The organism is Microbacterium sp. Root53 (assembly GCF_001426925.1).
Lineage (GTDB): Bacteria > Actinomycetota > Actinomycetes > Actinomycetales > Microbacteriaceae > Microbacterium.
In genome coordinates, this window is the sequence record NZ_LMFR01000003.1 from 1 (window position 1) to 56,300 (window position 56,300).

Here is a 56,300-nt window from a genome sequence, read left to right on the forward strand (position 1 = left end):
CGTCTGGGCCGTTTGACGCCGATCGAGTTCGAGACCATCATGAACCAGAACCTGGCCCTCGCGGCCTAACCGAAACTGTCACCACTTCGTTCAGCAGACCCGACCGTTGAGAACGCGACCGGCGTCGGCGCCCCACCGCACACCTGGCCCCGACGCGAGCTGGTGGTCGACGTGCTTCACAAGGTTGTCTTCGCCGTCATCACGGGAATCGTCGCAGACCGGATGATCCGACCGCACTTGGTCTCCACCAGGGGGCGAACCAGCCACTGACCAGGGCGACGCGCGAGGCGCGTTAGCACGCCTTCCTTCCGCTAGGGCTATGCGAGGGAGAGGAAGAGTTTCTCGAGTTCTTCGGGGCGTGTGGCATCTTCTGCGTCTGGGTCGGCGAGGCACTCGCGGAGGGCGCTTGAGATGACGAGGAAGCCGGCCCTGTCGAGCGCCTTCGAGACGGCGGCGAGCTGCTGCACGACGTCGCGGCAGTGGGCGTCCTGTTCGACGGCGGTGATGACCGCTGCCAGCTGCCCGTGTGCTCGGCGGAGCCGGTTGACGACCTTGCGCTTTGCCTCCTGGTCGTGCTCCGGTGCCGCGTCCGCGAGTGTGGGTGTGCTTGCCATGAGAGGTCCTTTCGCGAGCCCGAGTTGACAACCAGCATACCCCCGGGGGTATAGTCGGGCTACCGGCGGCGAATACTCCCCCGGGTATAGCGAAGGGATGCGCAGATGTGCCGAGCAGTGATGTGCCGCACGTGCGGCAAGACGACATGGGCCGGCTGCGGCCAGCATGTCGCGGCGGTGAAGAGCAGCGTCGCGAGCTCCGACTGGTGCGGTGGTCAGCACACCGCCGCGGAGCTGGAGGCGGCACAGGCGAACCGCGGCGGGTTCTGGTCACGCCTGTTCGGACGCTGAGGTCGGAGGACGCGCATGCCTACAAAGAACCTGACTGCTGAGACGTTCGAGAGCACCGTCACCGCCACCGGCATCGTGCTCGTGGACTTCTGGGCTGCCTGGTGCGGCCCGTGCCGCGCCTTCGCGCCCGTGTTCGAGTCCGCCTCGAACCGCCACCGCGACGTGGTGTTCGCAAAGGTCGACACCGAGGCTGAGCCTGAACTCTCGGCGGCTAACCGCATCACCTCGATCCCGACGCTCATGGTGTTCCGCGACGGAGTGCTCGTGTACTCCCAGCCCGGCGCGCTCCCGACACCGCAACTCGAGCTGCTGATCCAGAAGGCGCGTGAACTCGACATGGACGAGGTTCACCGGCAGCTCGCGCAGCGCACCGCCTAACCAACTCACACAGACTAAGAGCCCCGAAAGGAACGCCATGTGCGCACGAATCATCTGCCCTGCGTGCGGCAAGCCCACGTGGGACGGCTGCGGCCAGCACATCGAGCAGGCCCTCACAGGAGTCCCCGAGAACGAACGCTGCTCATGCAACTGATCACGGATCACGAGGAAAGGAGCGATCGCGATGCTGCTTGAGCGCATCTACGACGAAGACCTCGCACAGGCCAGCTACCTGATCGGCTGCCAGCGCAGCGGCGAGGCCGTCGTGGTGGACCCACGACGCGATATCGGCGCTTATCTGGATCTCGCCGGCAAGCACGGCATGCGCATCGTCGCAGTGACCGAGACGCACATCCATGCCGACTACCTGTCCGGCACGCGCGAGCTCGCTGCGCACACCGGCGCGACCGCGTACGTATCCGACGAGGGCGGCCCGGACTGGACGTATGGGGCAGGCTTCGACACCGCCGTGCGCATGAAGCACGGTCACCAGATCACGCTGGGGAACGTCACGCTGGAAGCCGTTCACACCCCCGGACACACTCCCGAGCACCTGTCCTTCCTCATCACCGACGGCGCTCAGACCAACGAACCCGGCTACATGCTCACGGGCGACTTCGTCTTCGTCGGAGACGTCGGCCGGCCCGACCTGCTCGACGAGGCAGCCGGAGGCGTAGACACCCGCTTCGCAGGCGCCCACGCACTGTTCGCGAGCCTGCGCGATCACTTCCTCACACTTCCCGACTACGTGCAGGTGCTTCCCGCGCACGGATCCGGATCCGCCTGCGGAAAGGCGCTGGGAGCGATCGCCGCCTCCACGGTCGGGTACGAGCGTCGCTTCTCCTGGTGGGGTTCGTACCTCGCCAACGACGACGAGCAGGGCTTCGTCGAGGCGCTGCTGAGCGACCAGCCCGATGCCCACGCCTACTTCGCGCGGATGAAGACACAGAATCGTGTGGGACCGGCCGTGATCGGAGAGTTGCCGACGCTGAGCGAGTACACGACAGCCGAGCTGCTCGTCGCCCTGGCAGAGGATCGGGTGATCTTCGTCGACACCCGTCATCACAGTCAGGTGCACGAAGGAACGGTCGCGCGTTCGCTGAACGTGCCGGGCGAAGCCAAAGCGGCCACCTACGGATCGTGGGTCTACGACCCCGAAACCGAGTTCCGGCCCCTCGTGTTGCTGGCCGACTCCCGGGCCGCCGCAGAGCGGATCCGCGACCACCTCATCCGGGTCGGCATCGACAACGTACAAGGCTTCATCACGACCATCGAGGGTCTTTCATTGGTGCGTCCCAAGACTGTCGCGCCGGATCGGCTCGGTCAGATCGATCGCGCGCTTCTGCTGGATGTGCGCAACCGGACGGAGTTCGCCGCCGGCCACATCCCCGGCGCCGACCAGATGTCCGGCGGTCGCGTCATGTGGCACACCGACGGACTGCCTGAGACCGGCACCATCGTGACTTACTGCCAGAGCGGTGTCCGCAACAGCGTCACCGCGAGTGCCCTGCGGCGGGCCGGCTACGACATCGCCGAACTAGAGGGCAGCTACGCCGCATGGTCGGCGCTACCCGACGCAACCCGACCGGCCGCCTGACTCCCGCGGTGGGACCTCGATGAACTCGGATGATGGTCAACGCCGCGCCCGAGGTGGTCTCGAATCAGACCGACACAACGGTCTCGTATCCGGTTGACATAGCCACTCGCGATCTCTAGGCCGTTGCGCACCTCCAACCCATCTGCAAGGAACTCGTAGCCATCTTGAATGATCGGATCTCCTTCGATCGGATGTCCGGCCTGGAAGCGCATCATCAACATGAGGGTCTGTCGGTCGCGGGCAGTTAAGTGGATCTGGAGCGCGGCGCGATGCTTGTCATCGAGATCCAGTTCGTGCAGCAGCGGCAGGGCAAACGCTTGCGGGTCGGACGCCATGAACGGCTGCACCGACCTGATCCTCTCCAACACGTCGTCGGTGATGCTTGCCAACGTGGTGCGGACCAGCTCGTTCCAGCGAGACTCAGTCTTGGCCATCGGGAAGTAGAGCTTGCGGGCGGAGTTGCGGCTCGGCTGCCCGCCGTCGAGATGAGCGACCTCCCACGCGAGCCCATCGAGCGCGGCGCGGAAGTTGTGGACGCGTCACCGTACCTCAGAGCCCAGTCGTCAATCGGCGGTGCGGACGGGAGTGCGGCGCGGAGGAGTGCGGTCTTTCGGTCTGCGCTGAACTCTGAACGGGTGTGAGGCGAGCCCGATTCGCTCCATGCGACGAAGTCCTGGTAGATCTCCGCCGCCAACTTGTTTGCTCGCACAAGCTTGAGCAGCGGGACACGTGAGATCTGCTCGCCGGGGATGATGAACCTGGTTCGGGGCACGGGGGCACCTTATCCCCAGGTCGCGGGGTCATCGCGGTGCAGATCCCTTGAGCCCTGTACCGGCACAAAACCGGCACAACCCGGGACCGGTCCAACCCAGGACCATCCGCAGCAACGAGAAAACCCCCGGCGAACCGGGGGTTTCAGGTGGTGGCTCCGACGGGCGTCGATCCCGTGACCTCACGATTTTCAGTCGTGCGCTCTACCAACTGAGCTACAGAGCCTCGCGAGAGGCGAACCTGTCGCGTCCTAGACGAAAGGCCTCCTCGTGAAAGAAGGCCCGTCGCTCGGAGCGACCCTGACGGGACTTGAACCCGCGACCTCCGCCGTGACAGGGCGGCACGCTAACCAACTGCGCTACAGGGCCAAACTATGGAATTGTATCAGCTCGTGTGACCCCAACGGGATTCGAACCCGTGCTACCGCCGTGAAAGGGCGGCGTCCTAGGCCGCTAAACGATGGGGCCGGGGTGAACCGCCGGGGCTCACGTGCCGACGATCAAGCATAAGCGGAGCGCTGCGGATTTTCCAATTCGGGGCGCGTCCTCCCGCATCCCGGGCGTTTCGCGGCGAGGATGAACGCGCCCTCCCGGCCCTCCCGAGCCGCGGTGCCGCGCGCCCCGGGGTGTTGCAAGTGAGACGGATGTTGTTAGTGTGACGGATGTGAAACAGGCGGTGACCAGCCCGATGGACGCCCTGGAGTCCACAGCGGAAGAGTGCGACTGCGCTCCGACCGCCGCTGAGCGACGCCGCCTGTGGGTGCCGTTCTCGCGCCGCACGGCGCTCGCGCTCGCGGGCGTCGGAGCGGTCACCCTGGGGGTGGGCCTCTCGGGCGCGGGCAGCGCCTTCGCCGTGACCTACAACCCCGACGACTACCCCTCGTGGGAGGACGTCGAGCGCGCCAAGCGCAACCAGTCCGACAAGGAAGGCGAGATCCGCCGCCTCGAGGACATGATCGCGCAGCTGCAGCGCCGCGTGGAGGAGACCCGCGCCGCCGCTCAGCAGGCCGCGAACGAGTACTACGAGGCGCAGCAGGCCTTCTTCGAGGCCTCGTACCGCGCCGAGGAGCTGCAGAAGCAGGCCGACGAGCAGGCCGCGCTCGCCGACACCGCCGCGACCAACGCAGCGCGCGTCGCGTCGCAGCTGTCGCGCGCGGGCGGGGACGGCACGTCGCTCGAGGTGCTGTTCGCCGGGTCGGCCGCGAGCGCCGACGAGCTGCTCACCAAGCTCGGCCAGATGGACAAGCTCATCGCCGGCAGCGAGACGATCTACGCCGAGGCGGCCGCGGCCCGCGACTCCGCCCAGTCCCTCTCGGACCAGGCCGAGGTCGCCCGCGCCGAGCGCGACCGCCTGCAGAAGATCGCCGAAGAGAAGATGATCGCGGCGCAGAACGCGCAGATCGCCGCCGAGGAGGCGCTCGCGCAGCAGCAGGAGCACATGGTGACCCTCGAGGCCCAGCTCGCCGCGCTCCGCGACACCACCAGCAAGACGGTCGCCGACTACGAGAAGGGCGTCGCGGCCAAGAAGGCCTACGAGGAAGAGCAGCGCCGCAAGGAAGAGGAGCGCCGCAGGAAGGCCGCCGAGGAGGCCGCCCGCCGGGCGCGCGAGGCGGCGGCTGCGGCCGCCGCGGCGGCGAAGCCCAGCGGCGGGGGCGGATCGCCCGCGCCCGCGAGCAGCGGCGGCGCGCCGCAGGGCTCCGGATGGGCCCGCCCGAGCGACGGATGGCGCACCTCCGGCTACGGCTCGCGCCCCAAGATGTGCGGCCCGAGCTACTGCGGATCGACCTTCCACGCGGGCGTCGACCTCGCCGCCGGCTGCGGCGCGCCGATCTACGCGGCCGCGAACGGCACCGTCACCTACGCGGGCCTTAACGGCGGCTACGGCAACTACATCCGTCTCGACCACGGCAACGGCGTGGGCACGGGCTACGCGCACATCGTGGGCGGCGGCATCCTGGTCGGCTGGGGCCAGTACGTGCGCGCCGGCCAGGTCATCGCGTACGAGGGCAACACGGGCAACTCGTTCGGCTGCCACCTGCACTTCGAGGTCTACCTCGGCGGGGCGCCGACCAACCCGATCCCGTGGATGGCCGACCGCGGCGTCTACGTCTGACCCGGCGCTTCCCCGACAGAGTGTGAAAGGGGCCCGGCCGCTCGATCGAGCGGGCCGGGCCCCTTCCGCGTGTGCGGATCTGCGTCAGGCGCGCGTGTCGGGGAACTCGCCCTCGCCCTGGGTGCGGGTCTCGCCCTCGTGCTGCTCGAAGCGCTCGTAGGCCTCGGTCACCAGGCGCTCGGCCTCGGCGGCGTCGCCCCACTGGTCGACCTTGACCCACTTGTTGGGCTCGAGGTCCTTGTAGTGCTCGAAGAAGTGCTCGATCTCCTTCTTCGTGTACTCCGCCAGGTCGCCGATGTCCTGGATGTGCTCCCAGCGCGGGTCCTTCGCGAGCACCGCGATGACCTTGTCGTCGCCGCCGGCCTCGTCCTTCATCTTCAGGACCGCGACGGGGCGCACCTTGACGCCCACGCCCGGGTACACGGCGTGGTCCATGACGACCAGCACGTCCAGCGGGTCGCCGTCCTCGCCGAGCGTGTTCTCGAAGAATCCGTAGTCGGTCGGGTAGCCGAACGTCGTGTACAGCACGCGGTCGAGGAAGACGCGGCCCGTGCCGTGGTCGACCTCGTACTTCACGCGGCTGCCGCGCGGGATCTCGATGACTGCGTCGTAGGCGCCCATGCGGGTTGCTCCTTGAAATCAGTGGGATGTAGCCGCGTCAAGCCTACTGTTCCGCTCCGGGTGCCGCTGAGTGGCGCGGTTCTCAGGCCGATACCGTTGACGCGTGCTCGATCCGTCCGTCGCCGCCGTGCGTCTCGCCGTCCGCACCGCGCTGTCCGCGCTCGACGACGGCGCGACGGTGCTGATCGCCCTCTCGGGCGGCGCGGACTCGCTCGCGCTCGCCGCGGCCGCCGCGCACGAGGCGCGCCCGCGCGGGATGCGCGTGACGAGCGTCACGGTCGACCACGGCCTGCAGGACGGCTCCGCCCGGGTCGCGGAGCGCGCGTCCGCGCAGGCCGCGGAACTGGGGATCGAGTCCCGCGTCGTGCGCGTCGAGGTGGGAACGGATGGCGGGCCCGAGGCCGCCGCGCGAGATGCCCGGTACGGCGCGCTGCGCGACGCCGCGGAAGGCGCCGCGGCCGTCCTCCTCGGCCACACGCTGGACGACCAGGCCGAGACCGTGCTGCTCGGCCTCGCGCGCGGCGCCGGCGGCACGAGCCTGGCGGGCATGGCACCCGCGCGGCGCGACGAGCGCGGCATCCTGTGGCTGCGTCCGCTGCTCGCGCTGCGGCGTTCGGTCACGCGCGAGGCGTGCGCGGCGCTCGGGCTCGCGGCATGGGAGGACCCGCACAACGCCGACGAGCGGTTCTCGCGCGTGCGCGTGCGCGAGCGGGTGCTGCCGGTGCTGGAGGCGGAGCTGGGGCCGGGCATCGCCGAGGCCCTCGCGCGCACCGCCGAGCAGTTGCGCGAGGACGCCGAGGCGTTCGCCGAGATGATCGACGAGACCATCGAGGACATCGTCGAGCCCGCCGAGGCCGGCATCGCCGTCTCGGTGCCCGCGCTCGCCGCGAACCCGGCCGCGCTGCGGAACCGGATCATCCGGCACGTCGTGCAGAGCGAGTTCGGCGTCGCGCTGACCCGCGTGCAGACGCTCGAGGTGGCCCGGCTGGTGACCGACTGGGCGGGCCAGGGGCCGATCGACCTGCCGGTCTGCACGGCCGCGCGCCGCGGCGGCCTGATCGTCTTCACCGCGCGTCGATAGTGCGCGGATAGACTGCCCGCCATGCGCGCGGCAGACATCCCGAACGACCTCACCTCCGTCCTCGTCACCGAGGAGCAGATCAACGAGAAGCTCGCGGAGCTCGCGCGTCGCGTCGAGGCCGACTACGCCGGGCGCAAGCTGCTGCTGGTCGGCGTGCTCAAGGGCGCGGTCATGGTCATGGCCGACTTCGCGCGCCACCTCACGCGGGACATCGCAATGGACTGGATGGCCGTCTCCAGCTACGGCAGCTCCACCAAGTCGAGCGGCGTCGTGCAGATCCGCAAGGACCTCGACACCGACCTGGGCGGCTGGGACGTGCTGATCGTCGAGGACATCATCGACTCGGGCCTGACGCTCAGCTGGCTGCTCGACAACTTCGCGTCGCGCGGCGCCGAGTCCATCGAGGTGCTCGCGCTGCTGCGCAAGCCCGAGGCCGCCAAGGTCGAGATCGACTGCAAGTACCTGGGCTTCGACATCCCCAACGAGTTCGTCGTCGGCTACGGCCTCGACTACGCCGAGCGCTACCGCAACCTCCGCGACGTCGCCGTGCTCGCCCCGCATGTGTATGCATAGTTTTTTCAGAAGCGCCTCGCACGCTCGCGCCGACGCTCCGCGCCGGACACTCGCGAGCGAGGACGGTCGCTGACGCTCCCGTCGGCAGCGCTTCGCGCTGCGTTCGGCCGCATCCGCGGCACGCTCGCTTCGCTCGCACGACGGCAGATCGGTTCCGCCGGGGGTCCGTACGCCATGGGCGAATCCCAGACGGCGCATAAGCGGCGCGGGGTAACGTGAAGCAACGTCGCCGGAGCGACAGCGCGCACGACAGGAGGGGCAGGGGGAGGACCCCCGAACCATGGACTTCAAGAAGCTCACCCGCAACCCGCTGATCTACGTCCTGCTGATCGGCGTGCTGCTCGTCGTCGGGTTCTCGCTCATCTCCAGCCTCACGGGCACGCGCCAGGTGACGACGCAGGAGGGCCTCGAACTGCTCGACGGCGGCACCGTGCAGGAGGTGCTGATCACCGACGGCGACCAGCGGGTCGACCTGCACCTGTCCGAGCCGCACGAGGGCACCAGTCACGTGCAGTTCTACTACGTCGAGGCTCGCGCGGCCGAGGTGGTCGAGGCGGTCGACGCGGCCGCGCCCGCCGACGGCTACAACGACGCCGTGCCGCGCGCCACCTGGTTCGACAGCCTGCTCTCGCTGCTGCTGCCCATCCTGCTGCTCGGCGTGCTGTTCTGGTTCCTGATCTCGAGCACCCAGGGCGGCGGCGGCAAGGTCATGCAGTTCGGCAAGTCGCGCGCCAAGCTCGCGAACAAGGAGCATCCGGACGTCACGTTCGCGGATGTCGCGGGCGCCGACGAGGCGCTCGAGGAGCTGCAGGAGATCAAGGACTTCCTGAAGGACCCGGCCAAGTACCAGGCCCTCGGCGCGCGCATCCCGAAGGGCGTGCTGCTGTACGGCCCTCCCGGCACGGGCAAGACGCTGCTGGCGCGCGCGGTCGCGGGCGAGGCCGGCGTGCCGTTCTACTCGATCTCGGGCTCGGACTTCGTCGAGATGTTCGTCGGCGTCGGCGCGAGCCGCGTGCGCGACCTGTTCAAACAGGCCAAGGAGAACGCGCCGGCCATCATCTTCATCGACGAGATCGACGCCGTCGGCCGCCACCGCGGCGCCGGCATGGGCGGCGGTCACGACGAGCGCGAGCAGACGCTGAACCAGATGCTCGTCGAGATGGACGGCTTCGACCCCAAGGCCAACGTCATCGTGATCGCGGCGACCAACCGCCCCGACATCCTCGACCCGGCGCTGCTGCGTCCCGGCCGCTTCGACCGCCAGATCGGCGTGGACGCACCGGACCTCGCCGGCCGTCGCCGCATCCTCGAGGTGCACGGCCGCGGCAAGCCACTGGCCGACAGCGTCGATCTCGACGTCGTGGCCCGCAAGACCCCCGGCTTCACGGGCGCGGACCTGGCGAACGTCCTCAACGAGGCCGCGCTGCTCACGGCCCGCTCGAACGCGCAGCTGATCGACAACCGCGCGCTCGACGAGGCGATCGACCGCGTGATCGCCGGCCCGCAGCGCCGCACCCGCGTGATGAACGACAAGGAGAAGCTCATCACCGCGTACCACGAGGGCGGCCACGCGCTCGCCGCGGCGGCGATGAACCACACCGACCCCGTGACGAAGATCACGATCCTGCCGCGCGGCAAGGCCCTTGGCTACACGATGGTGCTGCCGCTCGAGGACAAGTACTCCGTCACCCGCAACGAGCTGCAGGACCAGCTCGCCTACGCCATGGGCGGCCGCGTCGCCGAGGAGATCGTGTTCCACGACCCGACCACGGGCGCGTCGAACGACATCGAGAAGGCCACCGGGATCGCCCGCAAGATGGTCACCGAGTACGGCATGACCACCGAGGTCGGCCCGGTCAAGCTCGCGTCCTCCAGCGGCGAGGTGTTCATGGGCCGCGACATGGGTCACGGACGCGACTACTCCGACCGCCTCGCCGAGCGCATCGACGAGCAGGTGCGCGGACTGATCGAGCAGGCGCACAACGAGGCGTACCAGGTGATCAACGAGAACCGCGACGTGCTCGACCGCCTCGCGCTCGAGCTGCTCGAACACGAGACGCTCGACCACACGCAGCTCGAGGACATCTTCAAGGACATCAAGAAGCTGCCGCCGCGCCCGCAGTGGCTCTCGAGCGAGGAGCGCCCCGTCTCGCCGCTGCCGCCCGTCCAGGTGCCGCGCCGCGCCGACGCCGCAGGCGTCGCCGCCTCGGCCGCCACCGAGCAGACCGCGAAGACCGCGACGCACCGCCCGGCGACCGGCCAGGCGCGCCCGGCCACCGCGTAGGAGGCGCCGTGGCCGTCGACAGGGAGCGCATCGCCGCGCTGACCCGCGAGCTGCTGATCGCGATCGGCGAGGATCCGGACCGGCCGGGCCTGCGCCAGACGCCGCAGCGCGTCGCGGATGCCGCGGTGGAGATGTACGGGGGAGTGGGACAGGATCCGGCCGAGCCGCTGTCGCACACGATCAGCGTGACGCACGGGCCGGCTCCCGATACGCTGCCGTCCGGGGTGGTGATCCTGCGCGACGTGCGCTTCCGCTCGACGTGCGAGCACCACCTGCTGCCGTTCGCGGGCCACGCGCACATCGCCTACCTGCCCGGGGAGCAGGTCGTGGGGCTCGGCGCCCTGCCGAAGGTGGTCGAGATCCTGGCGGCCCGGCCGCAGGTGCAGGAGCGGCTCGGCGAGCAGATCGCCGACACGATCGCGTCGTCGATCGATGCTCGCGGTGTGCTCGTCGTCCTGGACGCCTCCCATCAGTGCGTGACCATGCGTGGATCCCGGCAGACCGAGAGCACGACCGTCACGGTCGCCGTCCGTGGCGAGCTCACGGACGCCGCGCTGCGTGCCGAGGCCATCGCCCTGATCGGGGTGCACGGATGACGCAGGTCTGGGGCATCGTCAACGTCACGCCGGACTCGTTCAGCGACGGCGGCCGGTACTTGGAGCCCGAGCGCGCGATCGCCCACGGGCGGCTGCTGCGCGCCCAGGGCGCCGACGTGCTCGACATCGGGGGCGAGTCGACTCGGCCCGGGGCGGAGCCGGTCGGCGCGGAGGAGGAGATCCGCCGCGTCCTGCCCGTGATCGAGGCGCTCGCGGCCGACGGCGCCGTCGTCAGCGTCGACACGTACCGCGCCGAGACCGCGCGGGCAGCCGTCGAGGCGGGCGCGGCGATCGTCAACGACGTGGCGGGCGGACTCGCCGACCCCGAGATCCTGCGCGTGGTGGCCGCGTCGGATGGGCTCATCGCGCTGGGGCACTGGCGCGGGCCCTCCGCGGACATGTACGCCAAGGCCGAGTACGCCGACATCGGCCGCGAGGTCGCGGCGGAGCTGACCGAGCGGGTCGATGCCGCCCTCGCGGCGGGCATCCCGCGCGAGCGGATCATCCTGGACCCGGGCGTGGGCTTCGCGAAGGCCGGCGACCAGAACTGGGCGCTGCTGCGCGAGCTCGACGCGGTTCAGCAACTGGGATTCCCCGTCCTGATCGGGACGTCGCGCAAGCGGTTCCTGGCCTCCGCCCTGGGGGAGGACGCCCGGATCGAGCGCAAGGACCTCGCGACGGCCGTGACCAGCGCGCTCGCCGCGGCGCGCGGCATCCACGCGGTGCGGGTGCACGACGTGCAGGCCACGCGCGACGCGATCGCCGTGGTCGAGGCCTGGCAGGGCGGCGTGCCGAGCGAGCGGAGCGAGGCGAAGTGAACTTCGTGGACATGATCGAGCTGACCGGGCTGCGCGCGTTCGGGCGGCACGGGGTCTTCGACTTCGAGCGCGAGAACGGGCAGGACTTCGTGATCGATGTGCGGCTCGGTCTGTCGACCGCGCGCGCGGCCGAGACGGACGACGTGGCCGACACCGTGCACTACGGCGAGCTCGCCGAGAAGATCGTCGCGATCGTCGGCGGCGAGCCCGTCAACCTGATCGAGACCCTCGCGCACCGCATCGCGGACGCCGTCATGGAGGACGAGCGCATCTCGCACGCGGCCGTGACGGTCCACAAGCCGCAGGCGCCGATCGCGGCGCAGTTCCAGGACGTGTCGGTCACGGTCCACGCCTCGCGCGACCTTCCGCCGCACCGCGAGGGGAAGCACAGATGAGCCGCGACCTCACGAGGCCGCTCGACGGGATGCCGCCGGTCGAGCGCCGCGAGCCCGTGACCGCCGTGGTCGCGCTGGGCGCCAACCTCGGCGACCGCGCCGCGACCATCGCGCAGGCGCTCGCCGAGCTGCGCCGCCTGCCGCTCGTGGAGGACGTCGTCGCGTCGACCCCGATCGAGTCCGTCGCCCTGACGCTGGACGGCCCGGATGAGTCCGAGCCTGCGTACCTGAACGCCGTCGCGCTCGTGCGCACGCGCCTGGATGCGAGCGTGCTGCTGGGGCTGCTGCACGCGATCGAGGCGCGGCACGGGCGCGAGCGACGCGAGCGCTGGGGCGCCCGCACCCTCGATCTCGACCTGATCGCGTACGGCGAGCTGACCTCGGACGACGAGAAGCTGAAGCTCCCGCACCCGCGCGCCGCCGAGCGCGACTTCGTGCTGGCGCCCTGGCTCGAGGTCGATCCCGACGCCGTCCTGCCTGGCCGCGGGCGGGTCGCCGACCTTCTCCGGGCCCTGCGGGAGGACGAGGGGTGACCCGCACCTCGCCGCTGGCGCTGATCGTCGCCGCCGTGCTGGGCGGCGGCGCGGGGTTCCTGGTCGACCACGTGCTGACGATGGGCGGCCGCGCCACGTTCACCCCGGCCGCCGGGCTGCCCATCCTGCTCGTGCTGCTCGGCGCGCTGTGCGTCGCGCTGGCGTGGCCCGTGCGGCGTTCGGTGCGGCGTGCGGACGCGCCCCGCGTCGACCCGTTCCGCGCGGTTCGCATCGCGATGCTCGCGAAGGCGTCGAGCATCGTCGGCGCCGCGGTCGGCGGCGTGGCCGCCGGGCTGCTGCTGTACGTCGCGACGCGGCCGGTGACCCCGCCGCTAGGCTCGATGGCGACGACCATCGCGACGATCGCGGCGGGGGTCGTGCTGGTCGTGGCGGCCCTGATCGCCGAGCAGTTCTGCAGCCTTCCCCCCGACGCTGGTGCAAAGGATCCGGATGACCGAGAGCCAGACGACGCCGAACCCGGAGCCGCCCGCGGGCGCTGACGTGCCGCCCGCGGCGCCGCCCGAGCCGTCGGTGGCGCCTCAGCCGTCGGCCGCCACTCCCGCGCCGGCGGTCCTGGACCAGGGCACGTACACCGCGATCCGCGAGCCGCGCTCGGCCGCACGTCTCGCGCTCGACGGCACGTGGCACCAGATCTCGCCCCGGTACGTCGCGTCGCAGACGCTGCAGAACGCCATTTTCGTGGTCGTGGTGCTGGGCCTCGCCGCCGTCCCGGCGGTCGCGCTCGGCCAGGTGTGGGCGTGGATTCCCGCCGGCGTGCTCGTGGCGATCACGCTGATCTCGCAGCTCGTGCTGCCGCGACAGGCGCGGGCCCTCGGCTACATGCTCCGCGACGACGACATCGTGTTCCGCAAGGGCATCCTGTGGCAGCGCATGGTCGCGGTGCCCTACGGGCGCCTGCAGCTCGTCGACATCACGCACGGCCCGCTCGACCGCGCGTTCGGGATCGCCAAGCTCAAGATGGTCACGGCCGCCGCGACCACGGGCGTGGAGATCCCCGGGCTGGGCCGCGAGGCCTCCGAGGCGCTGCGCGACACGCTGATCCACGTCGCCGAGACGAGGCGGACCGGGCTGTGACCGACCCGGCCCTGCCGCCGCGGCCTCTCGCGGAGCCGCCCGCGCCCGGCGCGCTGCCGAGCGGGGGCGGCGCCTCGTCGCTCGCGGACGGCGAGTGGCACCGCATGCATCCGCTCACACCGCTGTTCAAGGGCGGGCTCGCGCTGATCATCGTCGCCGGCATCGTGATCGGCAACCTGCGCGACCAGCTCGTCTACTGGTTCGTCGCGGTGCTCGCGCCCGGCGTGGATCTCGGCGAGGACCAGCCGGACCCCGGCTCGGACCCGTTCGGTTGGATCATCCGGAACGGCCTGCTCGTGTGGGCCCTGCTCGCCCTGCTGATCGTCCTCGCCGTGCTCGTCGGGGCGTTCTGGGTGCAGTGGCGGTTCCACCAGTTCCGGATCACGGGCGACGACGTCGAGGTGCGTCGCGGCCTGGTCTTCCGCTCGCACCGCAGGGCGCCGCTCGACCGCGTGCAGGGCGTCAACCTCACGCGGCCGTTCCCTGCGCGGCTGATCGGCATGGCCAAGCTCGAGGTCGTCGGCGCGGGCGCCGACGCCAACGTCGCGCTCGAGTACCTCGCGACCGAGCGCGCGGAGCGCGTGCGCGGCGACATCCTGCGCCTCGCCTCGGGCGCCCGCGCCGCGCGGCAGGCCGCGCGCGACGCCGCCGCGGGGATCGCGCCCGCGCCGCGGGAGCGGCTCATCCAGGCGCTCAACGGCGGCGTGACCGGGATGATCGAGGGCGTCGATCACGCCGATCTCGTGCCCGAGAGCGTCGTGAAGATCCCGGCCGGCCGCCTCGTCGGCGCGCATGCGCTCTCGGCGCTCCCGTGGATCGGCTTCGCGTTCCTCGCGGTCGGGGTCGCGCTCGCGGTGGCCGCCGCGAACGTCGCCGACGATCCCGGCGGCCTGCTGCTGCTCGCGGGCACGGCCCTCGGCACCGGCCTTCCCGCGGTCCTCACGGTCTTCGCGGTGCTGTGGTCGCAGATCGCGCGGTCGCTGCGCTACTCGATCGCGCCGACGCCCGACGGCGTGCGCGTGACGTTCGGCCTGTTCACGACGGTGACCGAGACGCTGCCGCCCGGCCGGATCTTCGCGGTCGAGGTGTCGCAGGCCCTGCTGTGGCGGCCCTTCGGCTGGTGGTCCATCCGGATCAACCGGATGAGCGGCAAGAGCATGATGCAGGACCAGTCCTCCGCGGGCCAGCAGTTCAACACGGTGCTGCCCGTCGGCACGCGCGAGGACGTCGAGCGCGTGCTCGGCCTCATCCTGCCCGACATGCCGCACGCCGACCGCGCCCTTGTGTGGGAGCACGGCCTGCTGGGGCCCGCCGCCGGAGACCCGTTCCGGACCATCCCGGCGCGCGGCTGGTGGCGGCGGCCCGTGTCGTGGCGGCGCCACGGCGCGTTCGTCACGGCGTACGCGCTGCTGCTGCGCCGGGGCCGGATCTGGCGCAGGCTCGCGGTCTTCCCGCTCGCGCGCCTGCAGGGCTTCTCGATCGCGCAGGGCCCCGTCGACCGGTTGCAGCGGCTCGCGTGGGCGCAGGCCCACACCGTGATGGGCCCCGTGTCGGGCCGGGTCACGGGCCTCGAGCGCGACGACGCGGTCGAGCTGCTGCAGAGCGTCAGCCGTGGCGCGGTCGCGGCCGCCGCCGAGGACCGCAGCCATCGCTGGATGCAGCACGTGGCCGCCGCGGCCCCGGAGCGCGAGGCATGAGGCGCGACGGACGGCTCGGCGTGGGCATCATCGGCGCCGGGCGGGTGGGTCCCGTGATCGGCGCCGCGCTCGCCGGCGCGGGGCATGCGCTGACCGGCATCACGAGCGGCTCGGACGACGAGCGCGTCGAGGCCATCCTGCCCGGCGTGCCCGTGCTCGACGCGCTCGAGGTCGTGCGCCGCAGCGAGCTCGTGATCGTCGCGGTGCCGCGGGCGGAGCTCGCGGGGCTCGTGGCGGGCCTCGCGGATCTCGAGGCCTGGCAGATCGGGCAGCTCGTGCTGCACACCGACGCGGCCCACGGCATCGAGGTGCTGCGTCCCGCGGCCGAGCGCGGGGCGATCCCGCTCGCGGTGCATCCGGCCATCGCGTTCACCGGCACGAGCATGGACCTGCGTCAGCTCGCGGCCTCCTACGCCGCGGTCACGGCGCCCGCCGCCGTGCTGCCGATCGCGCAGGCGCTCGCGGTCGAGCTGGGATGCGAGCCGGTCGTCGTCGCCGAGGAGGACCGCGCCGCCTACGCCGAGGCGATCGAGACCGCATCCGAGTTCTCGCGCCAGATCGTGCGCCAGGCCACCGGCATCCTGCGCGGCATCGGCTTCGACAACCCGGGCGGCTACCTCTCCGCGCTCGTCCGCTCCACGGTCGACCACGCCCTGACCGAGGGAGACCCGCCCCTCACGCCGCCGGACGAGTGACCGGTCCCGGGTCAGTGCTGTCGGGACGCACAGGATGGCCCGCGGCGCGCCCATAGACTTGAGGGCAGACTTCCGAGGAGCTTCTTCATGACCGACACCCCTGCCGAGACCCCGTCCGAGCCGACCGACGAGGACATCTTCGAGCAGAAGGCGGTGCGCCTCGCGAAGCGCGAGCGCCTGATCGCGGAGCGCGAGAGCGCTGCCGGCGGCGCCTACCCCGTGGTCGTGCCCGTCACCCACACGATCCCGGCCCTGCGCGAGCAGTACGGCGAGCTCGAGGCGGGCGCCGAGACCGGCGAGCAGGCCGCGGTCGCGGGCCGCATCGTGTTCAGCCGCAACACCGGCAAGCTCTGCTTCGCGACGCTGCAGGCCGGCGACGGATCGCGCATCCAGGCCATGGTCTCGCTCGCGAACGTGGGCCACGAGTCGCTCCAGCGCTGGAAGGAGCTCGTCGACCTGGGCGACCACGTCGCGGTGTCGGGCGAGATCATCTCCAGCCGCCGCGGCGAGCTGTCGATCATGGTGTCGGAGTGGCAGATCGCGGCCAAGGCCGTCCTGCCGCTGCCGAACATGTACACCGAGCTGAACGAGGAGACGCGGGTCCGCCAGCGCTACCTCGACCTGATCGTGCGCGAGCAGGCCCGCACCACGGTGCGCACGCGCGCCGCCGTGATGGCGAGCCTGCGTGCCACGTTCGCGGCGCACGACTTCCTCGAGGTCGAGACGCCCATGCTGCAGGTGCAGCCGGGCGGCGCGACCGCGCGTCCGTTCATCACACACTCGAACGCGTTCGACATCGACCTCTACATGCGCATCGCGCCGGAGCTGTACCTCAAGCGCGCGGTCGTGGGCGGCATCGACCGGGTGTTCGAGATCAACCGCAACTTCCGCAACGAGGGCGCCGACTCCACGCACAGCCCCGAGTTCGCGATGCTCGAGGCCTACCAGGCCTACACCGACTACAACGGCATCGCCGACCTGACGCAGGAGCTGATCCAGAACGCCGCGATCGCGGTCGCCGGATCCACCACGGTCACGTGGGCCGACGGCACCGAGTACGACCTGGGCGGCCAGTGGGACCGCATCTCGATGTACCCGTCGCTGTCGGAGGCCGCGGGCGTCGAGGTCACGCCCGAGACGTCGCTCGAGGAGCTCGTCGCGCTCGCCGAGAAGAGCGGCGTGGACGTGCCGCCGCACGCCACGCACGGCAAGCTCGTCGAGGAGCTGTGGGAGCACTTCGTCAAGACGCACCTCACCAAGCCGACCTTCGTGATGGACTTCCCGGTCGACACCAGCCCGCTGGTGCGCGAGCACCGCTCGATCCCGGGCGTGGTCGAGAAGTGGGACCTCTACATCAACGGCTACGAGCAGGGCACGGGCTACTCCGAGCTCGTCGACCCCGTGATCCAGCGCGAGCGCTTCGTCGAGCAGGCCAAGCTCGCCGACCGCGGCGACGACGAGGCCATGCGCATCGACGAGGACTTCGTGCGCGCGCTCGAGCACGGCATGCCCCCGACCGGCGGCATGGGCATGGGCATCGACCGCCTGCTCATGACGCTCACCGGCCTCGGCATCCGCGAGACGATCCTCTTCCCGCTCGTCAAGTAGCCGTCACCGGCGGCCGCGGCGCTTCGCGCGTCGGGCCCGGCCGCGCGGCACCGGGCGGTCGAACACCCACTCGGGCAGGTGCCCGGCCGCGAGCATGGTCGTGAGGATGTCGGCCAGCCCGTGATCCGGATCCAGTTCGCGCACCAGCCCTGTGAAGTGCGCCGCGTGGGTGGACCGGCCGAGCGCCCAGGACAGCCACGCGGCCGCGACCAGAGGGCCCGCGCGATGCGCGCGCGGCGCGCAGGACGCGAGGCGCTTGGCGAGCTCCAGCGCGCGCTCGAGCCGCCGGGCCTTCGGGCGCGGGCCCTCGCCGGCCAGCCGCAGCGGCCCGTCCGGCAGCGCGACGTCGCCGCGCGACCAGGCGAGCTGCCATGCCTGCGTCGCGACGCCCTCGTCGTATCCGCCGCACCACTGCGTCAGGGCGACGTCGCGCAGCGCCGGGCGGTCGAGCAGGTGGATCAGCAGCGCGAGCGCGCGGGGCGGCAGGTCGTCGGCCTCCTCCTCGATGGCGTGCTCGATCACGGCGGGAAGGGTGGCGTCGCCGAGCCTGAGGGACATGCGGCTCAGCTCCCGCGCCACGAGCTCCCGCTCGGCCAGGTCGCTGGGCGGCAGCTCGCATCCGTCGGACTGGGCCCGGCTCACATCGATCGGGCGATCGTCGTCGAACTCGAAGTCGTCGGGGCGGATGTCCGACAGCGGCCGGCCCGCGAACGGGCCGTCGGGCTCGAGGTACGCGCCCCAGCCGTCGGCCGCCACGCACAGCGCGTCGACCAGCTCGAGCCCGCACTCGTCGGCGCGGCGGATCACCTCCTGCACGAGCGACGCGCGCGCGATCCTGCCGTCGGGATCGCGGTAGGGGGAGTCCGTGTAGACCACGACCGCGACGCGCGTGGCCTCCTGCACGCGGCAGAGCATGCCGACCACCGTGGCGGCGTACTCGGCCAGGTCGCCGCCGCCGTCGGGCGAGGCTCGCGGCAGGTCGACGCGCATGGCGCCGAGCGTGCGCCGTGCGGCGAACGGCACGAGCACGAGGCTCTCGCGCGGCGTGCACTCCGCGAGGTGCGGCACGAGGGACAGGAGGTCGGCGGGCTCCGAGGTGCGGATCACGGTGGTCATGCGCCGATCGTCGCGGCCCGGCGCGATGCCGCGGCAGGGGGCGGGACGAACCGGACGCCGGAACCGGCCTGGGGACGACCGTCCGGCCCGGGCGGCCTCCCAGGCCGCGCGCGTACCATGGCAGCGTGGACAGTTACTGGTCGGCCGTCGTGTGGTCGCTCCTGCCGACCCTCGTGATCTGCGTCGTGTTCTGGTACATCCTGCGCAGCATCCTGCGGTTCGATCGCACCGAGCGCCGCGCCTACGCGCGCATCGAGGCCGAGGAGCGCGCCCGTCGCGGCATGCCCCCGCGCGCCGACGACCAGGACCAGACCACCGCCGACTGACCGGCTCCCATCGCCGCCCGGGCATGTCTCCCCGGAGCATTACGCTGGTGTCCTACCGGGGGAAGAGGTGATGCCGTGATCGACGTGATCCTCGCCACGCCGTGGTGGATCCTCGTGCTCACGGTCATCGACATCACCATCCGGATCGGGGCGATCATCGTCATCCCGCCGAACCGGCGCCCGACCGCGGGCATGGCCTGGATGCTGGCCGTCTTCTTCTTCCCGATCGCGGGCGCGCTGCTGTTCCTCCTGATCGGGAACCCGCGCCTGCCCCGTCACCGGCGGCGCCGCCAGGAGCAGATCAACCGTTACATCCACGCCGCGCGCGATCAGCTCGAGCGCGGCAGCCTGCGTCCGAACGAGCCGGCGTGGTTCACGTCGCTCGTGCGCATGAACCGCGAGCTCGGCGCCATGCCGCTCACGGGCGACAACGGCGTCCGCCTCATCAGCGACTACCAGGGCAGCCTCGCCGAGATGGCCGCGGCCATCCGCGAGGCGCGCGAGTACGTGCACGTCGAGTTCTTCATCTTCAAGTCCGACGACTCGACCGACGACTTCTTCCGCGCGCTCGAGGAGGTGCGGGCCCGCGGCATCCCCGTGCGCGTGCTGCTCGACCACTGGGCCAATCTCGTCAAGCCGTTCCACCGCCGCACGCTCAAGCGACTCGACGCCATGGGCGCGGAGTGGCGCTTCGCGCTGCCCATCCGGCCGCTCAAGGGGCAGTGGCAGCGGCCCGACCTGCGCAACCACCGCAAGATCGTCGTGGTCGACGGCGACGTGGCGTTCCTCGGCTCGCAGAACATCACGGATCGCAGCTACAACCTGAAGGCGAACATCCGGCGCGGGCTGCAGTGGGTCGACGTCATGGTGCGCCTCGACGGGCCGATCGTGTCGAGCGTGAACGCGGTGTTCCTGTCCGACTGGTACAGCGAGGCCGACTCGCTGCCCGAGGGCATCGACCTCAAGCGCATGGATGCCGGCACGGGCGACCTCGACTGCCAGGTCGTGCCGTCGGGCCCCGGCTTCGAGTTCGAGAACAACCTCCGCCTGTTCCTCGGGCTGCTGTACGCGGCGCAGCGCAAGATCATCATGATCAGCCCGTACTTCGTCCCCGACGAGGCGCTGCTGCTCGCGATCACCGCCGCGACCAAGCGCGGCGTGCACGTCGAGCTGTTCGTGTCGGAGGAGGGCGACCAGGCGGTCGTGTATCACGCGCAGCGCAGCTACTACGAGGCGCTGCTGCGCGCGGGCGTGCAGATCCGGCTCTACCCGAAGCCGTACATCCTGCACACGAAGGGCCTCACGATCGACGACGAGATCGCCGTGATCGGGTCGAGCAACATGGACATGCGCTCGTTCGGCCTCAATCTCGAGATCTCGCTGCTGGTGCGCGGCGAGGAGTTCGTGCAGCAGATGCGGCAGCTCGAGGCCCAGTACCGCGAGCTCAGCCGGGAGCTCACGCTCGAGGAGTGGCTCCAGCAGCCGCTGCGCTCGACCGTGCTCGACAACCTCGCGCGCCTGACGTCCGCGCTGCAGTAGAGGCCGACCGCCGCGCCCGCATCACATCGCGGTGATCTTGTGGCCCTTCGGGACGGTGACCAGCAGGCCGCCCTTCTCGACCCGGCACGACACGCGCGTGGCCTCGCCGAACTCGTCGCCGTCGAGCTCGACCGGCTGCGGGATCGGGGTGGCCGCCTCGGCGGCGACGCCGCGCAGGTAGTGCACCGACGTGCTGCGGCCGCGGCGCTCGAGCACCGCGCGCCCGGCCCGCGTGCGCCGCAGCACCGAGTTGTCCCACCACACCTTGCGCCAGACGCCGAGCCAGCCAAGCGGCCCGGTCGGCTGCACGAGCGCGACGTCCAGCTGGCCGTCGATGATGGAGCCGTCGGGGATCAGCGAGATGCCACCCGGCAGCTCGCCGCAGTTCGCGAACAGGATGCTCTGCACCTTCGCGGAATGCAGCCGCGCCGAGGTGGGCACCGCGCGGGTGATGCCCTGGCGGGTCTTCTCCCGCACGATCTCGTACACGACGCGGAACGGCTCGGCGCCCGCGAGCGAGCGGGCGGCGCCGTCCACGTACGCGACCCATCCCATCGACTTCTTCAGGTCTTCCTTGGTGTTCGCGATCATCGCGGCGTCCAGGCCCATGCCCGCCATCACGACGAACGCGTGCTCCTCGGAGTGGCCGTCGGGCCGGCGGAGAGTCGCGACGCAGATGTCGACGTCGACGGTCTCGCCGTCGAACGTGGCGGCGACCATGGTGTCCTGGCCGTCGAGCGGCAGCAGCAGGTTCCGGGCCAGCAGGTTCCCGGTCCCGCTCGGGATGATCGTGAGGGGCACGCCGGAGCCGCGCATCGCCTCGGTCACGGCGCGCACCGTGCCGTCGCCGCCCGCGACGAGCACCGCCGTGGCGCCCTCCTCGAGGGCCTCGCGCGTGGTGTGCTGGCCGGGGTCCTCGACCGACGTCTCGAGCAGCAGCGGCGGCTCCCATCCGGCCTCGGCCGAGTGGCGCTCCACGAGGGCGCACAGCGTCGGTCCGTCGACCTTGATGGGGTTGAACACGAGCGCCGCGCGGCGGCGGGCGGGGTCCTGGGCGGTGCTGTCATCGCTCATGCCGCCAGCCTAGGGCCGCGGCCGGGTCGCGGCGGCGGGTTGACAGCCGGCGGATAGACTCCGGACGTGACGACGACGCCACCCGACGAAGGCTTCCTGACCGGACCCGGCGAACCCGCCGGCATCACGATGTTCGGCCCGGATTTCCCGTTCCCATTCGATGACTGGATCTCGCATCCGGCCGGCCTCGGCGAGATCCCGCGGGAGGCGCACGGGCGCGAGGTGGCCGTCATCGGCGCCGGCTTGGCCGGCATGGTGACGGCGTACGAGCTCATGAGCCTGGGCCTCGCTCCCGTGATCTACGAGCCCACGCGCATCGGCGGCCGGCTGCGCACGCACCGGTTCGAGGGCGGCGACGGCGCGATCGCCGAGCTGGGCGGCATGCGCTTCCCGATCTCGGGGCGCGGGTTCTTCCACTACGCCGACGCACTGGGGCTGACGCACCGTCCCTTCCCGAACCCGCTCACCGAGGCGGCGGGCAGCACCGTGATCGACCTGTGGGGCGAGACGCACTACGGCCGCACGCTCGACGACCTGCCCGAGTTCTTCCGCGAGGTGTCGGATGCGTGGGACGCCGCGCTCGAGGAGATCGGCTTCACGGCGCTGCAGGACGCGATCCGCGCCCGGGACGCCGTCGCGCTCAAGCGGCACTGGGACGAGCTGGTCGCCACGTGGGACGACCGCACGTTCTACGACTTCATCGCCAGCTCGCAGGCGTTCTCGAAGCTGAGCTTCCGGCACCGCGAGGCGTTCGGCCAGGTCGGGTTCGGAACGGGCGGCTGGGACTCCGACTTCCCGAACTCGATGCTCGAGATCCTGCGCGTGGCCGTGCTCGAATGCGACACCGACCAGCGCCTGATCGAGGGCGGCGTCGAGCAGCTGCCCCGCGGCCTGTGGGACCTGCCCGCGCGCGCGGGAAGCCCGTGGCCGGAGGGCACGACGCTGGCGTCGCTGCACGGCGGGGCGACCCTGCCGGCCGCGGCCGCGATCTCGCGCGCCGACGACGGCCGGTTCGTCGTGCGCGACCGCTGGGGCACCGAGCGCTCGCACGACGCGGTCGTCGCGACGTGCCAGAGCTGGCTGCTGACCACCGAGATCGACTGCGACGAGAGCCTGTTCTCGCAGGACATGTGGATGGCGCTCGACCGCACGCGCTACATGCAGTCGACCAAGACCTTCGTGATGGTCGACGAGCCGTTCTGGAAGCGCACGGATCCGGAGACCGGGCGCGACGTCATGAGCATGACCCTCACCGACCGCCTGACGCGCGGCACCTACCTGTTCGACAACGGACCGGGCCGCCCCGCGGTGATCTGCCTGTCGTACTCGTGGATGTCCGACTCGCTCAAGATGCTTCCGCACTCGGTGGACCGCCGCGTGGACCTGGCCCTGAACGCGCTCGCCAAGATCTATCCGGATGTCGACATCCGCGCGCACATCGTGGGCGACCCCGTCACGGTCACGTGGGAGGACGACCCGTACTTCCTCGGGGCGTTCAAGGGCGCGCTTCCCGGCCACTACCGGTACAACCACCGGATGTACACGCACTTCATGCAGGACGGCGCGCCCGCGGACGAGCGCGGCATCTTCATCGCGGGCGACGACGTGTCTTTCACCCCGGCCTGGGCCGAGGGCGCGGTGCAGACGGCGCTCAACGCGGTGTGGGGCGTGATGCACCACTTCGGCGGCGCGAGCCACCCCGACAACCCCGGCCCGGGCGACCGGTTCGACGAGCTCGCGCCCGTGGCGCTGCCGGAGTGATCGGATGACCCCGCTGCGCGTCGCGGTCTGGCAGTGCGCCTCGCTGCCGGGAGACGTCGCGGGCAACCTGGCGCGGCTCGAGGCGGCGTGCGAGCGTGCGGCGGCCGAGGGCGCGGACGTTCTGGTCACGCCCGAGATGTTCGTCACGGGATACGACATCGGCGCCGAGCGGACGCGCGCGCTCGCCGAGCCGGCGGACGGGCCGATCGCCTCCGCCGTCGCCGAGATCACGCGGCGCACCGGGGTCGCGGTCGCGTACGGGTACCCCGAGCTGCTGCCCGACGGCGCGGTGGCCAACGCCGCGCAGCTGATCGACGGCGGGCGCGCGGTCGGCGCCCACCGCAAGGCGCACCTGTTCGGCGGGCTCGACACCGAGCGGTTCGCGCGCGCGACCGAGCGGCCCGCGGCGTTCGAGTTCCGCGGACGCCGGATCGGGATGCTGATCTGCTACGACGTGGAGTTCCCCGAGGCCGTGCGCTCGCTCGCGCTGGACGGCGCCGAGGCCGTGCTCGTCCCGACCGCGAACATGGTGCCGTACGAGATCGTGTCGACCGTGCTCGTGCGGGCCCGCGCGTACGAGAACGGCGTCGCGCTCGCCTACGCCAACTACTGCGGCACGGAGTCTTTCGAAGGCGGGAGCGAGCAGGTCTACGCGGGCCTCAGCACGGTGTGCGGCGCCGACGGTTCGGTGCTCGCGCTCGGCGCGGCCGAGGGCGAGGAGCTGCTGATCGCCGACCTCACGGGCGCCCCGCAGCCGTACCTCCGCGACCGGCGCGGCGACCTGTTCGTGTGAGTCGCTGCCGTTTCGACTCGCTTCGCTCGCTCAACGACCATGAAATCTATGGTCGTTGAGCGAGGGAGCGAAGCGACCGAGTCGAAACGTCCCGACGCCCGCCGCGGCTCCTAGCGGAACGCCTCGAGCCCCGTGATGTGGCGGCCGAGCACGAGCGTGTGGACCTCGTCCGTGCCCTCGTAGGTGCGCACCGACTCGAGGTTGTTCGCGTGCCGCAGCGGTGAGTACTCGGCCGAGATGCCGTTGCCGCCGAGGATCGTGCGGGCCTCGCGCGCGATCGCGATCGCGTCGCGCGTGTTGGCGAGCTTGCCGACCGAGATGTGGTGCGGCTCGAGCTTGCCGGCCTCCTTGAGGCGGCCCAGGCGCAGGGCGACGAGCTGGCCCTGCGTGATCTTCACGGCCATGTCGGCGAGCTTCGCCTGCGTGAGCTGGAACGACGCGATCGGGCGGTCGAACTGGCGGCGCTCCTGGGCGTAGTGCAGCGCCGTCAGGTAGCTGTCGCGCGCGGCGCCGAGCACGCCCCACGCGATGCCGTAGCGGGCCTCGTTGAGGCACGAGAACGGCGCGCGCAGGCCGCGCGCCTCGGGCAGCCGGGCCGACTCCGGCAGGCGCACGTCCTCGAGCGTGATGTCGCACTGGATCGACGCCCGCATCGACATCTTCGGCGCGATCGGCGTCGCCGTGAAGCCGGGGGTGTCGGTCGGCACCGCGAAGCCGCGCACGCCCTCGTCGGTCTGAGCCCAGATCACGGCGACGCCCGCGATCGAGGCGAGCCCGATCCAGCGCTTGGCGCCGTTGAGCACCCAGTCGTCGCCGTCGCGGCGGGCGAACGTCTTCATGCTGCCGGGGTCGGATCCGGCGGTCGGCTCGGTCAGGCCGAAGCAGCCGACGAGCTCGCCCTTCGCCATCCGCGGCAGGTACTCGTTCTTCTGCTCCTCGGAGCCGAACTTGTGGATCGCCGACATCGCGAGCGATCCCTGCACCGACACGAACGTCCGCAGACCCGAGTCGCCGGCCTCGAGCTCGAGGGCCGTGAGGCCGTACTCGACCGCGCCGCGGCCGGGGCATCCGTAGCCGGAGTAGATCATGCCGAGCGCGCCGAGACGGCCGAGCTCGGGGATGATCTCGGTCGGGAAGTGCGCGCGGTCGTACCAGTCGGCGATGTTCGGACGGATGTGCTCGTCGACGAACGCACGGACGGCATCGCGGGTGGCGAGCTCCGTCTCGGTGAGCAGATCGTCGAGGTCGAGCAGGTCGGCGGGGCCGCTCATGGGGCCATCTCCTTCGGTGGCGGGGGTGTCGATCTCACGCTATCCGACGGCGTCGCCATCGGCCGTTTCGGGGGCGTCGAGCCACGCGCGCACGTCGTCGCCGTGCTCGTCGAGCGCGGGGGCCGCGCGGCGCGGCGGCTCGAACGCCGGGTGCCACAGCACCGGATGGCGCACCTGCCGCCCGTGCGAGACGCCCGCGTCGTCGACCACCTCGATCGTGGGCTCGAGGCCGATGCGCTCGGCGAACGCGAGCCCGTCGGCGATGTCGCCCGCCTGTCCCGCGGGCACGCCCGCCGCCGTGAGGCGCTCCTGCCACTCGGCCGCGGTCGCCGTCGCGAGCGCCGCCTCGAGCGCGTCGCGCATCTCGGCGCGGTGGGCGACGCGATCCGAGTTCGTGCGGAAGCGGTCGTCCTGCGCCAGCTCGGGGATCCCGAGCGTCTGGACGAGCTTCGCGAACTGGGCGTCGTTGCCCGCCGCGATCGCGAGGGGCCCGTCGGCGCAGCGCAGCAGCTCGTACGGCGCGATCGACGGATGCACGTTGCCCAGGCGGGTGGGGGAGACGCCCGCGCCGAGGTACGCCGACGCCTGGTTCGCGAGCGCTCCCTGCAGGCTGGACAGCAGCGACACCTCGATGCGCGATCCGAGGCCCGTGTGCTCCCGCCGCCGCAGGGCCGCGAGCACGCCGATCACGGCGTCCTTGCCCGTGAGGACGTCCACGAGCGCGACGCCGACCTTCATGGGGTCGCCGTCGGGCTCGCCCGTGATGTGCATGAGGCCGCCGAGCGCCTGGACCACGAAGTCGTAGCCGGGCAGCTGCGCGCCCCCCGCCGAGCCGAACCCCGTGACGGACACGTAGATCACGCCGGGGTTGTCGCGCGCGACGTCGTCGTAGCCGAGCCCGAGGCGGTCGAGCGTGCCGGGGAGGAAGTTCTCGATCACGACGTCGGCGCGCGCCGCGAGGCGCCGCGCGCGCTCCACATCGGCCGGGTCCTTCAGATCGAGCGCGACGGACTCCTTGTTGCGGTTCACGCCCTCGAAGTAGGTCGCGGCGTGCGGGCTGTAGGGCGGGCCCCACGCGCGGGTGTCGTCGCCCGCGCCGGGCCGCTCGACCTTGATCACCCGGGCGCCGAGGTCGGCAAGGGTCATGGTCGCCAGGGGGCCGGCGAGCACGCGCGAGAAGTCGGCGACGAGGAGGCCCTCGAGCGGCGCCGGCGCGGTCGTCATGAGGATGAGCCTAGGCCGCGAGGCGGCGTCGTTCTCAGTGTGCCGACGACGAGACGTCGATCGTGTGGAGCCCCGCCGTGTGCCAAGCGCGGAGGAGGTCCTGATCCCCGCTGACCGCGACACTGTCATCGCTCATGATCAGCACGGCGGTCGCGCAATGCACCGCGTCGTAGCCCCGCAGGGCATGCGCGGCGCCCAGCGCAGCCGCGTGCCGGATGAGCGCATCCGACGGGGTGATCGATGTGACCTGGCTCCATAGCTCCTCGAACGCGTCGATCGCCGCGAGGTGCTGCGGGTCGGAGAGACGATCGCGCCGGTGCGCCTGCGCCAGCGCGGTATGAACCTCGACGTACGTGAGTGCCGTGCTGGCGATCCGGTGCGCGGAATCCCACGCCCTGGCGCACCGCTCGCTCGCCGGTTCGTCGATCAGCAGCGGGACCACGGCGGATGTGTCGAAGTACGCGAGCACGTCAGCGACGCTGGTCGGCGATGAGGTCGCTGACGATGCCGTTCGCCTTGATCGGCGGCGGCAGCGGACGCCGGGGGCTCGTCGGCAGTCGCACGTATCCCTCGCGAATGAGCCGTTCGAGCCCGGACTCGTCGCCGATGGGCACGATCTTGGCGATCGGCCTTCCGTGATCCGTGACAGTGATCTCAGTGCCCTCGCGCACCTCGGCGAGATGGCGACTGAGTCCGTCGCGCAGCTCCCGGATCCCGATTGTGGCCACATTCATGAGGCCATTGTAGCCACTTCAGCCGACCTCATGGAGGGCGTCGAGGTAGGCGTGGAAACCGGCGACTATCGACTGGGTCTCCGCGACGAGCTGCGCCGGATCGAGGCGGCGTCGGTAGATGTCCGCTTCAAGGGGATGGCACCCGTGGCGGATGTGATCCGCTTGCGTTCGTCGCGCGTGATCGTGAAGTCGGAGGCCGCGTCCCTCACGTCCTGTTCGACCGGACAGTCAGGTCGCCCATGCCGCGGTCTGTGTGGCCGTCGAAGTCGAGGCCGAGGAAGCTCATCCGCGCCACTCCTCGGCGAGCAGGCCGTAGTTCATGCCGTCCATCCACTCGCCCGAGCGGTGCAGGCCGGTCTTGCGGCTGTGCTCCTCGCGCCGCATCCCGAGGCGCTCCATGACCCGCCACGACGGCTCGTTCGCGGCGAAGCATCCGGCGTGGACCCGGCGCAGGCCGAGCTGCGTGAAGCAGGCGCCGATCACGGCGCGCAGGGCCTCCGTGGCGTAGCCGCGCCCCTGGTGGGCGGGGTCGAGGGTCCATCCGAGCTCGGCCTGCACGCCGCGGCCCTGCTCGGCGACCTCGGCCTGCGCCCAGCCGTCCTCGATCCGGAGCATGACGTCGCCGATCAGCTGGTCCTCGCGCTCGATCACGAGCTGGTCTGAGGGAGGTATGGCCTCTTGTAGCCGACGAGTACGTCAGGATCTGGGATCTCCCAGGTCTCCGAAATACTTTCGGTTGACGAGCGATAGCTGAGTGTTAACCGCGCGCGCAGTTTGACGCGAGAATTCAGTCATGCCTCCCCACATGATCCCCGCCCGCCCCCGCAAGGGCGCGAACGGATCCGAGCGGCGGGTGTTCGACGCGTTCGCCTCGGTCCGCGGGCATGACGACTGGATCGTGATCCACAGCCTGCAGCTGCGACGGCATGCCACGCAGTTCCAGGGAGAGGCCGATTTCCTCGTCCTCGTGCCCGGGCGCGGGATCGTGGTGATCGAGGCCAAGAGCCCCGAGTACGTCTCGTACCGCGACGGCGAGTGGATGCTGGACCGGGTGCCGAACCCGGGCAAGAGCCCGTTCGATCAGGTCGACGGGGCGATCCGGAGCCTGCGCGGGTTCCTGGCTCGGCGCGAGATCCTCGTCGGATCCGAGCCGATCGCGCGGCTCGTGTGGTTCACCTCGCTCGGGCGCCACCAGTTCGAGACGCACGGCGACATGCAGTTCTTCGAGTGGGAGCTCGCGTTCCGCGACGACCTGCGCCGCCCGGAGGCGCTGATCGAGAAGGTGCTCGCCGAGCACGATGCCTGGTACCGCACGGTCGACGGGGTCGCGCACGACCCGGCCGTGATGACCGGCGATCACGTCTCGACGATCGCGCGGGCCCTGCTCGGCGACCTCGAGGGCGGGCGCACGCTCGCCGACCGCAAGCTCGAGCGGCTCGACGACGAGCAGCGACTGCTGAAGTCGCAGGCGCGCATCCTCGACGCGGTCGCCCGCAACGACCGGATCTACTTCGAGGGCCCCGCGGGCACCGGCAAGAGCCACCTCGTGATGAGCGCCGCGAAGCGCCACGCGGGGCACGGCGCGCGCGTGCTCGCCGCATGCTGGAACGAGCTGATGGCCGACGAGCTGCGCGACCGTCTCGGTCGCCACGCGGCCATCCACGCCACGAGCCTGAACGCGCTCATGCTGCGGATCGCCGGCCTCGAGGCCAACCCGGTCGACGCGGACAACGCCTGGTACACCGAGCGCCTGCCGCAGCTCGCGATCGAGGCGCTCCGCGCGGCGCCCGACCGGCACGCGTACGACGTCGTGTGCATCGACGAGTTCCAGGATGTCGCGGGCCTGCCGGGCGTCCTCGCCTTCCTCGACGAACTGGTCGCGGATGACGCGAAGCTGGTGCTCGCCGGCGATCGGCGACAGCAGATCCTGCGGCCGTCGACCACGCACGTCGATCCGTTCGCGGTCGCGCGCGAGCACTTCCCGGGACTGATGCACGTCTCGGTGGACCAGGGCGTGCGTCAGGTCGCGGCGCTCGCATCCGGTGCCGAGGAGCTGCTCAGCCGCCGGTTCGGATACTCCAGCCACCGCCTCGTCACGAACGACACGGGCGCCCTGTCGATCGTCCCCGTCGGGACCGACAACGCGGGCGCCGAGCTCGCGCGCTCCCTGCGCGAGCTGCTCGAGCATCATCAGGCGCACGACGTGGTGATCCTCAGCCCGTTCGGCGAGCGGCACTCGCTCGTCGGCCGCCTGCTCGCCGCGCCGAACTTCACGAAGGACGAGAAGTGGCTGCGTGCTCAGCTGCGGCCGCTCGTGGGCGCGGCGGACGGCGACGCGCATGGACGTGTGCGCTGGGGATCCATCGGCAAGTTCAAGGGTCTCGACGCCGAGGCGGTCATCCTGACCGACGTCGGCGACGCGGGCATCGCGTTCGCGCGGGAGCACGGACTGTCGTGGTTCGACCTGCTCTACGTCGGGCTCACGCGGGCGCGCTACCGCTGCGTCGTCGTCGCGGGGTAGGCGCCATCGCGCCCTGCGTCAGAACGGCGGATCCCCGTCCGCCGCGGCGGTGGCGACGAAGCGGACCGTGGGTGGCGGCTGTTCGTGGAGCACCTGGCCGGTGGGGGTGATCCACACCATGACGCCGTTCTCGTTGCGGCAGCCCCAGCGGCCGTGGTGCTTGAGCACGTGGTGGGCTCGGCAGAGCGCGGCCAGGTTGCAGACGTCGGTGGCGCCGCCCTCGCTGTAGGGGACCGTGTGGTCGATGTCGCATCGCCGGACCGGGCGGCGGCAGCCGGGGAAGCGGCAGTGCTCGTCGCGCGCGGTGAGGAACCGGCGCTGCTCGGCCGTGGGGGTGTAGGTGTCGACGGCGGTGAGGGCGCCGGTCTGCGGATCGCGGAAGAGCCTCGCCCAGGTGTGCGCCCGGCCGGCCAGGCGGCGGGCGGTCTCGGGGGCGACGGTGCCGACGCGCGTCGCGTGCGCGGGCTGGTCGTCGGCCCCGGCGATCACCTCGGCGGGCACGGTCACGTGCACGACCGCGCGGATCTCGTCGAGGCCCTCGCCCGCCGCGGTCGGCGTCGCGGTCAGGAGCATGTCGGTGACGACGTCCGCCCGGATCTGCGCGAGCGTGCGCGGATCCTCGTCACCCTCGCCGGTGCCCGTCTTCACCTGGCGGGCGATCGCGTTCGACCGGTCGTCGATGCCGGCCGCGAGCGCCGCGTCGACGAGCAGCTGGATCAGCGCCATGCCGTCCTGCTCGGGCGTCACCCACATCCCCCGGCGCTCGTTCGCCGCCTCGTGGCGCTCCGCGATCGTCTGCGGCTGCAGCCGTTCGGCGATCGCCTGGCAGATCGGGCGCAGCCTGCCGGCGGTGGTGTCGGTGAACTGGAGCGCGATCTCCTCATACCGGGCGCGGAGCTCGCCGTCGTCGAACCGGCCTCCCTCGTCGCAGACGACGCGGGCCTGAGCGGCCGTGATCCGGGACTCCGCCAGGGCCGTGAACGTCGCCGGGAAGCGCTCGATCATGATCGCGGCGTCGTCCATCTTCGCGCGCATCGAGGTGTCCGGCACGCGCGTGACGGCCGCGAGATCGGCCGCCATCGACCGGATCGGCACCTGGTACGAGGACGGGCGGCCCGGCATCGCCGACATCACGTCCTGCGCGATCGCGTAGGCCTGCGCTTGGAGGGTCGCCTCCATCGCCGCCAGGCCCGCCTTGGCGCTCTCGACATAAGCGAGGCCCGCCTTGATGGCCAGCACCTGTTCGCGCTGCGCGTCTGAGAGATCCCAGCGCTGGTCGAACGGGTTGGTGGCCATGAAGCCAGTATAGAACGAATGTTCGAATGTCGCAAGAGATCTTGTGGGGAGGTTCGGTCGGTTTCGACTCGCTTCGCTCGCTCAACCAGCACAGAGGGCTCGCTCAACGAGCACAGAGGGGCACGCTCAACCAGCACAGAGACGAGGAGGGATGCGGATCAGTCCACGGCCTCGCCGGCGAGCACCTTCGCCGCCAGGCGCTCCTCCTCGCTGACCTCCCAGACCTCCCACGCGGAGTGCAGCGCCAGAAGGATGATCAGGCAGCCCAGGATGAGGTCGGGCCATCCGGACGACGTCCAGGCCGTGATCGCCGCCATCGCGATGATCGCGACGTTCACGAGCACGTCGTTGCGCGCGGACAGGAACGCGGCGCGGCTGAGGGACCCGCCGTGATGCCGGACCCGGGCGAGCAGGACGGCGCTCAGCCCGTTCACGACGATCGCCCCGATCGAGGCGAGCACCACAGGCAGCACCTCGGGAGCCTCGGGCGCAAGGAAGCGCTGCACGGCCTCCCACGTCGCGAACCCCGCCGGCGCCAGGATCAGCACCGCCATGACCTTGCCCATCAGCGCGCGACGGGCGAGGGCCCAGCCGAGCGCGATGAAGATCAGGAGGTTGATCGAGGTGTCCTCAAGGAAGTCGACGCTGTCCGCGAGCAGCGATACCGAGCGGGCCTGCAGCGCGACGACGAACTCGACGAAGAAGTAGGCGAGGTTCAGCAGCGCGACCGTCAGCACCGCGCGGCGGATGCGGCGGCGGAGGTCGGCCCCGTCGTCGGCAGCGGGCGTCATGGTTCGACGGTAGTGGGGCGGGGGATGCCGTGACCGGGCTCCGGGGCTTTCGACTCGCTTCGCTCGCTCAACCAGCAGAGGAGGAGGGTCGTTCGACCAGCACCGGGGGAGAGGGAGCTCCCGCGTCCGCGAGACCTAGACTGGGCGGGTGATCGATCCCGCTCTGCTCCGCGACAACCCCGACCTCGTGACCCGCTCGCAGGTGGCCCGCGGGCACTCGCCCGAGACCGTGACCGCCGCGGTCGAGGCCGAGAAGGCGCGTCGCGCCGCGATCGCCGCGTTCGAGGAGCTGCGCGCAGAGCAGAACGCGTTCGGCAAGCAGGTCGCGAAGGCCCCGAAGGACGAGAAGGCCGCGCTCGTCGCACAGGCCAAGGACCTGGCGAACCGGGTCAAGGATGCGCAGCAGGCCGTGACCGAGGCCGAGGCCGCGTTCGCCGATGCGGCCGCCCGGATCGAGAACATCGTGCTGGATGGCGTGCCCGCCGGCGGCGAGGACGACTACGTCGTGCTGCGCGAGGTCGGCGACGTGCCGGCGTTCGACCCGGCCGAGTTCCCCGACGGCCCGCTCGACCACCTGGCCCTGGGCGAGAAGCTCGGCGCGATCGACATGGAGCGCGGCGCGAAGGTGTCGGGCGCGCGGTTCTACTTCCTCAAGGGCGTCGGCGCGCGGCTCGAGATCGCGCTCATGAACTACGCGCTCAGCAAGGCGCTCGAGGCCGGCTTCACGCCCATGATCACCCCCACGCTGGTGCGCCCCGACATCATGGCGGGCACCGGCTTCCTCGGCGCGCACGCCGACGAGATCTACCGCCTCGAGGCCGACGACCTGTACCTGGTCGGCACGAGCGAGGTCGCGCTCGCCGGGTATCACAAGGACGAGATCCTCGACCTGTCGGACGGTCCGCTGCGCTACGCCGGATGGTCCACCTGCTACCGCCGCGAGGCGGGTTCGCACGGCAAGGACACCCGCGGCATCATCCGCGTGCACCAGTTCAACAAGCTCGAGATGTTCGTCTACACGACGCCCGAGGATGCGGCCGCCGAGCACGAGCGCCTGCTCGCCCTCGAGGAGGAGATGCTTCGCTCGCTCGGCCTCGCGTACCGCGTGATCGACACGGCCGCGGGCGACCTCGGCTCGAGCGCCGCGCGCAAGTACGACACCGAGGCGTGGGTCCCGACGCAGGGCGCGTACCGCGAGCTCACGTCCACCTCGAACTGCACCACGTTCCAGGCGCGCCGCCTCGACATTCGGCACCGCCCGGCGTCGAAGGATGGCGGGGGCGCCGCGAAGACCGAGCACGTCGCGACCCTCAACGGCACGCTCGCCACGACGCGCTGGATCGTCGCGCTGCTCGAGACGCACCAGCGCCCCGACGGCTCGGTCGTCGTGCCCGAGCCGCTCCGCCCCTACCTCGGCCTCGACGTGCTGGAGCCGATCGCGTGACGGACGAGCGCGTGGCGGGTCGCCGGCTCCTCGTGGCGCTCGACCTCGACGGCACGGTGCTGCTCGAGGACGAGTCGTTCAGCCCGCGCGTGCGCGAGGCCGTGCGCCGCACGGTCGACGCCGGGCACATCGTGACGATCGCGACCGGGCGCAGCTGGGAGGCGACGTCGTACATCCTGCACGCGCTCGGCATCCTGCCCGAGTTCGTCGTGTGCTCGAACGGGGCGGCCATCCTGTCGCGCGACACCACGCAGGAGACCGGCTACGCGCGGCACACGACCGAGACGTTCGACCCGACCGAGGTGCTGACGCTGCTCGAGAAGCACCTGCCCGACGCCAAGTACCTCGTCGAGCTCGCGGACGGATCGCGCCTCTACACGCACTACGTGGACGACTGGGGCCTCGAGCGCGACACCGCGAAGCACGTCGAGATCGACGACATGAAGGGCCGCCAGGTCGCCCGCGTCGTGGTCGTGTCGCCCGAGCATTCCGAGGACGAGTTCGTCAGCCTGGTCGAGCAGATCGGCCTGCACCACGTGTCGTACTCCGTGGGCTGGACCGCGTGGCTGGACATCGCGCCGCAGGGCGTCGACAAGAGCACCGCGCTCGAGCAGGTGCGCGAGTGGGAGGGCGTCGCCCCGTCGGATGTCGTGGTGATCGGCGACGGACGCAACGACATCGGGATGTTCCAGTGGGCGTCGGGACACGGCGGTCGCGCGTTCGCGATGGGGCAGGCCCCGGATGAGGTCATCGCCGTCTCGACGGACCTCACGGGAACGGTCTACGAGGGCGGCGTCGCGCAGGCGCTCGACACGCTGCTCGAGACGGCGGCCGCGCCGAGCTGAGCGGCGGCACGTTACCTGGGTTTCGACTCGCGCTGGCGCGCTCGCTCAACCAACATGTGGGCGGGACTGCCCGTGCTGCTCGAGCGAGCGAAGCGAGTCGAAACCGTTGAAGCAACCCAAGCGTCAGAGGGCGATCTCGACCAGGCGGGTGCGGAAGCGCTCGAGGCGCTCAGGGTCGATCTCGACGCCGAAGCCCGCGCCGGTCGGCACGTCGACGACGCCGTCGTGCATCCGGATCGGCTCGGTGACGATGTCCTCGGCGTAGAAGCGGTCGGATCCGGAGATGTCGCCCGGCAGCGTGAAGCCGGGCAGGGCCGCGAGCGCGGCGTTCGCGGCGCGGCCGATGCCGGTCTCCAGCATGCCGCCGCACCACACCGCGATTCCGTGCGCGCGGGCGAGGTCGTGGATGCGGCGCGCCTCGAGATAGCCGCCCACGCGCCCCGGCTTGATGTTGATGACGGCGGCGGCGCGCAGCGCGATGGCGTCGGCGGCCGCCTCGGCGGACACGACCGACTCGTCGAGGCAGATCGGGGTGTGCAGCAGCCTCGCCAGTTCCGCGTGCTGCCGGATGTCCGCCTCGCCGAGCGGCTGCTCGATCAGCAGCAGCCCGAACTCGTCGAGCTGGCGCAGGTGCGCGGCGTCGACGAGCGTGTAGGCCGCGTTCGCGTCGACCTGGAAGGGCAGGTCGTCGCCGAACGCGCGCCGGACGGCCGCGACGTGCGCGACATCCGCCCCGGGCCGGATCTTGAGCTTGATGCGCGCATAGCCCTGCTCGATGTACCCGCCGATCACGCGCACCGTCTCGTCGCCCGAGTCCTGGATGCCCACCGAGACGCCCGACGGGACGGTCGTCCGGACGGCGCCGAGGTACGACGCGAGCGAGCGGCCCTCGGCCCGCAGCTGCGCGTCGAGCACGGCCATCTCGACCGACGCCTTGGCCATCTGGTGCCCCACGATGCGCCGCAGGTGGTGGGCCACGGTCTCGGCCGTGAGGTCGTCCACGGCGGCGAGCAGAGGAGCGAGCCAGCGCTCGATGACGTCGGCGGCGCCGTCCAGGTACTCGGGGGAGTAGATCGGGCGGTCGAGCGCGACGTTCTCGCCCCATCCGGTCACGAGCTCGCCCGAGGCGGTCTCGAGCTGCGCCTCGACCAGGAAGCAGTGCTTGACGGTCTGCGTGCCGAACGACGTGGTGAACGGCGCGACGAGCGGCATCTCGAGGTGGTGCAGCCGGATGGCGCGGAGCTTCATGGGGTTCCTTCCGTGGGTTGGTCGGCGCGGCGCAGCACGTACTGCCCCGCGTCGGTGAAGCCGTCGACGCCCCATCCGGTCGCGAGCAGGTCGGTGAACGCGGCGCGGGTCTCGGAGCGCCAGCGGCGGGCCGCCTCCGGATCCGTGCGCCGCAGCGCCTCGATGTCGGTGGGCGTGGCGAGGAGCGCGGGCCCGTCGCCGCTCGGCCGCGCGTAGGCGGACGGGACGTCGCCCTCGTCGGCGATCGCGTGCGCCCCGTCGACCTCGACCGCGCCGCCCCGCTCGGGCGGCGTGCGCGTCAGATCCCAGCGCACGAGCATGCGGTCGGAGTCCTGGCCCGCGTTGATCGCGTCGCGCATCTCGCCGTAGAGCGACGGAAGGTACTCGGCCGGGCGCGCGCCGAGCGTGCGGATGTTGAAGTGCGCGTTGCGCCGGACGAGCGGATCGAACGTCCACGTCATGGCGTCGATCCCGCACTCGAGGCACCACGCGCGCTGCGCCAGCTTGATCGCGCGGCCCGCCCCGCGGCCGGCGGCCTCGGGGAGCAGGCCCACGATGTGCGAGTGGAACGGCGTGCCGGGCGGCCCGCAGAAGCCCATCGCGGCGCCGACCGGCTCGTCCTCGCGCAGCGCCAGCGTGACGGGGTTGCCGGCGTGGGTGAGCGCGACCAGCAGCGCGGGATCGAGCATCTCGGCGCCCGTGCGCCCCCACACCCGGCCGAGTACCTCGGACACGCTCCGGCAGGCGGCCGCGTCGTGCGCCTCCTCGAGCAGGATGCCCGCCCGCGCGAGCGCTTCGTCCGCGAGGGCGCGGGCCGCGGCGGCGACGTCGGCGGGCGGATGCATATCCCCAGCTTCCCACTCCCGCCCTGGCTCCATGACGCTGCGAGCCGCCCCGGTTCACGCGCCCGGCGTGCGGCGGATATCGTCGGTAGGACACCCTGACGCGCACCGAGGAGAGGCGACACATGACGGATCGCGACACCGCCCTCGCCCGTCGGGCGCCCGCCGAGGTCGACGGGCTGCTGGAGTGGGCGCGCGACAGCCTGCCGCAGATGCTCACCGACATGGAGCACCTCATCCTGTGCGAGTCGCCGACCGGCGACCGGGAGGCGATCGCGCGATCGGCCGATCTCGTGTCGGCGATCGGCACGCGCATCCTGGGCTTCGGGCCCGAGCGTCTTGTGATCGACGGGTTCACGCATCTGCGCTGGCACATCGGATCGCCGGCCCCCGAGGCGCCGCGCGTGCTCGTGCTCGCGCACCACGACACGGTGTGGCCGCTCGGATCCATCGAGACGCACCCGTTCTCGATCCAGGACGGCGTCATGCGCGGCCCCGGGTGCTACGACATGATCGCGGGTCTGGTGATGGGCCTGCACGGCATCGCGGCGCTCGGGCACATGGACGACGCGGCGGTGACGCTGCTCGTGACCGGCGACGAGGAGATCGGTTCGCCGTCGTCGCGCGACCTGATCGAGCAGGAGGCGCTCGGCTGCGTCGCGTCGCTCGTGCTCGAGTCGGCGGAGGGCCGCGCGCTCAAGATCGGTCGCAAGGGCGTCTCGCGCTACCGGATCGACATCACCGGCCGCGCGGCGCACGCCGGCCTCGAGCCCGAGAAGGGCATCAACGCCACCGTCGAGATGGCGCACCAGATCGGCGCCGTCACCGCGATCGCCGATCCCGCGGCCGGCACCTCGGTCGTCCCCACGGTCGCCAAGGCCGGGACCACGACCAACACCGTCGCGGCCCACGCCTCGTTCGAGGTGGACGCGCGCGCCTTCACGGCCGCCGAGCAGCACCGCGTCGACGAGGCCATCCGCTCGCTGACGCCGGTGACGGGCGCCGTCATCCACGTGGACGGCGGCGTGAACCGCCCGCCGATGGAGCGGTCGTCGGCCGAGGGCGTGTGGGCGCGGGCGCTCGAGGTGTCGCACCGGCTCGGGCTGCATCTGCCCGAGGCGGTCGTGGTGGGCGGTGCCTCCGACGGCAACTTCACGGCCGGCATCGGCGTGCCGACGCTCGACGGGCTCGGCGCCGTGGGCGGCGGCTCGCACGCGGACCACGAGCACGTGATGGTCGGCGAGATCCCCGAGCGCACCGCGCTGCTCGTGGCGCTGATGCGGGATCTGCTGCGCGTCGACGCGTGATCGCCCGGCATCCGCTCGTCCACAGCGGATGCCCGTGCGCCGTTCAGGGCCCGCCCAGAGCTCGCGGGCACAATGACGAGAAGGCCTGTCGGATAGACTCGACGCCTGTTCGGCAGGGGAGACCCTGCTCCAGGAGGGTTGTCCGAGCGGCCGAAGGATCTGGTCTTGAAAACCAGTGGGCAGCAATGTCCCGTGGGTTCGAATCCCACACCCTCCGCGGAATGACGGCGGCGGGGTGCGAGCACTCGGGGGAGCCGCCGGCAGGATCACCGCGCCCCAGCGGTGCGATGAGAGGAACACCCGAGTGAGCGAGACGTCCCCGCGGCGCCCCGGCCGGCGCACCATCGCGCGCCACGGACACCTCTCCCAGCCCAGCCTGCTGAGCCGCGTGATGCGCTGGCTCGGCATCGCCATGGCGTGCGTGCTGGTCGCCGGCGTCGGCGTCGCCGCCTACGCCGCCTGGGACTTCTCGGCCACGTTCGCGGCCGACGCGCAGGAGCTCGAGGGCCAGGACACCTCGCCGCCCGACATCGGCCAGCTCGTGAACGACGAGGGCGTCGACCTGCTGCTCACCGGCATCGACATCTGCGAGTGGGACTCGCACGAGAAGTTCGGCGACCGCTGCCCGACCGAGCGCTCGGCCTACGGCGACGATGGGCGGCAGCTCGAGGCCGGCCTCAACGACGTCAACCTGCTCGTGCACATCTCGCCCGAGCCGCGCAAGGTCTCGGTCGTGGCGTTCCCCCGCGACCTCATGGGCCCCATGCCAGAGTGCACCAACTCGGAGACCGGCGAGGTCACGCCCGCGTCGGATCGCCGCATGCTCAACGAGGCCTACGCGGCCGGCGGCCTCGCGTGCGTCGCGAAGTCGATCGACAGCATCACGACGCAGTATGACCCCGAGCTCGCGATCGACTACGCCGCGACCGTGACGTGGAACGGCGTGATCGAGATCACGAACGCGCTCGGCGGTGTGGAGGTCTGCGTCGACCAGACGATCAACGACGTGGACGCCGGGATGCTCTACCTCGAGCCGGGCACGCACACGCTGGTCGGTGAGCAGGCGCTCGCCTTCCTGCGGTCGCGCCACGGCGTCGGCGGCGGCGACCTCGCGCGCATCAGCAACCAGCAGGTCTACATGTCTTCGCTGGCGCGCAAGCTCATGAGCGCCGAGACGCTCACGAACCCGGGCACGCTTCTCAGCCTCGCGCGGACGACCGTGAGCAACGTCGACCCCAGCGCCCAGCTCACCCCCATCACGCTCGTCCAGATCGCCATGGCGGCGAGCTCGGTGCCGCTGTCGGACATCGAGTTCCTCCAGTACCCGGTGCTCGAGGACCCGCTCGACCGCAACCGCGTGGTGTCGGACGAGGCCGCCGCTGCGCAGCTGTTCGGCCTGATCTCGGCCAACCAGTCGGTCATCCCGGAGGAGCAGGTCGCCGCTTCGCCGGAGCCGTCGCAGCCCGAGGCTCCGGTGGAGTCGGAGACGCCGACGCCCGAGGTCAGCGAGACTCCGACCGCCACGGCCGCGCCCGCCCCGGGCCGCACCGCCGAGGACACCAGCTGCTCCAACCCCATCGGCTGAGACCCTCGTTTTCGCCCTCGTGCGGCGAGCGGTTACTATGGAGGGACTGCGCCCGCGAGGGCGCGCGGTCCTTCGGGAGCTCCCGAGGGCCAGGAGACGTCGCATAGTCAGGCCTAGTGCACCACCCTGCTAAGGTGGAGTCCCCTTAATGGGGACCGAGGGTTCAAATCCCTCCGTCTCCGCGGAAAAGCCCCGGTCATCCGGGGCTTTCTCGTTGGCGCGCTACCCGGGTCCATGATCTGCACAACAAAGGACGATCTCGCACGCGAATCTGCTGAACCGTGCAGATCTCCTCGCCTCATGTCGGCCGCGTCCTGCAGATCGATGCGATGTCCGACGCCGGGCCTGCAATGGACGGGCCCCGCGAGCCACTGCCAGCCCTCGCCCCTCCCGCGCAACCCTCTGGCCAAGGCCATGTCCCGGGGACAGAGTGGGAGCGAGTCGGAGCTCCTTCGCCGGCTCGGAGGGACGGCAGATGGCGAGCGAGACATCGTTCTGGGTCGAGGGCCCCGGGCGGGGTCGGCTCCGCACCGCGGAAGTGCGGGAGCCCGGCGACGGCGAGGTCCGCGTGCGCACGTGGTTCACCGGCATCAGCCGTGGGACGGAGGCGACGGTGTTCCGCGGCGAGGTGCCCGAGCGGGAGCGCGAGCGCATGCGCGCGCCGTTCCAGGAGGGCGACTTCCCGGCGCCCGTCAAGTACGGCTATCTGAACGTCGGCGTCGTCGAGCACGGTCCCGCGGCGCTCAGGGGCAGGGCCGTGTTCACGCTCGTCCCGCACCAGTCGGTCTTCGTCGTGCCCGAGACGGCCGTCACGCCGGTCCCCGAGGGCGTGCCGCCGCGGCGGGCCGTGCTCGCGGGCGCCGTGGAGACGGCCGTCAACGTGCTGTGGGACGCCGCTCCGCTCGTCGGCGACCGGATCACGGTGGTCGGCGCGGGCATGATCGGCTGCGCGGTCGCGCGGCTGGCGCAGGGCATCCCGGGCGCCGACGTGGTCGTGGTGGACCGCGACACCGGGAAGGCCGACGTCTGCGCCGCCCTCGAGGTCCCGTTCCGGACCCCGGACGACGCCCCTGAGGAGCGCGACATCGTGATCGACACCAGTGCGTCGGAGGACGGGCTGCGGCTCGCCCTGCGGACGGCCGCGACCGAGGGGGAGATCATCGAGGCCAGCTGGTTCGGCGCGCGCGAGGTGAGCCTGCCGCTCGGCGAGGACTTCCACTCGCGACGGCTCACCATCCGCTCGAGCCAGGTCGGCCTCGTGGCCCCGCGCCGCCGTGCGACGCGGACGCCCGCGACACGGCTCGCGCTGGCGCTCGAGCTGCTGCGAGACCCGGCGTTCGACGCGCTCCTCACCGGCGAATCGCCATGGACGAGCCTGCCCGACGTCATGGCGGGCATCGCGGACGGCAGCCTTCCGGGGCTCTGCCACACGATCAACTGGCGAGACGGCAACTGGCGAGACGGCACCTGGCAAGGCGGCGACGGGACAGGCGGATGACCTACACGCTCACGGTCCGCGATCACATGATGGTCGCGCACAGCTTCACCGGTGACATGTTCGGGCCGGCGCAGCGACTGCATGGCGCCACGTTCGTCGTGGACGCCGCCTTCCGCGCCGCGGCGCTGGACGACAACGGCGTCGTGGTCGACATCGGCCGCGCGTCCGACGTGCTGCGCGGCATCCTGTCGTCGCTGACGTACCGCAACCTCGACGACGATCCGCGCTTCGTCGGCGTCAACACGACGACCGAACGGCTGTGCGCGTTCATCGCGGAGCAGCTCGCGACCGCGGCGCGCACGGGAACGCTCGGAAGGGATGCCGGCGACCTGCACGGGATCGCGGTCACGCTCCACGAGTCGCACGTCGCGTGGGCGTCGTACGAACTGGAGCTGTGATGGCGACCACGACCTTCGTGGTGCCGACCGGCGTCGACGATCCGGCCCGAGTGAGCGGCGGGAACGTCTACGACCGTCACGTGCGGGACGGCCTGGCGCACGCGGGCTGGGAGGTGCGGATGGCCGAGGTCGCGCCGGGCGCGGACCGGGACGTGCGGCGCGCCCTCGCGACGGTGCCGGACGGCGGGGTCGCGCTGGTGGACGGCCTGATCGCCGGGGTGTCGGCGAGCGCGATCGAGGACGAGGCTCGCCGCGTGCGCGTGGTCATCCTGGCCCACATGGTCGTCGACGCGTTCCCCGGCGCGGATGCGGCCGCGGTCGACGGGCAGTGGCGCGCGCTGCGCGCGGCGCACCGGGTGATCGCCGTGAGCGAGTGGGCCGCGGCGCAGTTCACCGCGGGCGGGATCCGCGACGTCGTCGTCGCGACGCCGGGCGGCGCCCCGGCCGAGGTGGCGACCGGCACGCCGGGAGGCGGCGAGCTCCTGTGCGTGGGCGTGCTCGCGCCGCACAAGGGGCAGGATGTGCTCGTCGACGCGCTGGCGCGCCTCGTCGACATCGAGGGCTGGCGGTGCACGCTGGCGGGCGCCACCGACGTGGAGCCGGACTTCGCCGAGGCGCTGAGGGCACGCTCGCGCGCGGCCGGCGTCGCCGAGCGCGTCGAGTTTTCCGGCGTCCAGTCGGCCGCGGGTCTCGAGCGCATCTACCGGCGCAGCGACGTGCTGGTGGCGCCGTCGCGTGCCGAGGCGTACGGCATGGCGATCACCGAGGCGCTGGGGCGCGGCATCCCGGTCGTCGCCAGTCGTACGGGCGGGATCCCCGAGGCCGTCGACCCGGACGCCGCGATCCTCGTGAGACCGGGGGACGTCCGCGCGCTCGCCGACGCCCTGGACCGATGGATGTCCGATCCGGCGCTGCGGCGCGGGCTCAAGGACGCGGCCGTCCGCGCGCGCTCGCGCCTGCGCGGCTGGCGGGACACGGTGACGCGGATCTCGTCCGCCCTCCGGGAGGAGGAACCATGACCGGATCGCGCGAGACGGACCGTCGCAGCCGCCCCTACGTCACGCTCAGCTGCGCCATGTCGCTCGACGGCTGCGTCGACACCGCCGCGCCTCACCGCCTGGCGCTGTCGAACGAGGCCGACTTCGACCGCGTCGACCAGCTGCGCGCGGACAGCGACGCCATCATGGTCGGCGCCTCCACGGTGCGGCGCGACAACCCGCGGCTGCTCGTGCGCAGCGAGGAGCGCCGCCGCGCCCGGGTCGAGCGCGGGCTCACGGAGTCGCCCGCCAAGGTCACCGTCACGGCGACCGGCGATCTGCCGGCCGACTCCTCGTTCTTCACGGCGGGCGACATCGAGAAGCTGGTTTACTGCCCCGCCGGGGAAGCCGACCGGATCTCCCGCGCGCTCGGCGACCGGGCGACGGTGGTCGGGCTCGGCGCGGAGGTGTCGATGACGCTCGTGCTGGAGGACCTCGCACAGCGCGGCATCGGCCGGCTCATGGTCGAGGGCGGCGGGCGGCTCCACACCCAGTTCCTCGTCGAGCGGCTCGCCGACGAGCTCCAGCTCGTGGTCGCGCCCTTCTTCGTGGGCGAGGCGGGCGCGCCCCGGTTCGTCCGTCCGGGACGGTTCCCGTGGGACGAGGGCCACCGCGCCCGGCTGCTCGACACCCGGCCCATCGGCGACGTGGTCCTGCTGCGCTACGCGCTCTCCGCGCGCTGCCCGGCGAGCGTCGCGGACGAGGTCGCGCGCGTGCAGGCGAGTTCGCCCGTCCCGTAGACCCGCGCCGGCTCGCGCCGCACAGGGAGGCGCATCGCGGCGTGGGAGCGGTTTTACAGCGCCGACATGTGCGCCTGACCCGGGGGTAACGGCCGGCGCCTAGCGTCGCGGGTGGCGGGGCCGACGGCGGACCCGGCAGAGAGGAAGCGGCGATGGAACACGAAGGCCGGCAGGCGGCGGAGACGATCGAGCGGGGCATCGGCCGGCGCGGGCTCCTGCAGGCGGCGGCGGCCGTCGGCGCGGGCACCGCCCTCGCGCTGGGGGCGACTCGGCCCGCGGCGGCCGCGCCGGTCACCGGACGGGCGGATGCGTACACCGGCGTCCTCCAGCCGGGCCGGGGCCGCATCGACGGGGACGTGTACCTCGGCTCGGAGCCCGACGAGGTGCTGTGGGGCTACGTCCCCTCCGTGCACGCGTCGCCGACGGCGCGCATCCGGTCGGGGCAGACCGTGACGATCGACGCGGTCTCGCACGAGGGCATCCTGGAGGATCAGGGGCGCGACCCGGTCGCCTACTTCGCGGAGCACGGCTTCTCGCGCCGCGAGGTGCTCGACGACGCGGTCGCGATCGCCTCCGGGTACACGCGCACCCCGCGCGACTTCGACCGCGACGGGCCCCACGTCGTCACCGGGCCGGTGTTCGTGGAGGGCGCCCAGCCGGGCGACGTGCTCAAGATCGAGACGCTCGAGGCGCGCCCGCGCGTGCCCTACGGCGTGATCTCGTCCCGGCACGGAAAGGGATCGCTCGCCGTCACGTCGAACGGGGCGCCCGCCGGCATCACGCTCGACGAGGTCATGCCGCCGGTCGAGACCGACGGGCGGTCGACGGGCATCCCGACCGAGTACGGCAACGTGTCGGTGCTCGCCAGCGTGCAGGGAACAAGCGCGGTGGTCGGCTCGGGCGCGAGCCGCGCGAAGTTCCCGCTGCGCCCGTTCTTCGGGATGATGGGCGTCGCGTTCTCGCAGAACACCGAGCCGACCGCGCCGGAGGCGAACTCCATCCCGCCGACGCTCGGCGGCGGCAACATCGACATCAGCCTGCTCGGACCGGGGTCCACGTTCTACGTCCCCGTGAGCGCCGAGGGCGCCCTGTTCTACGTCGGCGACCCGCACATGGCGATGGGCGACGGCGAGGTCGCGCTCACGGCGATGGAGGGATCGCTGCGCGGGACCTTCCGGCTCACGGTCTGCAAGCCCGGTTCGGGCGACGCGCCGTCCGTCGCGTTCACATACCCGTTCGCCGAGACCGAGGACCTGTGGATCCCGATCGGCCTGTCGGATCCGAACGGCTCGGTCGACGGGCAGATCAACGACCTCGACATCGCCATGCGCCGCGCGGTCGTGAACGCGCTGGACTTCCTGCAGCACGACCTCGGGATGGACCGCGCGATCGCGTACGCGTACCTGTCGGCCGCCGCCGACTTCGTCGTGTCGCAGGTCGTCGACCGCACGGTCGGCGTGCACGGCAAGATCCGCAAGTCCGACATCGGCTGAGCGAGCCGCGACGAGAAGCGGGCCCCCGTCAACCGGCGGGGGCCCGCTTTCATGGTTGCGGCTGCTAAAGCGTGGCGGCGAAGGGGTCGAAATCGGCGTCGAGGGAGCCGACCTCGGCGAGCGTGCTCTGCACCTCGACGAAGCCGCGGGCCTCGGCCGACTCCTCGATCGCGAGCAGCGTGTCGAGCACGTGGTAGCCGAACTCGCCCGTGGCGACGTGGGGGCGGTCATCCTGGATCGCGCGGACCATGTCGAGCAGGCCCAGGCCGCGCCCGGTCAGGATGCCCTCCTGCTGCACGTCGACGACCTCCTGTACGACCGGCTCGGGCGGCACCACGTGGCGCTCCAGCTTGCGCGTGATCGTGATCGGGCCGCCGAACGTGTTCGGGTCGGGGATCACCAGGGTGCCCTCCGTGCCGGTGACCTCGACGATGCCGTGGCGCAGCAGGGGCGAGTCGGTGCTGTACAGGCTCTGCGCCTGACCGCCCTGCTCGAACTCCATCAGCACCTGCAGTGTCGAGGGGATCTCGACCGGAAACTCGTGCCCCGCGTACTCGCCGACCTGCACGAAGCGGGTCGGGGTGCCCTGCAGGCCGAGCGCCGCGACGGATGCGACCGGGCCGAACACGTGCACGAGCGTCGAGACGTAGTACGGACCCATGTCGAGCAGCGGGCCCGCGCCCTTCGCGTACAGGAACGCGGGGTTGGGGTGGAAGATCTCCGGGCCCTGCCACTGGAACGTCGTCTGCGCGAACAGCGGGCGGCCGATGTCTCCGCGCGCGATCACGCGCTTGGCCGTCTGCACGCCCGGGCCGAGCACGGTGTCGGGCGCGACGCCGACGCGCCTGCCGGCCGCGGCGGCGGCGTCGAGCAGGCGCTGCGACTCCTCGCGGTTCACGCCGATCGGCTTCTCGGTCCAGACGTGCTTGCCCGCGGCCACGATGGCTTCGGAGACCTCGACGTGCACGGCCGGGATCGTGAGATTGACGACGATCTCGATGTCGGGGTCGTTCAGCACGAGGTCGGGCGTGCCCGCGCGCGGCACGCCGTACCTGTCGGCCTGGGCGCGGGCACGCTCCTCCACGAGGTCGCCGACCGCGAGGACGCGGACATCCGGGAACTTCGTGAGGTTCGTCAGGTACTGGTCGCTGATGTTGCCGGCGCCGATGATGCCGACGCCCACGGGGGCGGCCATCAGGCGTCGACCTTCTGGTCGAGGCCGAGACCGCTCAGGAACGCCCGGCTCTGCTCGATCGCGTCGTAGATGTCGCCGCCGCGGGAATCGGCGTCGTAGTGGTCGAACTCGACGATCGCGACCTCGAGCGCGGTCGCGGCGGCGATCGCCTCCGCGAGCGGCACGGCGCCCTGGCCCGCAGGCACCTGGTCGGCCGGGGGATAGGCGGCGACCTGCTCGGGGTCGAGTGTGCCGTCCTTGACGTGCACGGCGATCACGCGGTCGCCGAGCGTGCTCAGCAGCGTGGGGGAGTCGACGCCGGCGCGCGCCACCCAGTACAGGTCGACCTCGAGCACGACGCGCTCGTCGAGCAGGTCGGCGAGCACCTCCAGGCCCGTCCTGCCGTCGAACGTGGCCTCGAGCTCGTGTGCATGGTTGTGGTAGCCGACGCGGATGCCGTGCTGCGCGCCGATCTCGGCGGCCGCGTTGAGCAGTCGCGCGGTCTCCTCGATCTGCTCGCGGCTCTCCCAGCGTGCGGGCTCCGTGTAGGGGTCGATGACCGTGTGCATGCCGAGCACCTTCGCGGCCGCGAACACCGTCTCGGGCGAGGGGACCGGCACGGTCGTGCCGCTGCCGTCGGGGTTCACGAACGAGGTCGAGGCCAGGAACGCGTGGCCCGTCGGCGCCGCGAGGCCGTGGGCCTGCAGCGCCGCGGCGAGCGGCTCGGCGCGTCGCACGAAGTCGTAGGGCTCGACCGACGTGAAGCCGCGCGCGGCGACCCAGGCGAGCGTGCCCTCGAGGTCGGCCTCGAGCGCGGCGTTGACGGTGAACAGCTGGATGGACGTCTGGACCGGCATCGGTCGCGCTCCTTCGGGGTCGTCTTCGACAGGGGCCCTGGGCCCCGGATGGCATCACGGTAGCAGAAAAACCTCCACATGGAGGATTTGAGTTCGCTAGCATGACGGCGTGACCGACGAGCAGCCCGCATCCGCCGCGCGCGGCCCCTATCCGAAGGGGATCGCGCGCCGCCGGGAGATCCTGGACCGGGCGATCGAGGTGTTCGCGCGGCGTGGCTCGAAGCGCACCAGCCTGCGCGCGATCGCCGAGGAGGTCGGCGTCACGCACGCCGCGCTGAAGCACTACTTCGGCTCGCTCGACGAGCTTCTGGTCGAGGTCTACCGGGCCTCCGAGACGGGCGGCGCGCGACCGCGCCATCCCGAGGGGGCGACCCCTGTCGAGGTGATGCGCGACGCCGCCACCCGCAACCGCGAGGTCCCCGGGCTCGTGCAGCTCTACTCGACCCTCGTCGCCTCCGCCCTGGAGGAGGAGCACCCCGCGGCCCGGGAGTTCGCGACCGAGCGCTTCGCGCGGCAGCGCGAGACCCTCGCCGAGCGGGTCCGCCGCAATCAGGCGGAGGGGCGCATCCGGCCCGACGTGGACCCGGTCGCGGTCGCGGCGCTCGCGATCGCCGCGTCGGACGGCCTGCAGACCCAGTGGCTGCTGGATCCGGATGCGCCGCAGGAGGCCGCGCTCGCGCTGCTCGACGAGCTGCTCGCGCCGCCGGCGGATCCGTCCTGACGCGTTCCCAGCAACCTCCCGCCGCGATCCGAACCGCGTCGCCTAGCGTGAGAGGCACCCGGCGAGAGGAACGTGACGCGTGAACCTGATCGACATCGTCGTGATCGCGCTGCTGATCGGCGCGCTCGTGGTCGGCGCGCGCGTCGGCTTCTTCGCGGGCCTCGGCGGGCTCGCAGGCCTGTTCCTCGGCGGGCTCGCGACCCCCTGGGTCGTGCCCCTCGTGAACGACGCCGTCACCAACCGCGAGTGGCGCGGCACGGCCGTTCTCGTCGCGGTGGTCGGGCTGCTCGTGGTCGGCGCGGCGCTCGGCACCGCGGTCGGCCGGCTGCTGCGGCACGGCGCCGACAAGATCAAGCTCAAGGCGGTCGAGCGCCTGCTCGGCGGTGCGCTCGGCGTGCTCGTGACCGCGCTCGCGCTCGCAGCGGCGGGGACCGCGATCGGCACCGCCGGCATCCCGGTGATCTCGTCGTCCGTGGCGTCCTCGAGCGTGCTGCGCGCGATCGACCGCGCGACCCCTCCGGCCCTCGCGAGTGCGTTCGCCGAGTTCCGCTCGGTCGTGCTGGACGACACGATCCCGACGATCGGCGGCCTCGTGGACCCGGGGCAGGACGTGCCCGAGCCGACGGTCGATCCGGGAAGCGGCGCGCTCGCCGCGGCATCCGGATCCGTCGCCCGCATCTCGGGCGTCGCGTACGCGTGCGGCGTGAGCTCGACCGGATCGGGCTTCGTCGTCGCCGAGGACCGGATCGTGACGAACGCGCACGTGGTCGCGGGCGTCGAGTCCGTGGTCGTGGAGCTGCCGAACGAGCCGGCCCGTGACGGCGTGGTCGTGTACTTCGACCCGGCCGACGACCTCGCGGTGATCGCGGTCGACGTCGACGCGGCGGCGCTGCCCGTGGTCGACCCGCTCGCTGAGGGCGACTCGGCCGCCGTGCAGGGATACCCGCACGGCGGCCCGTTCGAGACCGAGCCCGCGTCGGTCGTCTCGGTCGGCACCATCACGGCCCAGGACATCTACGGCGGCGGCGGATCGGACCGCGAGATCTACGCGCTCGCCGCGGAGGTCGTTCCCGGCAACTCGGGCGGGCCCCTGCTCACCCCGGAGGGCGAGGTCGCGGGCGTGGTCTTCGCGCGCGACGAGGCCCGCGCCGACATCGGCTATGCCATGACCACGACCGAGCTCGGCCCCGTGCTCGACGGCATGGCCGGGTTCGACGCCCCCGTGGCGACGGGGGAGTGCACCGCCTGACGTCGGTGCGCCGGCGCTCGCTCCGCTCGACGACCGGGGGTGGTCCACGCGCTGCGGGCGGGGCAGGATGGCCGCATGCCCGAATCGCCCGAGGTGGATGCGCTCGCCGGGTTCCTGCGCGCGACCGCGACCGGCCGCGTGATCGCCGGGATCGAGCTGGAGGAGTTCCGCGCGTGGAAGTCGCGTGAGAGGCGCCCCGAGCAGCTGCACGGTCGCAGGGTCACCGGCGTGCGGCGGTTCGGCAAGCATGTAGCGCTCGACACCGATGGGCCGAGCCTGCTGATCGGGTTCGGCCGCGCGGGCTGGGCCCGCTGGCGCGAGGACGGCGACCCCGAGCCCGACGACGCGCCGCCGGCGATCGCCCGGATCGGGTTCGAGGACGGCGCGGAGCTGGCCGTGAGCGACGCGGGGGAGTGGCTGTCGCTGAGCCTCACGGTGACCGATGACCCCACGAGCGAGGCGTCCATCGCGAAGCTCGGACCGGATCCGGTGAGCGACGCCTTCACGCGCGAGGTGTTCGACCGGATCACGGGCCGCCGCCGCAAGCAGCTCAAGGCGCTGCTGCAGGAGCAGGAGTCGCTCTCGGGCATCGGCAACGCGTACTCGGACGAGATCCTGCACGTCGCGAAGCTCGCCCCCACGGCGCACGCCGCGGCGCTCACCGAGGACGAGCGCGTGCGCCTCTTCGCCGCGATCCGCGAGGTGCTCGGCAGCGCCTTCGTCGCACGCCGGGACATCCCGATCGACCGGCAGAAGGCCGAGAAGGTCGCGGCGATGCGCGTGCACGGGCGCACGGGCGAGCCGTGCCCCGTGTGCGGCGACGAGGTGCGTGACGTGCCGGGCTCCAAGGGCAACGCGCAGTACTGCGCCACGTGCCAGAACGGCGGGGTCCCGCTCGAGCGGTGACCCGGGGTCGTCCGGTGCCGTCCGGCCCTTATGAGCGCCCGGAAGGGCCGATCCGCACCGATTCTCGATCGCGGGGCGCGTGAGGCAGACTCGACGGGATGCCCTCCACCCTTCTCGAGTCCGTGCGCGCGACGGACGGCGACCCCGACGGGATCTACGACGCGTTCGTGCAGTGGGCCGAGGGCGAGGGGCTGAGCCTCTATCCGGCCCAGGACGAGGCCGTGATCGAACTGGTGTCGGGCGCGAACGTGATCCTCGCCACCCCCACCGGCACCGGCAAGTCGCTGGTCGCGATCGCGGCGCACGCCGTGGCGCTCGCGCGCGGCGGCCGCACGTACTACACGGCGCCCATCAAGGCCCTCGTGAGCGAGAAGTTCTTCGCGCTCGTCGACATCTTCGGACCCGAGAACGTGGGCATGGTGACGGGCGACTCGTCGGTCAACCCGGATGCGCCCATCGTGTGCTGCACGGCCGAGATCCTCGCGAACCTGGCCCTGCGGCAAGGCGCCGACGCCGACGTCGACCAGGTCGTGATGGACGAGTTCCACTACTACGGAGACACGGATCGCGGATGGGCGTGGCAGGTTCCGCTGCTGCTCCTGCCGCGCGCCCAGTTCCTGCTGATGAGCGCCACGCTCGGCGACACCACGGAGATCCGCGCCGACCTCAGCCGCCGCACCGGCCGGACGACCGCGCTGGTCGCGGGAGCCGAGCGCCCCGTGCCGCTGCACTTCTCGTACGAGAAGCGCGCGGCGCACGAGCTGGTCGAGAGCCTGCTCGAGGAGCGCGAGACGCCCGTGTACATCGTGCACTTCGCGCAGGCCGCGGCCATGGAGCGCGCTCAGGCGCTCGCGAACGTCAAGGTCGCCACGCGCGAGCAGCGCGACGCGATCGCCGAGGCGATCGGCGGGTTCCGCTTCACCACGAACTTCGGCAAGACGCTCTCGCGCCTCGTGCGCGCGGGCATCGGCGTGCACCACGCGGGCATGCTGCCGCGCTACCGCCGCCTGGTGGAGACGCTCGCGCAGCGCGGCCTGCTGCGCGTGATCTGCGGCACGGACACGCTCGGCGTCGGCATCAACGTGCCCATCCGCACCGTGCTGATCTCGGCGCTGTCCAAGTACGACGGGACCCGGATGCGGCGCCTGTCGGCGCGCGAGTTCCACCAGATCGCGGGCCGGGCCGGCCGTGCCGGCTACGACACGCACGGCAACGTCGTCGTGATGGCGCCGGACCACGAGATCGAGAACGAGCAGGCGCTGCGCAAGGCCGGCGACGACCCGGCCAAGCGCAAGCGGATCCAGCGGAAGAAGGCGCCCGCCGGCTTCGTGTCGTGGAGCGAGGCGACGTTCGAGAAGCTCGTCGATGCCGAGCCCGAGCCCCTCACGCCGCAGCTGCAGATCACGTCGGCCATGATCATCAACGTCATCGGACGCGGCGGCGACGTGTTCGCGAACGTGCGGTCGCTGGTGTTCGACAACCACGAGCCGCGCGCCCGCAAGTACGCGCTCGCCCGACGCGCGATCGCGATCTTCCGCACCCTCCGCGACGCGGGCATCGTCGAGGTGACGGGCGCGGGCGACATCCGACTCGTCGTCGAGCTGCAGCCGAACTTCGCCCTCAACCAGCCGCTGTCGCCGTTCGCGCTCGCCGCGATCGAGCTGCTGGATCCCGAGGACGCGCCCGGATCCGCCGGCACCGGCCACTACGCGCTCGATGTGGTCAGCGTGATCGAGGCGACGCTCGACGACCCGCGCGCCATCCTGTCGCAGCAGGAGTTCAAGGCGCGCGGCGAGGCCGTCGGCGCCATGAAGCGCGAGGGCATCGAGTACGACGAGCGGATGGCGCTGCTCGAGGATGTCACGTACCCGAAGCCGCTCGCGGAGCTGCTCGCGCAGGCGTTCGAGGTGTTCGCGACCAGCCAGCCGTGGGTGCGCGACTTCGAGCTGAGGCCCAAGTCGGTCGTGCGGGACATGTTCGAGCGCGCCATGAGCTTCGCGGAGTTCGTCTCCTGGTACCAGCTCGGCCGCAGCGAGGGGCTCGTGCTGCGCTACCTCAGCGACGCGTATCGCGCCATCCGGCAGACCGTGCCGGCTGAGGCCCGCACGGAGGAGCTGCTCGACATCATCGAGTGGCTGGGCGAGCTGGTGCGGCAGGTCGACTCGAGCCTCGTGGACGAGTGGGAGGCCCTGGTCTCGGAGCAGGACGCCCACGGGTCGGACGAGCCCGTGGTGCCGCCCGCGCCGCCGTCGCTCACCTCGAACCGCCGCGCGTTCACGGTGCTGGTGCGCAACGAGATGTTCCGGCGCGTGCAGCTGGCGGCCCGGGAGGCCGACGACGAGCTGGTCGAGCTCGACCCGGATGCCGGCTGGCCCGAGGCGCTCGACGCGTACTTCGCCGAGCACGACTCGATCGGCATCTCGGGCGCCGCGCGCTCGCCGCAGCTGTGCCGGATCACGGAGGCCCCCGGCACGTGGACCGTCGAGCAGGTCATCGACGACCCCGAGGGGAACCACGACTGGCGCATCCGCGCCGAGGTCGACCTGGCGGAGTCGGATGAGGTGGGCGCGGCCGTGGTGCGCGTGACCGAGGTCGCGCGCCTGTAGCCCGTCGGCGGCTTCGACGCGTTTCGACTCCGCTTCGCTCCGCTCAACGACCGGGAGTCGACGGCCTGACTGCCGGCGCCGTCAAGGAGTAGGGCTCACGGGCGTCCGGAGCGTCAGCCGACGAGGCGGTAGCCCATGCCCTGCTCGGTGAGGAGGTGGCGCGGGCGGGCCGGATCGGCCTCGAGCTTCTTGCGCAGCTGCGAGATGTAGAGGCGCAGGTAGCCCGAGTCGGCGACCTGATCCGTGCCCCAGATGTCCTTGAGCAGGGTCTGGCGGGTCACGAGCGCGCCGGGGTTGCGGGCGAGGAACTCGAGAATGCGCCACTCGGTCGGCGTGAGGTGGACGGGCTCGCCGCCGCGCGTCACGGTCTTCGCCACCAGGTCGACCACCACCTCGCCGAAGGTCACCACCGGTTCGCCGGTCGGCGTGCCCATCCGCCGCGCGAGGGCCCGCAGGCGCGCCAGGAGCTCGTCGATCTGGAACGGCTTGGTGACGTAGTCGTCGGCGCCCGCGTCGAGCGCGTCGACCTTGTCGCCCGATCCGGTGCGGCCGGACACGACCAGGATCGGCACGTCGCTCCAGCCGCGCAGCGCCTGGATCACCTCGACGCCGTCCAGGCGCGGCATGCCGAGGTCGAGCAGCACGACGTCGGGCTTCGTCTGCGCCGCGACCGCGATCGCCTCGGCGCCGTCGGCCGCCGTGACCACGTCGTATCCATGCGCGCCCAGCGTGATGCGCATCGCGCGGATGAGCTGCGGGTCGTCGTCGGCGATCAGGATCTTCACGCGTCGGCTCCAGGCTCGGTCGCGGCCGCGGGGTGCCGCGGGCGGGGCGCGGCGAGCGGAAGCTCGACCGTCATCGTGAGGCCGCCGCGGGGCGTGTCCGACGGCGTGAGCGTTCCGCCCATCCCCTCGGTGAAGCCGCGGGACAGCGCGAGGCCCAGGCCGAGGCCGGCGGAGTTGTCGGTGTCGCCCATCCGCTGGAACGGCGCGAACATCTCGTCCTGCTTGCCGGCGGGCACGCCCGGGCCGTGGTCGACCACGCGGATCCGCCCGCACCGCCCCGACGCGTACGTCTCGATGCGCACGGGTGAGCCGGCGGGGGAGTGCCGGTCGGCGTTCGCGAGCAGGTTCACGATCACGCGCTGCAGCAGCACCGGGTCGGCGGACAGCGGCGGCATGTGCGGATCGAGCGCCAGGTCGAGGCGCTCGGGCGGCAGCTTGAGCTCGTCCGCGGCCGCGAGCACGACCTCCTCGGCGTCGAGCGGCGCGGCCGACACCGCCAGCACGCCCGCCTCGATGCGGCTCACGTCGAGCAGATCGGCCACCAGCGTCGACAGCGTGCGGAGGCTCTCGTCGGCCGTGGCCAGAAGCTCGGTGCGATCAGCCTCGGACAGCGTGCTGCCCGGCGCGCGCAATCCGCCCACCGCCGCCACCGCGGACGCGAGCGGGCGGCGCAGGTCGTGGCTCACGGCGGAGAGCAGCGCGGTGCGCACGGAGTCGGCCGCGGCCAGGGCGTCGGCCTCGCGGGCGGCCTCGGTGAGGCGCTGGTGCTCGAGCGCGGCGCCCAGCTGGGCCGAGACCACGGTGAGCAGGCGGCGCTCGGACTCGCCCAGCCGCGTGCCGTGCAGTTCGAGCGTCGCACGAGGCGTGCGCGCCGCGCCCACCGTGACGGAGTACGGCGCGCGGCCGTCGCGGGGCGGCTCGCCGTCGGCCGCGATCATCCGGCCGTCCAGGTCGACGAGCCGCGCGCCGGTCGCGTGGAACGCCTCGCGCGCGCGGGTCACCAGCGCCTGCGCCGCGCTCTCGCCGCGCAGCACGCTCCCCGAGATGCTCGCCAGCAGCTCGGCCTCGGCGGCCGCGCGCTCGGCCGCGCGGGCGCGGCGCGCGGCCTGGTCGACGATCCAGCTCACGAGCACCGCGCTCGCCACGTAGAACACGAGCGACAGCGCATGCGTCGGCGAGGCGATCGTGATGGTGAACAGCGGATGCAGGAACAGGAAGTTGAGCGTGAAGCCCGACAGGACGGCCGTGAACAGGGCGGGCCAGATGCCGCCGATCAGGGCGACCACGACCACGAGCAGCTGATAGGCGAGCACGTTGACCGCGAGGGTCTCCTCGTGCGCGACCGTGAACAGCAGCCACGACAGCAGCGGCCCGACCGCGAGCGCCACCGCGAAGCCCGCCGTCATTCGTCCCCGGCCGAGCGCCCCCGTGCTCACGCGGGGAAGCCTCACCGCACGCTCGCTCATCCGGTCCTCCACTCTCCGCGCTGAGCGTACTCCGCACGCGAGAGGGCGCCGGGCGATCCTCATGGATTCCTCACGGCGCCGTGAGGATCGGCGGAAGACTTCGGCGCGAACGGGCCCCGGGGGTTCCGCGAGATGAAACGATGAACGCGTGACATCCCCCGCCGCCGTGGGTCTTCGCAGCGAGCGCGGGCCCGTCCTTCTCGCCGTGATGGTCTCGACCGGGCTGGTCGCGATCGACGCCACCGTCGTCGCGACCGCCGTGCCCTCGATTGTGGCCGACCTCGGCGGCTACGAGGCGTTCCCCTGGCTGTTCTCGATCTACCTGCTCGCCCAGTCCGTCCTGACGCCCGTGTACTCCAAGCTGGCCGACCAGCTGGGCCGCAAGCCCGTGCTGCTGCTCGGCATCGCGGTGTTCCTCGTCAGCTCTGTGCTGTGCGGGGCCGCGTGGGACATGCCGTCGCTCATCGTGTTCCGCGCGCTGCAGGGCGTCGGCGCCGGCGCGATCCTGCCCATGACCATCACGATCGTGGGCGACATCTACACGCTCGAGGAGCGCGCCCGCGTGCAGGGCTACGTCGCGAGCGTGTGGGGCGCCTCGTCGGTGATCGGCCCCACGCTCGGCGGGCTGTTCGCGCAGTTCGACATCTGGCGCTGGATCTTCTTCATCAACGTCCCGCTGTGCGTCCTGGCGTACGTCCTCATCGCCCGCGCGTACCACGAGCGCCTCGAGCGGCGGGATCACCGCATCGACTGGGCGGGCGCCGCGCTGCTCACCGTCGGCCTGGCGCTGCTGCTGCTCGGCGTGCTCGAGGGCGGCGTCGCGTGGGCATGGGACTCGCCGGTCTCGCTCGCGGTGTTCGCCGGGGGAGCGGTGTTCATGCTGCTGTTCGTGCTGGTCGAGCGCCGGGCGCCCGAGCCCGTGCTGCCCCTGTGGATCTTCACGCGGCCTGTCGTGGCCTCGACCGCGCTGCTGAACCTGATCCTGGGCGGCGTCCTGATCGGCTACACCGCGTACATCCCGACCTACCTCGAGGGCAGCGCGGGCGCGACGCCGCTGCTCGCGGGGCTTGCGCTCGCGACCCTGACCCTCGGATGGCCGGTGGCCGCCGCGCTGTCGGGACGGCTGTACCTGCGGTTCGGGTTCCGCCCCGTGATCATCGGCGGCACGGCCCTCGTCCTCGTGGCGGCCGTCGCGATCGCGCTCGTCGCGCGCTGGCCCAGCATCCCGCTCGTGGCCGTCATCCTGTTCGCGGCGGGCCTCGGTTTCGGCTTCGCGGCCGTGCCCTCGCTCGTCGCGGTGCAGTCCAGCGTGGCGTGGGAGGAGCGCGGCGTCGCGTCGGGCACCGTGATGTTCGCGCGGTCGATCGGCCAGGCCGTGCTGGCCGCGGCGATGGGCGCGATCGCCAACGGCATCGCCGCGTCGCGCGGCGGCGACGTCCACGCGGCCGGCACGGTGATCGCCTCGTCGACCGCGGTGTTCACGGCATCGGCCGTGTGCGCCGGGGCGATGTTCGGCCTCGCGTTCCTGCTGCCGCGGCGCGGGCGCGACCGGGCGTGACTGATTCGCGGCCCGCTCAGCCGGCGGCGGCCTCCGGCATGAGGCCCTCGCCGAGGATGTGCTCCGTGAGCCGCGTGTAGTGGGCGCGCAGCAGCGTGCCCGCTCGCTCGCCGTCGCGATCGGCCACGGCATCGAGGAGTTCACGATGATCGCGCTTCGTCGCGTCGGCGAGTGAGCGCGTGACGGCCCTGGACCAGCGCAGATACAGCGACGCTCGGTCGGTCAGACTCCGCGAAAGCTCGATCAGGACGGGCAGTCCACAGGCGGAGATCAGGTGCAGATGGAACTCCGCGTGGGCGGCGACCCAGTCCGCGTTCAACGTCCCGTCCACACCGA

The 56,300-nt window shown here is 71.9% G+C and carries 53 protein-coding genes and 5 tRNA genes (1 of these 58 running past the window's edge); 36 read left to right on the forward strand and 22 right to left on the reverse strand.

The window, feature by feature from the left end; translation table 11 throughout:
- Nucleotides 1–317 precede the first annotated feature (317 nt).
- A complete protein-coding gene (locus ASD19_RS02315) occupies nt 318–614 on the reverse strand; it encodes a metal-sensitive transcriptional regulator (protein ID WP_055988447.1) in 297 nt (98 codons plus the stop codon).
- Between the two features lie 306 nt (nt 615–920).
- Between ASD19_RS02315 and trxA the strand changes: the two genes are divergently transcribed.
- Entirely contained in the window at nt 921–1,283 is a 363-nt protein-coding gene (trxA, locus tag ASD19_RS02325) for a thioredoxin (protein WP_055988450.1), read from the forward strand.
- Nucleotides 1,284–1,467: 184 nt separating this feature from the next.
- The gene (locus ASD19_RS02330) at nt 1,468–2,880 is read left to right on the forward strand and encodes an MBL fold metallo-hydrolase (RefSeq protein ID WP_055988452.1); all 1,413 of its coding nucleotides are present in this window, start codon (nt 1,468–1,470) and stop codon (nt 2,878–2,880) included.
- Here the strand turns inward: ASD19_RS02330 and ASD19_RS02335 are convergent.
- From ASD19_RS02335 to ASD19_RS02350, 4 genes are all read right to left on the reverse strand, one after another.
- Nucleotides 2,832–3,314: a hypothetical protein gene (locus ASD19_RS02335; protein WP_055988454.1), complete on the reverse strand. Its 483-nt coding sequence runs from the start codon at nt 3,312–3,314 to the stop codon at nt 2,832–2,834. The genes ASD19_RS02330 and ASD19_RS02335 overlap by 49 nt on opposite strands.
- A gap of 486 nt (nt 3,315–3,800) precedes the next feature.
- Nucleotides 3,801–3,876, reverse strand: a tRNA-Phe gene (locus ASD19_RS02340).
- Nucleotides 3,877–3,945: 69 nt separating this feature from the next.
- A tRNA-Asp gene (locus ASD19_RS02345) sits at nt 3,946–4,019 on the reverse strand.
- Nucleotides 4,020–4,045: 26 nt separating this feature from the next.
- Nucleotides 4,046–4,118: transfer RNA gene (locus ASD19_RS02350), tRNA-Glu, on the reverse strand.
- Nucleotides 4,119–4,305: 187 nt separating this feature from the next.
- On the opposite strand from ASD19_RS02350, the gene ASD19_RS02355 reads away from it, so the two are divergent.
- Nucleotides 4,306–5,763: a peptidoglycan DD-metalloendopeptidase family protein gene (locus tag ASD19_RS02355; protein ID WP_308067705.1), complete on the forward strand. Its 1,458-nt coding sequence runs from the start codon at nt 4,306–4,308 to the stop codon at nt 5,761–5,763.
- A gap of 84 nt (nt 5,764–5,847) precedes the next feature.
- On the opposite strand, the gene ASD19_RS02360 is transcribed toward ASD19_RS02355, so the two are convergent.
- On the reverse strand, nt 5,848–6,384 hold the full coding sequence (locus ASD19_RS02360) for an inorganic diphosphatase (RefSeq protein ID WP_055988458.1): 537 nt from the start codon (nt 6,382–6,384) through the stop codon (nt 5,848–5,850).
- Between the two features lie 103 nt (nt 6,385–6,487).
- On the opposite strand from ASD19_RS02360, the gene tilS reads away from it, so the two are divergent.
- From tilS to lysS, 12 genes are all read left to right on the forward strand, one after another.
- A complete protein-coding gene (tilS, locus tag ASD19_RS02365) occupies nt 6,488–7,465 on the forward strand; it encodes a tRNA lysidine(34) synthetase TilS (RefSeq protein ID WP_055988460.1) in 978 nt (325 codons plus the stop codon).
- 21 nt (nt 7,466–7,486) lie between these two features.
- The gene (hpt, locus tag ASD19_RS02370; RefSeq protein WP_055988462.1) at nt 7,487–8,038 is read left to right on the forward strand and encodes a hypoxanthine phosphoribosyltransferase; all 552 of its coding nucleotides are present in this window, start codon (nt 7,487–7,489) and stop codon (nt 8,036–8,038) included.
- Nucleotides 8,039–8,318: 280 nt separating this feature from the next.
- The gene (gene ftsH / locus ASD19_RS02375) at nt 8,319–10,322 is read left to right on the forward strand and encodes an ATP-dependent zinc metalloprotease FtsH (protein ID WP_055988463.1); all 2,004 of its coding nucleotides are present in this window, start codon (nt 8,319–8,321) and stop codon (nt 10,320–10,322) included.
- A gap of 8 nt (nt 10,323–10,330) precedes the next feature.
- Complete coding sequence (folE, locus tag ASD19_RS02380) at nt 10,331–10,918, forward strand: GTP cyclohydrolase I (RefSeq protein WP_055988465.1); 588 nt, start codon at nt 10,331–10,333, stop codon at nt 10,916–10,918.
- Complete coding sequence (folP, locus tag ASD19_RS02385; RefSeq protein WP_055988467.1) at nt 10,915–11,736, forward strand: dihydropteroate synthase; 822 nt, start codon at nt 10,915–10,917, stop codon at nt 11,734–11,736. The genes folE and folP overlap by 4 nt, the downstream gene beginning before the upstream one ends.
- Nucleotides 11,733–12,131, forward strand: coding sequence for a dihydroneopterin aldolase (gene folB / locus ASD19_RS02390; RefSeq protein ID WP_200941040.1), 399 nt, complete (start codon nt 11,733–11,735; stop codon nt 12,129–12,131). The genes folP and folB overlap by 4 nt, the downstream gene beginning before the upstream one ends.
- Nucleotides 12,128–12,664 carry a 2-amino-4-hydroxy-6-hydroxymethyldihydropteridine diphosphokinase gene (gene folK / locus ASD19_RS02395; protein WP_055988469.1) on the forward strand — a complete coding sequence of 179 codons (537 nt, stop codon included), beginning with the start codon at nt 12,128–12,130 and terminating at the stop codon, nt 12,662–12,664. The genes folB and folK overlap by 4 nt, the downstream gene beginning before the upstream one ends.
- Nucleotides 12,661–13,164 carry a DUF3180 domain-containing protein gene (locus ASD19_RS02400; protein WP_055988471.1) on the forward strand — a complete coding sequence of 168 codons (504 nt, stop codon included), beginning with the start codon at nt 12,661–12,663 and terminating at the stop codon, nt 13,162–13,164. Before folK ends, ASD19_RS02400 begins: the two co-directional genes overlap by 4 nt.
- Nucleotides 13,115–13,759, forward strand: coding sequence for a PH domain-containing protein (locus ASD19_RS02405; protein WP_082542914.1), 645 nt, complete (start codon nt 13,115–13,117; stop codon nt 13,757–13,759). The genes ASD19_RS02400 and ASD19_RS02405 overlap by 50 nt, the downstream gene beginning before the upstream one ends.
- Nucleotides 13,756–15,456 carry a PH domain-containing protein gene (locus tag ASD19_RS02410; protein ID WP_235562944.1) on the forward strand — a complete coding sequence of 567 codons (1,701 nt, stop codon included), beginning with the start codon at nt 13,756–13,758 and terminating at the stop codon, nt 15,454–15,456. The genes ASD19_RS02405 and ASD19_RS02410 overlap by 4 nt, the downstream gene beginning before the upstream one ends.
- Nucleotides 15,453–16,151 carry a DUF2520 domain-containing protein gene (locus tag ASD19_RS02415; RefSeq protein WP_055988473.1) on the forward strand — a complete coding sequence of 233 codons (699 nt, stop codon included), beginning with the start codon at nt 15,453–15,455 and terminating at the stop codon, nt 16,149–16,151. Before ASD19_RS02410 ends, ASD19_RS02415 begins: the two co-directional genes overlap by 4 nt.
- Nucleotides 16,152–16,238: 87 nt before the next feature.
- Nucleotides 16,239–17,759 carry a lysine--tRNA ligase gene (gene lysS / locus ASD19_RS02420; RefSeq protein ID WP_055988476.1) on the forward strand — a complete coding sequence of 507 codons (1,521 nt, stop codon included), beginning with the start codon at nt 16,239–16,241 and terminating at the stop codon, nt 17,757–17,759.
- A 3-nt stretch (nt 17,760–17,762) separates the two neighbouring features.
- On the opposite strand, the gene ASD19_RS02425 is transcribed toward lysS, so the two are convergent.
- Nucleotides 17,763–18,875: a DUF4192 family protein gene (locus ASD19_RS02425; RefSeq protein WP_055988477.1), complete on the reverse strand. Its 1,113-nt coding sequence runs from the start codon at nt 18,873–18,875 to the stop codon at nt 17,763–17,765.
- 125 nt (nt 18,876–19,000) lie between these two features.
- On the opposite strand from ASD19_RS02425, the gene ASD19_RS02430 reads away from it, so the two are divergent.
- Entirely contained in the window at nt 19,001–19,201 is a 201-nt protein-coding gene (locus tag ASD19_RS02430) for a hypothetical protein (protein ID WP_055988479.1), read from the forward strand.
- Between the two features lie 78 nt (nt 19,202–19,279).
- On the forward strand, nt 19,280–20,740 hold the full coding sequence (cls, locus tag ASD19_RS02435) for a cardiolipin synthase (RefSeq protein ID WP_235562947.1): 1,461 nt from the start codon (nt 19,280–19,282) through the stop codon (nt 20,738–20,740).
- 21 nt (nt 20,741–20,761) lie between these two features.
- Here the strand turns inward: cls and ASD19_RS02440 are convergent, their stop codons facing one another.
- Nucleotides 20,762–21,814, reverse strand: coding sequence for a diacylglycerol/lipid kinase family protein (locus ASD19_RS02440; protein WP_055988481.1), 1,053 nt, complete (start codon nt 21,812–21,814; stop codon nt 20,762–20,764).
- A gap of 129 nt (nt 21,815–21,943) precedes the next feature.
- Here ASD19_RS02440 and ASD19_RS02445 point away from each other — a divergent pair, with 129 nt between their 5' ends.
- Together ASD19_RS02445 and ASD19_RS02450 are read left to right on the forward strand one after the other, a co-directional pair.
- Nucleotides 21,944–23,575: a flavin monoamine oxidase family protein gene (locus tag ASD19_RS02445; RefSeq protein WP_055988566.1), complete on the forward strand. Its 1,632-nt coding sequence runs from the start codon at nt 21,944–21,946 to the stop codon at nt 23,573–23,575.
- Nucleotides 23,576–23,579: 4 nt separating this feature from the next.
- Nucleotides 23,580–24,368: a carbon-nitrogen hydrolase family protein gene (locus tag ASD19_RS02450; RefSeq protein WP_200941041.1), complete on the forward strand. Its 789-nt coding sequence runs from the start codon at nt 23,580–23,582 to the stop codon at nt 24,366–24,368.
- Between the two features lie 110 nt (nt 24,369–24,478).
- On the opposite strand, the gene ASD19_RS02455 is transcribed toward ASD19_RS02450, so the two are convergent.
- The 5 genes from ASD19_RS02455 to ASD19_RS02475 all read right to left on the reverse strand — a co-directional run bounded on the left by ASD19_RS02455 (nt 24,479) and on the right by ASD19_RS02475 (nt 28,269).
- The gene (locus tag ASD19_RS02455) at nt 24,479–25,639 is read right to left on the reverse strand and encodes an acyl-CoA dehydrogenase family protein (RefSeq protein ID WP_055988484.1); all 1,161 of its coding nucleotides are present in this window, start codon (nt 25,637–25,639) and stop codon (nt 24,479–24,481) included.
- A gap of 39 nt (nt 25,640–25,678) precedes the next feature.
- Nucleotides 25,679–26,863 carry a CaiB/BaiF CoA transferase family protein gene (locus tag ASD19_RS02460; protein WP_055988486.1) on the reverse strand — a complete coding sequence of 395 codons (1,185 nt, stop codon included), beginning with the start codon at nt 26,861–26,863 and terminating at the stop codon, nt 25,679–25,681.
- Between the two features lie 34 nt (nt 26,864–26,897).
- On the reverse strand, nt 26,898–27,332 hold the full coding sequence (locus ASD19_RS02465; protein ID WP_055988487.1) for a type II toxin-antitoxin system VapC family toxin: 435 nt from the start codon (nt 27,330–27,332) through the stop codon (nt 26,898–26,900).
- A 1-nt stretch (nt 27,333) separates the two neighbouring features.
- Nucleotides 27,334–27,597 (reverse strand): type II toxin-antitoxin system Phd/YefM family antitoxin, encoded by a 264-nt coding sequence (locus tag ASD19_RS02470; RefSeq protein ID WP_055988489.1) that lies wholly within the window; start codon nt 27,595–27,597, stop codon nt 27,334–27,336.
- Between the two features lie 282 nt (nt 27,598–27,879).
- Entirely contained in the window at nt 27,880–28,269 is a 390-nt protein-coding gene (locus ASD19_RS02475; RefSeq protein WP_082542916.1) for a GNAT family N-acetyltransferase, read from the reverse strand.
- Nucleotides 28,270–28,390: 121 nt separating this feature from the next.
- Here ASD19_RS02475 and ASD19_RS02480 point away from each other — a divergent pair, with 121 nt between their 5' ends.
- Nucleotides 28,391–30,118: a nuclease-related domain-containing DEAD/DEAH box helicase gene (locus ASD19_RS02480; RefSeq protein ID WP_082542917.1), complete on the forward strand. Its 1,728-nt coding sequence runs from the start codon at nt 28,391–28,393 to the stop codon at nt 30,116–30,118.
- Nucleotides 30,119–30,136: 18 nt separating this feature from the next.
- On the opposite strand, the gene ASD19_RS02485 is transcribed toward ASD19_RS02480, so the two are convergent.
- Entirely contained in the window at nt 30,137–31,414 is a 1,278-nt protein-coding gene (locus ASD19_RS02485) for an HNH endonuclease signature motif containing protein (RefSeq protein ID WP_055988495.1), read from the reverse strand.
- 158 nt (nt 31,415–31,572) lie between these two features.
- Nucleotides 31,573–32,205 (reverse strand): cation transporter, encoded by a 633-nt coding sequence (locus tag ASD19_RS02490; RefSeq protein WP_055988497.1) that lies wholly within the window; start codon nt 32,203–32,205, stop codon nt 31,573–31,575.
- Nucleotides 32,206–32,353: 148 nt separating this feature from the next.
- On the opposite strand from ASD19_RS02490, the gene serS reads away from it, so the two are divergent.
- Together serS and ASD19_RS02500 are read left to right on the forward strand one after the other, a co-directional pair.
- Complete coding sequence (serS, locus tag ASD19_RS02495) at nt 32,354–33,649, forward strand: serine--tRNA ligase (protein WP_055988499.1); 1,296 nt, start codon at nt 32,354–32,356, stop codon at nt 33,647–33,649.
- A complete protein-coding gene (locus ASD19_RS02500) occupies nt 33,646–34,494 on the forward strand; it encodes an HAD-IIB family hydrolase (protein ID WP_055988502.1) in 849 nt (282 codons plus the stop codon). The genes serS and ASD19_RS02500 overlap by 4 nt, the downstream gene beginning before the upstream one ends.
- Nucleotides 34,495–34,617: 123 nt before the next feature.
- On the opposite strand, the gene menC is transcribed toward ASD19_RS02500, so the two are convergent.
- Together menC and ASD19_RS02510 are read right to left on the reverse strand one after the other, a co-directional pair.
- Nucleotides 34,618–35,742 (reverse strand): o-succinylbenzoate synthase, encoded by a 1,125-nt coding sequence (gene menC, locus ASD19_RS02505; protein WP_055988504.1) that lies wholly within the window; start codon nt 35,740–35,742, stop codon nt 34,618–34,620.
- Nucleotides 35,739–36,587 carry a hypothetical protein gene (locus ASD19_RS02510; RefSeq protein ID WP_055988506.1) on the reverse strand — a complete coding sequence of 283 codons (849 nt, stop codon included), beginning with the start codon at nt 36,585–36,587 and terminating at the stop codon, nt 35,739–35,741. Before ASD19_RS02510 ends, menC begins: the two co-directional genes overlap by 4 nt.
- Nucleotides 36,588–36,709: 122 nt before the next feature.
- Here ASD19_RS02510 and ASD19_RS02515 point away from each other — a divergent pair, with 122 nt between their 5' ends.
- The 9 genes from ASD19_RS02515 to ASD19_RS02555 all read left to right on the forward strand — a co-directional run bounded on the left by ASD19_RS02515 (nt 36,710) and on the right by ASD19_RS02555 (nt 44,642).
- Nucleotides 36,710–37,891, forward strand: a complete 1,182-nt coding sequence (locus ASD19_RS02515) for a M20 family metallopeptidase (protein WP_082542918.1) — start codon at nt 36,710–36,712, stop codon at nt 37,889–37,891.
- A 132-nt stretch (nt 37,892–38,023) separates the two neighbouring features.
- Nucleotides 38,024–38,108: transfer RNA gene (locus tag ASD19_RS02520), tRNA-Ser, on the forward strand.
- Between the two features lie 87 nt (nt 38,109–38,195).
- Nucleotides 38,196–39,476, forward strand: coding sequence for an LCP family protein (locus ASD19_RS02525; RefSeq protein WP_055988508.1), 1,281 nt, complete (start codon nt 38,196–38,198; stop codon nt 39,474–39,476).
- 92 nt (nt 39,477–39,568) lie between these two features.
- Nucleotides 39,569–39,658: transfer RNA gene (locus tag ASD19_RS02530), tRNA-Ser, on the forward strand.
- Between the two features lie 293 nt (nt 39,659–39,951).
- Nucleotides 39,952–40,974 carry a zinc-dependent alcohol dehydrogenase gene (locus ASD19_RS02535; protein WP_055988509.1) on the forward strand — a complete coding sequence of 341 codons (1,023 nt, stop codon included), beginning with the start codon at nt 39,952–39,954 and terminating at the stop codon, nt 40,972–40,974.
- Nucleotides 40,971–41,372: a 6-pyruvoyl trahydropterin synthase family protein gene (locus ASD19_RS02540; protein ID WP_055988511.1), complete on the forward strand. Its 402-nt coding sequence runs from the start codon at nt 40,971–40,973 to the stop codon at nt 41,370–41,372. The genes ASD19_RS02535 and ASD19_RS02540 overlap by 4 nt, the downstream gene beginning before the upstream one ends.
- Nucleotides 41,372–42,391 carry a glycosyltransferase family 4 protein gene (locus ASD19_RS02545; protein ID WP_055988514.1) on the forward strand — a complete coding sequence of 340 codons (1,020 nt, stop codon included), beginning with the start codon at nt 41,372–41,374 and terminating at the stop codon, nt 42,389–42,391. Before ASD19_RS02540 ends, ASD19_RS02545 begins: the two co-directional genes overlap by 1 nt.
- The gene (locus ASD19_RS02550) at nt 42,388–43,149 is read left to right on the forward strand and encodes a RibD family protein (RefSeq protein WP_055988516.1); all 762 of its coding nucleotides are present in this window, start codon (nt 42,388–42,390) and stop codon (nt 43,147–43,149) included. The genes ASD19_RS02545 and ASD19_RS02550 overlap by 4 nt, the downstream gene beginning before the upstream one ends.
- Before the next feature lie 152 nt (nt 43,150–43,301).
- Entirely contained in the window at nt 43,302–44,642 is a 1,341-nt protein-coding gene (locus tag ASD19_RS02555; RefSeq protein ID WP_055988517.1) for an acetamidase/formamidase family protein, read from the forward strand.
- Between the two features lie 64 nt (nt 44,643–44,706).
- On the opposite strand, the gene ASD19_RS02560 is transcribed toward ASD19_RS02555, so the two are convergent.
- The gene (locus ASD19_RS02560; RefSeq protein WP_055988520.1) at nt 44,707–45,837 is read right to left on the reverse strand and encodes a Gfo/Idh/MocA family protein; all 1,131 of its coding nucleotides are present in this window, start codon (nt 45,835–45,837) and stop codon (nt 44,707–44,709) included.
- The gene (locus ASD19_RS02565; protein WP_055988522.1) at nt 45,837–46,673 is read right to left on the reverse strand and encodes a sugar phosphate isomerase/epimerase family protein; all 837 of its coding nucleotides are present in this window, start codon (nt 46,671–46,673) and stop codon (nt 45,837–45,839) included. Before ASD19_RS02565 ends, ASD19_RS02560 begins: the two co-directional genes overlap by 1 nt.
- Nucleotides 46,674–46,782: 109 nt before the next feature.
- On the opposite strand from ASD19_RS02565, the gene ASD19_RS02570 reads away from it, so the two are divergent.
- From ASD19_RS02570 to ASD19_RS02585, 4 genes are all read left to right on the forward strand, one after another.
- Nucleotides 46,783–47,394 (forward strand): TetR/AcrR family transcriptional regulator, encoded by a 612-nt coding sequence (locus tag ASD19_RS02570; RefSeq protein WP_055988524.1) that lies wholly within the window; start codon nt 46,783–46,785, stop codon nt 47,392–47,394.
- A gap of 79 nt (nt 47,395–47,473) precedes the next feature.
- The gene (locus tag ASD19_RS02575; RefSeq protein ID WP_055988526.1) at nt 47,474–48,643 is read left to right on the forward strand and encodes a MarP family serine protease; all 1,170 of its coding nucleotides are present in this window, start codon (nt 47,474–47,476) and stop codon (nt 48,641–48,643) included.
- A gap of 75 nt (nt 48,644–48,718) precedes the next feature.
- On the forward strand, nt 48,719–49,549 hold the full coding sequence (locus ASD19_RS02580; RefSeq protein ID WP_055988528.1) for a DNA-formamidopyrimidine glycosylase family protein: 831 nt from the start codon (nt 48,719–48,721) through the stop codon (nt 49,547–49,549).
- A 98-nt stretch (nt 49,550–49,647) separates the two neighbouring features.
- The gene (locus ASD19_RS02585; RefSeq protein ID WP_055988529.1) at nt 49,648–52,155 is read left to right on the forward strand and encodes a DEAD/DEAH box helicase; all 2,508 of its coding nucleotides are present in this window, start codon (nt 49,648–49,650) and stop codon (nt 52,153–52,155) included.
- A gap of 113 nt (nt 52,156–52,268) precedes the next feature.
- On the opposite strand, the gene ASD19_RS02590 is transcribed toward ASD19_RS02585, so the two are convergent.
- On the reverse strand, nt 52,269–52,940 hold the full coding sequence (locus tag ASD19_RS02590; RefSeq protein ID WP_055988531.1) for a response regulator: 672 nt from the start codon (nt 52,938–52,940) through the stop codon (nt 52,269–52,271).
- On the reverse strand, nt 52,937–54,376 hold the full coding sequence (locus ASD19_RS02595; protein WP_055988533.1) for a sensor histidine kinase: 1,440 nt from the start codon (nt 54,374–54,376) through the stop codon (nt 52,937–52,939). The genes ASD19_RS02590 and ASD19_RS02595 overlap by 4 nt, the downstream gene beginning before the upstream one ends.
- A 178-nt stretch (nt 54,377–54,554) precedes the next feature.
- On the opposite strand from ASD19_RS02595, the gene ASD19_RS02600 reads away from it, so the two are divergent.
- On the forward strand, nt 54,555–55,964 hold the full coding sequence (locus ASD19_RS02600) for an MFS transporter (RefSeq protein WP_055988536.1): 1,410 nt from the start codon (nt 54,555–54,557) through the stop codon (nt 55,962–55,964).
- 16 nt (nt 55,965–55,980) lie between these two features.
- On the opposite strand, the gene ASD19_RS02605 is transcribed toward ASD19_RS02600, so the two are convergent.
- Nucleotides 55,981–56,300, reverse strand: the end of a protein-coding gene (locus ASD19_RS02605) for a GntR family transcriptional regulator (RefSeq protein WP_055988538.1). Its footprint extends 367 nt past the window's final position; 320 of the gene's 687 nt are visible here — the last part of the coding sequence; the start codon falls outside the window, past its right edge — the gene reads right to left on this strand; the stop codon is at nt 55,981–55,983.

Bases quoted from the DNA above. Each gene is read 5' to 3' on its own strand.
- ASD19_RS02440 (WP_055988481.1), bottom strand. From the start codon at position 21,814: ATGAGCGATGACAGCACCGCCCAGGACCCCGCCCGCCGCCGCGCGGCG.
- ASD19_RS02455 (WP_055988484.1), bottom strand. From the start codon at position 25,639: ATGAGCGGCCCCGCCGACCTGCTCGACCTCGACGATCTGCTCACCGAG.
- folP (WP_055988467.1), top strand. From the start codon at position 10,915: ATGACGCAGGTCTGGGGCATCGTCAACGTCACGCCGGACTCGTTCAGC.
- ASD19_RS02565 (WP_055988522.1), bottom strand. From the start codon at position 46,673: ATGCCGGTCCAGACGTCCATCCAGCTGTTCACCGTCAACGCCGCGCTC.
- ASD19_RS02550 (WP_055988516.1), top strand. From the start codon at position 42,388: ATGACCGGATCGCGCGAGACGGACCGTCGCAGCCGCCCCTACGTCACG.
- ASD19_RS02480 (WP_082542917.1), top strand. From the start codon at position 28,391: ATGCCTCCCCACATGATCCCCGCCCGCCCCCGCAAGGGCGCGAACGGA.
- ASD19_RS02555 (WP_055988517.1), top strand. From the start codon at position 43,302: ATGGAACACGAAGGCCGGCAGGCGGCGGAGACGATCGAGCGGGGCATC.
- ASD19_RS02460 (WP_055988486.1), bottom strand. From the start codon at position 26,863: ATGACGACCGCGCCGGCGCCGCTCGAGGGCCTCCTCGTCGCCGACTTC.
- trxA (WP_055988450.1), top strand. From the start codon at position 921: ATGCCTACAAAGAACCTGACTGCTGAGACGTTCGAGAGCACCGTCACC.
- lysS (WP_055988476.1), top strand. From the start codon at position 16,239: ATGACCGACACCCCTGCCGAGACCCCGTCCGAGCCGACCGACGAGGAC.
- ASD19_RS02445 (WP_055988566.1), top strand. From the start codon at position 21,944: ATGTTCGGCCCGGATTTCCCGTTCCCATTCGATGACTGGATCTCGCAT.
- ASD19_RS02560 (WP_055988520.1), bottom strand. From the start codon at position 45,837: ATGGCCGCCCCCGTGGGCGTCGGCATCATCGGCGCCGGCAACATCAGC.
- ASD19_RS02540 (WP_055988511.1), top strand. From the start codon at position 40,971: ATGACCTACACGCTCACGGTCCGCGATCACATGATGGTCGCGCACAGC.
- folK (WP_055988469.1), top strand. From the start codon at position 12,128: ATGAGCCGCGACCTCACGAGGCCGCTCGACGGGATGCCGCCGGTCGAG.
- ASD19_RS02425 (WP_055988477.1), bottom strand. From the start codon at position 18,875: ATGACCACCGTGATCCGCACCTCGGAGCCCGCCGACCTCCTGTCCCTC.
- ASD19_RS02415 (WP_055988473.1), top strand. From the start codon at position 15,453: ATGAGGCGCGACGGACGGCTCGGCGTGGGCATCATCGGCGCCGGGCGG.
- ftsH (WP_055988463.1), top strand. From the start codon at position 8,319: ATGGACTTCAAGAAGCTCACCCGCAACCCGCTGATCTACGTCCTGCTG.
- ASD19_RS02510 (WP_055988506.1), bottom strand. From the start codon at position 36,587: ATGCATCCGCCCGCCGACGTCGCCGCCGCGGCCCGCGCCCTCGCGGAC.
- ASD19_RS02315 (WP_055988447.1), bottom strand. From the start codon at position 614: ATGGCAAGCACACCCACACTCGCGGACGCGGCACCGGAGCACGACCAG.
- ASD19_RS02515 (WP_082542918.1), top strand. From the start codon at position 36,710: ATGACGGATCGCGACACCGCCCTCGCCCGTCGGGCGCCCGCCGAGGTC.
- ASD19_RS02580 (WP_055988528.1), top strand. From the start codon at position 48,719: ATGCCCGAATCGCCCGAGGTGGATGCGCTCGCCGGGTTCCTGCGCGCG.
- ASD19_RS02335 (WP_055988454.1), bottom strand. From the start codon at position 3,314: ATGGCCAAGACTGAGTCTCGCTGGAACGAGCTGGTCCGCACCACGTTG.
- ASD19_RS02470 (WP_055988489.1), bottom strand. From the start codon at position 27,597: ATGAATGTGGCCACAATCGGGATCCGGGAGCTGCGCGACGGACTCAGT.
- ASD19_RS02490 (WP_055988497.1), bottom strand. From the start codon at position 32,205: ATGACGCCCGCTGCCGACGACGGGGCCGACCTCCGCCGCCGCATCCGC.
- ASD19_RS02360 (WP_055988458.1), bottom strand. From the start codon at position 6,384: ATGGGCGCCTACGACGCAGTCATCGAGATCCCGCGCGGCAGCCGCGTG.
- ASD19_RS02585 (WP_055988529.1), top strand. From the start codon at position 49,648: ATGCCCTCCACCCTTCTCGAGTCCGTGCGCGCGACGGACGGCGACCCC.
- menC (WP_055988504.1), bottom strand. From the start codon at position 35,742: ATGAAGCTCCGCGCCATCCGGCTGCACCACCTCGAGATGCCGCTCGTC.
- ASD19_RS02405 (WP_082542914.1), top strand. From the start codon at position 13,115: ATGACCGAGAGCCAGACGACGCCGAACCCGGAGCCGCCCGCGGGCGCT.
- ASD19_RS02545 (WP_055988514.1), top strand. From the start codon at position 41,372: ATGGCGACCACGACCTTCGTGGTGCCGACCGGCGTCGACGATCCGGCC.
- ASD19_RS02485 (WP_055988495.1), bottom strand. From the start codon at position 31,414: ATGGCCACCAACCCGTTCGACCAGCGCTGGGATCTCTCAGACGCGCAG.
- hpt (WP_055988462.1), top strand. From the start codon at position 7,487: ATGCGCGCGGCAGACATCCCGAACGACCTCACCTCCGTCCTCGTCACC.
- ASD19_RS02535 (WP_055988509.1), top strand. From the start codon at position 39,952: ATGGCGAGCGAGACATCGTTCTGGGTCGAGGGCCCCGGGCGGGGTCGG.
- ASD19_RS02330 (WP_055988452.1), top strand. From the start codon at position 1,468: ATGCTGCTTGAGCGCATCTACGACGAAGACCTCGCACAGGCCAGCTAC.
- ASD19_RS02450 (WP_200941041.1), top strand. From the start codon at position 23,580: ATGACCCCGCTGCGCGTCGCGGTCTGGCAGTGCGCCTCGCTGCCGGGA.